The organism is Streptomyces polygonati (assembly GCF_042650325.1).
Taxonomy (GTDB): domain Bacteria; phylum Actinomycetota; class Actinomycetes; order Streptomycetales; family Streptomycetaceae; genus Actinacidiphila; species Actinacidiphila polygonati.
The window spans coordinates 742,905-799,839 of the sequence record NZ_JBHSBB010000014.1 but is presented as its reverse complement, the minus strand read 5'-3'; the positions used below and the strand labels follow the sequence as shown (position 1 = coordinate 799,839).

Genomic DNA, 56,935 nt, shown 5'->3' with positions numbered 1-56,935 from the left:
ATCGAGGAACACCACGCGGCCGGCCGCGATGTGGTGATCGTCAGCGCGTCCGGATCAGAGGTCGTCGAGCCGATCGGCGAGATGCTCGGCGCGGACCATGTGGTCGCCACGCGTATGGTCGTGCAGAACGGCGCGTACAACGGCGAGATCGAACACTACGTCTACGGTCCGGCGAAAGCCGAAGCCATCGCCCGGTTGGCGGAGTCGGAAGGCTACGACTTGGAGAGGTCCTTCGCCTACAGCGACTCGGTGACCGACATCCCCATGCTGGAGGCAGTGGGTCACCCGTACGCCGTCAATCCGGACCGGGCTTTGCGCAAAGAGGCTGTCGCCCGCGACTGGCCGGTGCTCACGTTCAGCCGACCGGTGCGGCTGAATCAGCGGATCCCGTCGCTGTCGATGCCGACGGGACCGGCGCTGGCCGTCGCCGCCGTCGGGGCAGCGGCAGCCACCGCGGGCCTTGTGTGGCTGGCCGCACGCCGCCGCCGACCGATGACCGCGTCCTGACGCGCCTTGAAAAGTGAACAGCGCAGCTGAAAACCGGGCCCGCCACGCGGATGACAGCCAAGACCCTTCCCGGGCCGGCCCCATACGCCCACGCACGGACCGGTAGGCGAGCGGCGGCACCGCCGGTGCCGCCGCGGGCTGCGCCCGGGAGGGGCCGGTCACCAGCCCAGCCGGTAAGCGCGGCAGCCGTCGCTCAGGCCGCGCCCCGCTGAAGAGCCTCGCAGACGGCGACGCTCTCCCGGGCCCCCAGTTCCAAGGCCCGGCCGCAGTGCGCGATCCACTCGGCCATCCCCTCGGGAACGCCGGAGGCGTATCCCTCGAGGGCCTTGAGATAGTCGGCCCGCCCCAACTCCGCGTAGCCGACCTCCGCCGGGCAGATGGACTTGGGGTCGAGTCCGCTGCCGACCAGCACGATCCGCTCGGCCGCTCGGGCGACCGGACCGTTGAAGGATCCGAAGGGGCGCAGACACAGAAGTTCGCCGTGCACCACCGCGCCGGTCACCAGCGCGGGGGCCGCGCTGCCCGCGCGCAGCAGTTCGGCCAGTCCGTCCAGCCGGGCGGCCACCTCGGGCGGCTCGGGCAGTGGGATCTCCGCGATCCCGACCAGCGGCTCGTCCACCGGTTCCCCGGCCAGCCGCGGCCGGCCCACCGTCGGCGCCGCGGCTGCCCCGCCCGCCGCAACCAGGTGCAGCCGCGCCAGTGCCTGGAGCGGCGACTGCCGCCAGACACCGAGGAGTTGTCCCGCCTCCGCGGTGAGCCGCAGCGCCGCGCCGACGGTCCGGGCCTCGTCATCGGCCGAGAAGTCGCTGCGCCGACGCACCTCTTCCAGCGACCAGTCGGCGCCGGCCAGAGCCGCCGACGCCCGCGCACCGCGCAATGCCGCCTCGGACGTAACCTCGTCGGACCGGCGGCGCATCACCCGATGCCCGTAGACCTTGTCCACCGCCTGCCGGACCGCCTCCACCGACTCGGGCACACCCGGCAGGGCGCCCAGCACGGCCAGCGGATCAACCGGCTCGGGGACGGCGGATGAAGCTGCTTTCGTAGCCATGCTTCCGACCCTACGCACCCCCTGAGGGGCGACACGACCTCGATCGAGTGGCCTTCCCCACTCCGAACCACGCTCTGGCGGGGCCCCACCACTACGCTGACCGAACATGAAGATCGCTTTCGTCGGAAAGGGCGGCAGCGGCAAGACCACGCTGTCATCCCTGTTCATCCGTCATCTCGCCGCCGCCCGGGTCCCGGTCGTCGCGATCGACGCGGACATCAATCAGCACCTCGGTCCTGCGCTCGGCCTCAGCGAGGACGTGGCAGCCGCGCTGCCCGCGCTGGGCGCCCATCTGCCCGAGATCAAGGAATACCTGCGCGGGGCCAACCCGCGGATCGCCTCCGCGGAGGCCATGATCAAGACCACCCCGCCCGGCCAAGGCTCCCGGCTGCTGCGGTTGCTGGAGGACAACCCGGTCTACGCCGCCTGTGCCCGCCGGGTCACGCTGGACGAGGAGCGGAACGCCGGATCCGACGGCGGTCCGGAAACCGATACCGATGGTGTCGCCGGCGTACGGCTGATGGTGACCGGCCCCTTCAGCGAGTCCGACCTGGGCGTCGCCTGCTATCACTCCAAGGTCGGCGCCGTGGAGTTGTGCCTGAACCACCTGGTGGACGGCCGCGGCGAGTATCTGGTCGTCGACATGACGGCGGGGAGCGACTCCTTCGCGTCCGGGATGTTCACCCGTTTCGACCTGACCTTCCTGGTGGCCGAGCCCACGCGCAAAGGCGTCGCCGTCTACCGCCAGTACAAGGAGTACGCCCGCGACTTCGGCGTCAGTCTCGCGGTGATCGGGAACAAGGTGCAGGGCGAGGACGACGTGGCCTTCCTGCGGGAGGAGGTGGGCGAGGACCTGCTGGTCACCGTCGGCCACTCGGACTGGGTACGAGCCATGGAGAAGGGCCGGCCGCCGAGCTTCACCCTGCTGGAAGAGACCAACCAGCGGGCGCTGCGCACCATGCACGAGCGCGCGGACGCCTCGTACGCGGCCAGGGACTGGGCCCGCTACACCCGCCAGATGGTGCATTTCCACGAGCGGAACGCCGAGAGCTGGGGCAACGCGAGGACGGGCGCGGATCTGGCGGACCAGATCGACCCCGGCTTCGTACTGAGCGAGTCGCTGCCGTCGGTCCCGACCAACGCCTGACCGTCCCGCTCCCGGGCCGCGGCCACCCCAGCGGCCAACGCCCCACCGGAGGACCTTCGACCAGGCGCGTCTGACCGCGCCTCAGCCCAGCCATCGGCAAGGGCCGACCGGAATCTCCGTCCGGTCGGCCCGCACCCCCGGTAATTCCGGCCAGCCGTCCTTCGACGACGCACGGCCCAGGCGGCCGGGCGTCGACCCTCCCGTGCCCGCCCAGCACACTCAACGTGACTCTCGTGATTGTTCATCTCATCCGCAAATTCACTCGATAGCGGTAAATAACCCCCCGATCCGACCTCTGGACTTCACTCTCCGCAGTCAGTGCATTACTCTCCATTTACTGGCACTTGAGAATAGCGATGACATCACGTCGCGCTATCAGCTCCCGCCGTCCACCGAAGGAGACGGGAAATGAGACTGCACTCTCTCGATCGACTCACCTGCTACCGGTCCGATCTGTCCGCCTCGATCACGGTCTTCCTGATCGCCGTCCCCCTCTCGCTCGGCCTCGCGCTGGCGACCGGTGCGCCGCTGCAAGCCGGGCTGGTCGCCGCAGCGGTCGGCGGCATCGTCGCCGGTTGCCTCGGCGGCGCGCCCCTCCAGGTGAGCGGCGCCGCGACCAGCCTGGTCGTGGTCACCGCCGGACTCGTCCAGCACTACGGCTGGCCCGCGGTCTGCGCGATCACCGTCCTGGCGGGACTGGCCCAGTTGCTGCTCGGCGCGCTGCGGGTGGCCAGAGCGGCCCTCGCGGTGAGCCCGGCAGTCGTGCACGGCATGCTCGCGGGTATCGGTACGGTCATCGCCGTCGGCCAGTTGCACGTGGTGCTCGGCGGCAGCCCCCAGAACTCGGCGATCGCCAACATCGCGGCCCTGCCGGGACAACTGATGGACAGCCACCCCATCACCCCGGTGATCGGGGCACTGACCGTGGCCGTGCTGCTCGGCTGGCCCCGGCTGCGAGGCAGAGCCCGGGTGCTGCGGGCGGTCCCGGCACCGCTGGCGGCTGTCGCGGTGGCCACCGCGGCGAGCACGGGTTTGTCGGTGCCGCGGGTCGAGTTGCCGAGCTGGAGCGCCCCGGTGCTGCCCTCGCTGCCGGAGGGCCCGGTGCTCGGGGTGCTCGCGGCGGTCGTCACCGTCACGCTGGTGGCGAGCATGGAATCGCTGCTGTCGGCGGTGGCCGTGGACAGCCTCCAGGCCAAACGCCCGGGTCCGCAGGCTCCTGCGGCGGGGCTCGACCGGGAACTGCTCGGTCAAGGCCTCTCCAACGTGGTCTCCGGGATGCTCGGCGGCATGCCCGTCGCGGGAGGCGCGATGCGCGGATCCGCCAACGTCGAGGCCGGCGCCCGCACCCGCCGGGCCACGGTGCTGCACGGCGGCTGGGTGCTGATCTGCGCGGGCGCGGCCTCCAAGGCGCTGGAGGCGATCCCGCTTGCCGCGCTGGCGGCCCTGGTGATGCTGGTCGGGGCGCGCATGGTGAGCTTCGCCCACATCCGGAACATTCACCGGCACCGCGAGTTCCCGGTGTACGCCGCCACGGTCGGCTCGGTGGTGGTCTTCGGAGTGCTCCAGGGCGTACTGACCGGCGGCGCGGTCGCGGTCGTGCTGGCGATGCGGCGCCTCACCCACGCCCGGGTGACCGTCACCGAGGAAGACGGGTGCCACCGGGTGCGGGTGACCGGGCAGTTGACGTTCCTGGCGGTGCCCCGGCTGACCCGGTCCTTCGCCCAACTGCCCGAAGGGGCGGATGTGGTGGTGGAGCTGGACGGTTCCTTTATGGACCACGCGGCCTATGAGGCGTTGAGCGCCTGGTCCGCCCGGCATCGTTCGCACGGGGGACGGTTGGTGCTCGGGGACGGCGCCGGACGGACCGTCATGGAGCCGGTCGGCGCCCATGTCTGCCGCCCCTGGACACCCTGGCGCAATCATCACTGCACCCGTCCGGCCGCGGTCCCCACGACCAGCGGTGGTCAGCTGCTCAGCGGCGTCACCGCGTTCCAGCGCGATACCGCCCCCTTGGTCCGCGAGGAGCTGGCCCGATTGGCGCGGGAGGGTCAAAGTCCCGGCCAGCTGTTCCTGACCTGCGCCGACTCACGGCTGGTCACCAGCATGATCACCTCAAGCGGCCCGGGGGACCTCTTCACGGTCCGCAATGTCGGCAACCTGATGCCGCCGCCGGGTTCCGACGCGTCCTGCGACTCGGTGGCCGCGGCGGTGGAGTACGCGGTGGAGGTGCTCCAGGTCTCCAGCATCACGGTGTGCGGCCATTCGGGGTGCGGTGCGATGCAGGCGCTGCTCGGTTCCGATCACGAACCGGGCGCGCAGACGCCGTTGGCCAGATGGCTGCGGCACGGCCGCCCGAGCCTGGCGCGGCTGAGCCGGACCGGTCCGCTGGGCCGCGGCGAGGTGGCGGTCGCCGACCGACCGATCGCCGACGACCAGGAGCGGCTCGCCCTGGTCAATGTGATGACGCAGCTCGACCACCTGATGGCCCACCCCTGTGTCACCCGCCGGGTCGGCGAGGGGACCCTGCAGTTGCACGGCATGTATTTCCATGTCGCCGAGGCGCAGGCGTACATCGTGGACCGGTCGACGGGCGTGTTCGCGGCGGTACGACCGGATGCCGCCTTGGCCGGCCCGTTCGCCGCGCCGGGCCCGTCCGGCGCATCCGGCGCATCCGGTACGTCGCTCGGGAATGCGCCGCTGGGCCCTGATGGACAGGAGGGGGTGGAGGGACTTGCCACAAAGGTCTAAACCATTTTTATCAGGAGCCCTTGTCACGGCGACTCGGGACTGGTGAGGTAGGGCCGGGAGATTTGGGACACCCTGACAAGGAGCTGGCGTGAGCAGCAACGAAAGCCTGGCCAACCTGCTGAAGGAGGAGCGGCGATTCGCTCCCCCGGCCGAACTGGCCGCCGCAGCCAATGTCACGGCTGCGGCGTACGAGCAGGCCAAGGCCGACCGGCTGGGCTTCTGGGCCGAGCAGGCCCGCCGCCTGACCTGGGCGACGGAGCCCACTCAGACGCTGGACTGGTCGAACCCGCCGTTCGCCAAGTGGTTCGCGGACGGGAAACTCAACGTCGCCTACAACTGCGTGGACCGCCATGTCGAGGCCGGCCACGGCGACCGGGTCGCCATCCACTTCGAGGGAGAGCCCGGCGACACCCGTGCCATCACTTACGCCGAGCTGAAGGACGAGGTCTCCCGCGCGGCCAACGCGCTGACCGAGCTGGGCGTCCGCAAAGGCGACCGGGTGGCGGTCTATCTGCCGATGATCCCCGAGGCGGTCGTGGCGATGCTGGCCTGCGCCCGGGTCGGCGCGGCGCACTCCGTGGTCTTCGGCGGCTTCTCCGCCGACGCGGTGGCCTCCCGGATCGACGACGCGGACGCCAAGCTGGTGATCACCGCCGACGGCGGCTACCGGCGCGGCAAGCCGACCGCGCTCAAGCCGGCCATCGACGAGGCGGTCTCCCGCACCCCGCAGGTCGAGCATGTGCTGGTGATCCGCCGGACCGGCCAGGACATCGGCTGGACCGAAGGCCGCGACATCTGGTGGCACGAGATCACCGCCCGGCAGTCCGCCGAGCACACCCCGGAGGCGTTCGAGGCCGAGCAGCCGCTGTTCATCCTCTACACCTCGGGCACCACGGGTAAGCCCAAGGGGATCCTGCACACTTCCGGCGGCTACCTCACCCAGGCCAGTTACACCCACCACGCGGTCTTCGACCTCAAGGCGGAGACCGATGTCTACTGGTGCACCGCCGACATCGGCTGGGTCACCGGCCACTCGTACATCGTCTACGGCCCGCTCTCCAACGGCGCCACCCAGGTGATCTACGAGGGCACCCCGGACACCCCGCACCAGGGCAGGTGGTGGGAGATCGTGGAGAAGTACGGCGTCACGATCCTCTACACCGCGCCCACCGCGATCCGGACCTTCATGAAGTGGGGTGACGACACGCCGGCGAAGTTCGACCTGACCAGCCTTCGGGTACTGGGCAGTGTGGGCGAGCCGATCAACCCCGAGGCGTGGATCTGGTACCGGGAGCACATCGGCGGCGGACACACCCCGGTGGTCGACACCTGGTGGCAGACCGAGACCGGCGCCATGATGATCTCCCCGCTGCCCGGTGTCACGGCGGCCAAGCCCGGTTCCGCGCAGACCCCGCTACCCGGTATCTCCGCGACCGTGGTGGACGACGAGGCCAACGAAGTGCCGGACGGCTCGGGCGGCTATCTGGTGCTCACCGAGCCGTGGCCGTCGATGCTGCGCACCATCTGGGGCGACGACCAGCGCTACATCGACACCTATTGGTCCCGTTTCGAGGGCCGCTACTTCGCCGGTGACGGCGCCAAGAAGGACGACGACGGCGACATCTGGCTGCTCGGCCGGGTGGACGACGTGATGCTGATCTCGGGCCACAACATCTCCACCACCGAGGTCGAGTCGGCGCTGGTCTCGCACCCCAAGGTCGCCGAGTCCGCGGTGGTCGGCGCCACCGACCCGACGACCGGCCAGGCCATCGTGGCCTTCGTCATCCTGCGCGGCACCGCCGAGGACAGCGCGGAGCTGCTGGTCGAGCTGCGCGACCACGTCGGAAAGACCCTGGGCCCGATCGCCAAGCCCAAGCGCATCCTCACCGTCTCCGAGCTGCCGAAGACCCGCTCGGGCAAGATCATGCGCCGTCTGCTGCGCGATGTCGCGGAGAACCGGGTGCTGGGGGACGTCACCACGCTCACCGACTCGACGGTGATGGACCTGATCCAGCAGAAACTCCCCGCGGCTCCCAGCGAGGACTGAGCCGCACCGGCCATCCCGTCCGCTCGGCGCATCCAGGCCGGTCGTACCGGGTGGGCCCGCGGTCGGGCGGTATCCGCAGGGGCGTCCGGTGGCCACCGGACGCCCCTCACCCGTTCGGGGTCAAACCGCCGCGACCCCGCTCAAGCCGCTCGACAGCGGCCACCGCGCGCCGGCCGAGCGGCAGGAGCAGGACGAGGCGCTCGTCCAACTGGTCGGAGACCACGGCGTGGAGGACAGGCCGTAGGGCATGATCGGGGGACGAACCGTATCGATGACGGAGGACACGATGAGCCCAGCCCCAGAGCACACAGGCGACGGGCGCAGCATCGGGCAACTGTTCGCCGCCGCCACGGCGGAGATGTCCGCCCTGGTGCACGACGAGATCGCCCTGGCCAAGGCCGAGTTGCGGCAGGACGCCCGGCGGGCCGCGATGGGCAGCGTCGCGCTCGTGCTGGCTCTGGCGCTGGCCCTCTTCGCGGTGCCCATGGGGACCATGGCCCTGGCGTATGTGCTGCACAGGACCGGGCTGCCGCTCGACGCCTCGTTCGCCATCGTGTTCGGCGCCTTCGTGGTGCTGGCCGCGCTCATCGGACTGCTGGGGATCGGCCGGTTCAAGAAGGTCAAGCCGCCGGAGCGTTCCATCTCCTCCGCCAAGCAGACCGCGGCCGTGCTGCAGAAGGCCAAGCCGCACCCGCGCCCCCAAGAGCCCGCCGAGGCAAAGGCGATCGACGCCAGGATGTGACACGCTCAGGGGCATGAATGCCGCCGTCCGGCCTCACGGATCCTACGATCCCGCCCATCCGAATACGCCCTTCCCGCGCGTCGACGGGCCGTGGACGCACCGGGACGTGGCCGCCAACGGCGCCCGCTTCCACATCGCCGAGATGGGTGACGGGCCGCTGGTGCTGCTGCTGCACGGCTTCCCGCAGTTCTGGTGGACCTGGCGTCATCAGCTGACCGCACTGGCCGACGCCGGCTTCCGGGCGGTGGCGATGGACCTGCGCGGGGTCGGCGGCAGCGACCGTACGCCGCGCGGCTACGACCCGGGCAATCTCGCGCTCGACGTCACCGGGGTGATCCGCTCGCTGGGCGAGCCGGACGCCGCGCTCGTCGGGCACGATCTGGGCGGCTATCTGGCCTGGACGGCGGCGGCGATGCGGCCCAAGCTCGTCCGCCGGCTGGCGGTCTCCTCGATGCCGCACCCGCGCCGGTGGCGTACGGCGATGCTCACCGACCTGCGGCGCAGCGGCTCCGGGGCGTACATCTGGGGTTTCCAGACGCCGTGGCTACCGGAGCGTCAACTCGTGGCGGACGACTCCGCGCTGGTCGGCAAGCTGATCAAGGAATGGTCGGGGCCGCGGCTGCCGGACCAGGAGTCGGTCGACGTCTATCGCCGGGCGATGCAGATCCCGTCCACGGCGCACTGCGCGGTCGAGCCGTACCGCTGGATGGTGCGGTCGATGGCCCGGCCGGACGGCATCCAGTTCAACCGGCGGATGAAGCGCCCGGTGCGGGTCCCGACGCTCCAGATGCACGGCTCGATGGACCCGGCGATCGGCACCCGGAGCGTGGCCGGCAGCGGTGAGTACGTGGAGGCGCCGTATCGCTGGCGGCTCTTCGACGGGCTGGGGCACTTCCCGCACGAGGAGGACCCGGTGGCCTTCTCGGCCGAGCTGATCAACTGGCTGAAGGACCCGGAACCCGACCGGTGAACCCCACCGGTGAACCGGGCGCTGAACCCCGCGGCGGTCGCCGTGCATGGCCCCGCCGGTACGGGGAAGACGCCATCAATATGCCTCTCGTACGGCTGTCCGATGATCGTTCAGAAATGCCGGACGCATAAGCCAATCGGACAACGAAACGGCGATTACCGACCCGGAGGCGCGGGCACGTAGCTTCGTATGGGTTGGACGCACGACTACCGTGACGTATCACGCAATCGCCGCAGCAGCTTCGCCGCCGCCGACCGAGCGGCGCCCATGGCCGCACTCCCGACAGCGGAGAGCCGGCTCGGAATCCCCCGAATCCTCGGCCGCAGAGCCCGCTGGGTCGGCGCCCGGCTGCGCCATCCGCGCGACTGATCCGGCCGCGGCGCCACGTCACAGCGCGCAGCCCTGGGTGTCGACCTGCTGGTCGGCGGTACGGCCGGCCAGGATGTCGGGGCGGATCTCGTCGGAGGTCAGCGCGTAACCGGTGTTGGGGTCGTCCAGGGACTTCGCGAAGACCACGCCGGCCACCTTGCCGTCGGGCGAGAGCAGCGGGCCGCCGGAGTTTCCCTGGCGGACGGTCGCGTACAGCGAGTACACATCGCGGTGCACCGTGCCGCGGTGGTAGATGTCGGGGCCGCTGGCCTCGATACGGCCGCGGACGCGGGCCGCTCGTACGTCGAAGCCGCCGTTCTCCGGGAAACCGGCGACGATCGCGTCGTCCTTGGAGCGCGCGTCACTGGTCGCCAGGGGCAGCGAGGGCGCGTCCAGGCCCGGCACGTCCAGCACGGCGATGTCGCGCTGCCAGTCGTAGAGGACCACCCGGGCGTCGTGCAGCCGGCCCTTGCCGCCGACCTGGACGGTCGGTTCGCGGACACCGCCGACGACATGGGCGTTGGTCATCACCCGGTCCTTGGCGAACACGAAGCCGGACCCCTCCAGTACCTTGCCGCAGTTCGGCGCGGTGCCGACCACCTTGACGATGCTGGGCCGGGCGTCGGTGACCACCGTGCTGTGCACGAGCGCCGGGTCGGGCGCGGGCACCGAGGTGATCGGCTCGGAGCCGAAGGTGCCGAAGACCTGCGGCAGGCCGTTCTGGGCGAGCGTCGTGCTGAAGCTGTCGAACCAGGTGTCCGCCTGGGCCGGCACCACCCGGGACACCCCGAGCAGCACCTTCGACGACCGCACCTGACGCCCTATCGTCGGCAGGGTGGTCGTCGCCAGCGCGCTGCCGATCAGCCACGCCACCAGCAGCATCGCCACCACATTGACCAGCGCGCCGCCGCTCGCGTCCAGCGCCCGGGCCGGTGACCAGGTGATCCGGCCGCGCAGCTTGTTGCCCAGATGGGTGGTGAAGGCCTGCCCCACCGAGGCGCACACGATCACGATGACGACGGCGGAGACCACCGCTGCCGAACCGGGCGAGGCGTTGCCGGTCGCCTTGTCCCAGATCACCGGCAGCAGATAGATCGCGGCGAGGCCGCCGCCGAGGAAGCCCGTCACCGACATGATGCCGACGACGAACCCCTGCCGGTAGCCGACCACGGCGAACCAGACGGCGGCGAGGATGAGCAGGATGTCCAGCACGTTCACGGGAGACACGGTCTCACGGCGGACTGTGGGCGCGGCACTGCACGGCGCCGCACGTCACTGCATGGCCCAGCCGGACCGGGGCGGGCCCGGCCCCGGCCGGCGGGCGCCGATCAGCCCAGCGGCACCGTACGGTCCTCGTCCCAGGGCCGCTCCCATCCCGCGTAGTGCAGGATCTTGTCGATCACGCCGGCCGTGAAGCCCCAGACCAGGGCGTCCTCGACCAGGAAGGCCGGGCCGCGAAAACCGCTGGGGTGGACGAGCATGGCCCGGTTGGCCGGGTCGGTGAGATCCGTCACCGGCACCCGGAAGACCCGGGCGGTCTCGGCCGGGTCCACCACGCCGACCGGGCTGGGCGAGCGCCACCAGCCGAGCACCGGGGTGACGACGAAGCCGCTGACCGGGATGTAGAGGCGCGGCAGCACACCGAAGACCTGCACACCCGCCGGGTCGAGCCCGGTCTCCTCCTCGGCCTCGCGCAGTGCGGCCCGCAGCGGCCCGTCGCCGTCCGGATCGCCGTCCTCCGGGTCCAGGGCGCCACCGGGGAAGGAGGGCTGGCCGGCGTGCGAACGCAGTGCGGCCGAGCGCTCCATGAGCAGCAGGTCGGGGCCCTGATCGCCCTCACCGAACAGGATGAGTACGGCCGAGGGGCGACCGCCCTCGGCCGGCGGCAGGACGCGGCTGAGCTGCTCGGGGCGCATCCCGCGCACCCCGTCGACCACCGGACGCAGCCAGCCGGGCAGTCCGTCGGCGCTGACCTCGACTCCGGCCGCGTCCGCTCCCCGCGCCTGGGTCATGAGGCCGCCAGCGGCGGCGCGGGCGGTCCCGGGTAGTCCGGCGGCGGCTTGAGCCGCTGGCCCGGGAAGCCCCCCTTCTCATACTTGAGCAGCTTCTTCGCCTTCTCCGGGTCCATCTCGCCGGTGCCCACGGCCGGGCAGAGGTGAGCGATCGGGCAGACCCCGCAGGCCGGATTGCGCGAGTGGCACATCCGGCGGCCGTGGAATATCACCCGGTGGGACAGCATGGTCCACTCGGCCTTGGGGAAGAGCCGGGCCACGTCCTGCTCGACCTTCTCCGGGTCCTCCGAGGTGGTCCAGCCGAAGCGGCGCGACAGCCGTCCGAAGTGGGTGTCCACGGTGAGACCGGGCACCCCGAAGGCATTGCCCAGCACCACATTGGCGGTCTTACGGCCGACGCCGGGCAGCTTGACCAGGTCTTCGAGGCGGCCCGGCACCTCGCCGCCGAAATCGTCCCGCAGCGCCGCGGACAGGCCGAGCACCGACTTCGCCTTGGCCCGGAAAAAGCCGGTCGGGCGCAGGATCTGCTCCAGGTCGGAGGGGTCGGCGGCGGCCATCGCCTCGGGCGTGGGGTACTTCGCGAACAGCGCGGGTGTCGTCTGATTGACCCGCAGGTCCGTGGTCTGCGCGGACAGCACGGTGGCGATCAGCAGCTGGAACGGGTTCTCGAAGTCCAGCTCCGGATGGGCATACGGGTAGACCTCGGCGAGCTCCCTGTTGATCCGGCGGGCGCGCCGCACCAGGGCCGTCGGAGGAGCTTGTTCGCTCACGGCTGAATCCGACTTGCCGGCCACTCGTTCGGCCGCCTTGGCAGTCCGTTTCTTCTGCACGCTCGGGCTTTCTGACACCCGGCCAGCCTAAGCCTCGCCACCGACATCCGGCCTCGAACCGCCTTCGGCGCCACGGAACGGACCCTCGATCGGACCCCCGGGGCACCCGACCGCGCTCTGATAAGACATCCTTGTGATTGATCGCACTGTTTGAGACGTCATGCATCATGGGGAAGTCCCCTCGATGTCGACAAGGAGAGAGCTCGTGGACGACGTTCTGCGCCGCGCCCCGCTTTTCGCGGCGCTCGACGACGAGCAGGCCGCTGAACTGCGTGGCTCCATGACGGAGATCACGCTAGCCCGCGGCGATTCACTGTTCCACGAGGGCGACCCCGGGGACCGGCTGTACGTGGTGACCGAAGGCAAGGTGAAGCTGCACCGCACCTCGCCGGACGGCCGGGAGAACATGCTGGCGGTGGTCGGCCCCGGTGAGCTCATCGGGGAGCTGTCGCTCTTCGACCCCGGACCGCGCACCGCCACCGCCACCGCGCTGACCGAGGTCAAGCTGCTCGGCCTGGGCCACGGCGACCTCCAGCCCTGGCTGAACGTACGGCCGGAGGTCTCCACCGCGCTGCTCCGCGCGGTGGCCCGCCGGCTGCGCCGTACCAACGACGTCATGTCCGACCTGGTCTTCTCCGACGTACCCGGCCGTGTCGCCAAGGCACTGCTGGACCTCTCCCGGCGCTTCGGTGTGCAGTCCGAAGAGGGCATCCACGTCGTGCACGATCTGACGCAGGAAGAGCTGGCGCAGCTCGTGGGGGCGTCCCGCGAGACCGTCAACAAGGCTCTCGCCGACTTCGCCGGGCGCGGCTGGCTCCGGCTGGAGGCCCGCGCGGTGATCCTGCTCGACGTGGAGCGGCTGGCGAAGCGCAGCCGCTGAGGCCGAGCCGCTCGGACGGCATGTCGAACCCGACGGCACCTCGCAAGAGGGCCCCCGCTGGTGCGGGGGCCCTCTTGCGCTGGGTGGGGCCGGAGACTCGCCCGGGTGATCACCAGACGAGTTGGGTTATCTCATCGATGACGACGGCGACCGCAGGGCTGGCCGGGTCGATCAGCGGAAAGTGACCGGTGTCTGGGAGCCAGGCCACCACCGGCTCTTCCCCCGCCGCTCCCGCCGCGCGGGCAAAACCCTCGCTGACCTGCGCCGGAACCACATTGTCAGTGGTGCCGTGCACGATGGTTGTAGCGATTCCGGTGGGGAGCAGCGCGGCCGGATCGGCGTGAGCCATGCGATCGGTGAGGTGGCCGGGGCCACCGAGCAGATCGTCGACCGCGCCGGAGCAGACGCGCAGCCGGATCGCGGAGGTGAGATCGGCGATCGGGGCGAGGGCCACGATGCCGCGCAAGGGGGGAGGTGAGGAGAGGTGCCAAGGGGAATCGGGGGGCAGCAGATGGCGTGCGGCCGCCCACAGGGCGAGATGGCCGCCCGCGCTGTGCCCGCTGAGCAGGACCCGCTGGAGGTCCACGGCCTCGCCGCCGAGCGCCCGCAGGGCCAGCTCGGGCAGGGCGTCGACAGCGGCGGCCACGTCGTCGAAGGTTTCCGGCCATCGGCCGGCGGGCGGGAGCGGAGGAGCGTCGAGGGCCTCCGGCTGTTCGGGAAGGGCCAGCAGGGGGTTCTGGGGCGGCTGCTGCGGCTCGTCCGGGGAAAGGCCGCGGCGGTATTCCAGCGAGGCCACCGCGAAGCCCTGGGCGGCCAGGTGAGCGGCCAGCGGGGATATGTGGGCCCTGTCCCAGGCCGCCCGCCAGGCGCCGCCGTGGAGCAGGGCGACGAGAGGCGCGGGCCGGCCGGCCGCCCCGCGCGGCCGGTAGAAGTCGATCACCTGGTCGCGGTGGTCGCCGTAGGCCGCGGTGGCGTCCGGCGGCACCGGCGGGTGGCTGAATGCCGACGCCTCCTCGGCCGCCTCCCGAGCGGCGGGATCAGCGAGGCCGGGAGGGGAGGTACGGGAGTCGGCTGCGGTCATCGGTTAAGCGGTTCCTTCCAGTACGGCGGCCAGCACGGTCGCGGCGCGCAGCGCGTCGGCGTAGCGGGTGTAGAGCGGGGTGAAACCGAAGCGCAGCACATCCGGCCTGCGGAAATCGCCCACGACGCCCCGGGCGGTCAGCTCGCGCATCACCTCGGCCGCGCCGGCACAGCTCAGCGACACCTGACTGCCGCGCGCCGCGTGTGCCACGGGCGTGACGACCTCGACGCTCCCGGCGGGCGCCAGCGCGGCGACGCAGTCCAGGAAGAAGTCGGTCAGCCCGAGGCTCTTGACCCGCACCTCGGACACGGCCACGCCGTCCCAGACGTCGAGCGCCGCGTCCAGGGCGAGCAGCGACAGGATCTCCGGGGTGCCGATCCGGCCGCGCGCGGCACCGTCGGCCGGTTCGTAGCCGGGCGCCATGCCGAAGGGGTCGGCGTGCGAGTTCCAGCCGGGCAGCGGCGAGTCGAAGCCCGGCTGCAGTTCCCGGCGTACGTACAGGTAGGCGGGCGCGCCGGGCCCGCCGTTGAGGTACTTGTAGGTGCAGCCGACGGCGAGATCCACCTCGTCGGCGTCCAGCGAGACGGGCAGCGCGCCCGCGCTGTGGCACAGGTCCCACACCGCCAGTGCGCCCGCCCGGTGCAGGGCCGCGGTGACGCCCCGCAGGTCGTGCAGCCGCCCGGTGCGGTAGTCGACATGGTTGACCAGTGCGACCGCCGTGCGGGCACCGGCCTCGGCGGCGATCTCGGCGGCGGCCACGGCCCGTACCGTGCGGCCGGTGAGCCGGGCGGCGGACTGCGCGATGTAGCCGTCGGTGGGGAAGGTGGCGGCGTCCACCAGGATCTCGTCACGGCCGTGCGGTGCCATCCGGACGGCGGCGACCAGCGCCTTGAAGACGTTGACGCTGGTGGAGTCGCCGACCACCACCTGGCCGGGCGCGGCGCCGATCAGCGGGGCGATCCGGTCGCCGATCCGCTCCGGCGCCGTCCACCAGCCGCTCTCCTCCCAGGAGCGGATGCGCAGCTCGCCCCACTCCCGGGTGACGACCTCGCTCAGCCGCGGCAGCACTCCGGTGGGCAGGGCGCCGAGCGAGTTGCCGTCCAGATAGACCGTGTCATCCATCGTGAAGCGGTCCCGGACGGCGGCCAGCGGGTCGGCGCGGTCCAGTTCGGCGGCCCGGGCGGCGAGCGCGGTCCCACCGGGACCTGGGGCCAACGCGTTGTCCGGCCCGAGGCCGGTGGTCCGGGGATCGTACGTGCTGGGTTCGGACATCGCCCCACTCGTTTCAGACATGGCTGCGGGCCGTCCACAGCTCCGGAAAGACGTTCTTGGTGGCGCGCTTCTCCAGCCAGGCCACCCCCGCGGAGCCGCCGGTGCCGGCCTTCGCGCCCATCGCGCGGCGGGTCGCCACGAGGTGGTCGTTGCGCCAGCGCCAGACGAGTTCGGCGACGTCGGTGAGGGCCTCGCCGAGCCGGACGAGTTCGGAGTCCTGGTCGTCGGCGGCGTAGACACACTGCCAGACGGACTCGACCCCGGGGTGCGGCTCGTAACGCAGCGCCGGGTCGCGGTGGAGCACCTCGGCGGGCACCGGGTGGCCCCGGCGGGCCAGCAGCCGGAGCACCTCGTCGTAGAGGCTCGGTTCGGTGAGTGCCTTCTCCAGCTCGGCGAGGGCGCTGGGTGTCCCCCGGTGGGGCACGAGCATGGAGGCCGACTTGTCACCGAGCATGAACTCCAGCCGTCGGTACATCGCGGACTGGAAGCCGGAGCCGTCGCCGAGCGCGGAGCGGTAGGCGTTGAACTGGGCGGGGGTGAGGTGGGCGATCGGTTTCCAGGACGCGTTGAGCGATTCGAGTTCCGGGAGGCTGCGCCGGAGCGCGGCCATCGCGGTGGGCAGGTCGTCCCGGCCCAGGGCCGCGGCCGCGGTGCTCCACTCGTGGACGAGCAGGGTGAACCACAGCTCCATCACCTGGGTGGTGACCAGGAACGCCATCTCGCCGGGCTCGTCGGACAGCGGGTGCTGCATGTGGGTGAGCACGGACGCCTGCACGTAGTCCTCGTAGGGAGTCGTGCCCTCGAACGCGAGGGTCGGGGTCTCCGCCTCGTCGGTCGGGTCGTCGGACATGGATTGCCTCCAGGGGTCGGGGCCCTGGGAGTCTGCCCACGGGGTCGGGGGGCGCGACCGGGCCCGTGCCGAGATCTTCTGTCGTGCCGGACGTTCAGGCAAGAGGACTCAGGCGGCCGGCGGCCCGCTGATGTAGTGGCCCTGGCGGTCGTAGGGCCAGGCGTTGGCGACGCAGCCGTGCAGCCCCTTGATCTGCTGCATCATCACCGGTGCGAGCTTGCCGGGGCCGGGGCACCCCTCGTGGCCGTGGCCGATGCGGTGGCCGACCTCGTGGTTGATGATCAGGGCGCGGTAGTCGTGGATGGGCCCGTCGAACTCGGGTGAGCCCAGCTCCCAGCGCTTGAGGTTGACCACGACGGTCGCGCCGACGTCGCAGTTGACCTCGCCGCCGGTGAGCAGTCCGGCGGCGCCGCAGATGGCGTCGACGGTGTCCGGGGTGGCGACCTTGATCACGAAGTCCACCGGACCGGAGTCCACCAGCCGGAAGGCGTCGTGGCCGTCGGCGGTCCAGCCGCGCGGGTCGGCGAGGATCGAGGCGATCTCGTGGGCCGCGTCGGTGGCGGACAGGTCGATGCCGCCCTCGACCTCGACCTTGTAGCGGCGCACGCGGCCGTGTCCGGAGGCCGCGCCGGAGGCGTGCGCGGTGCTGAACCGTCCGGTGCCGGCCGTGGGGACCACGGTCGGCTCGGTGCCCGGGGAGACCCGGGGGCTGCTGCCGGGCTTATTCGGCCTGCCGGAGGCGGGAGGGCCGGCCGGGGTGTGGCCGGCGTCCGGTGCGAGGTGGTCGGCCGGTCCGCTGGGGGCGGTGAGGGGGGAGTCGATGGCCGCGGAGCCGCTGGTGTCCTTGGTGGTGTGCCAGGCGTAGGCACCGCCGCAGCCCAGGGCGAGCACGCAGAGGACGAGGAGCGGCCCGGTGATCGCGGCGCGGCTCTTGGTGCGGCTTGCGGCCATGCTTCCCCCTGCGGCGGCGCAGCCGCGACCCCGGCCCCCGGCCGCTCGTGCGTACTGCGTATCGACGTGACGATGCGCGGTGCGCATGCCGTGCGTGCCGCCTCGCGTACGCCCGGCATGCGAGGCGGCATGCGGCGCGGCGCATCGGCGGCAGGGCTCACGATCGCATATCCGTGACTGCGGGCGGCGAGCCGGGGCCCCTGCCGCAGGACTGCGGCAGGGGCCCGGGAGCAGGGGTCCGTTCAGCTCATCCGCTCAGCTCAGCGTGTCCGCCGCCGTCGGGGAGCTGTCGCGGAGGAAGACCGAGCAGCGCTCGTACTCGTCCTGCTCGCCGATCGCCTGGGCGGCGCGGCCGAGGGCGTGCAGGGCGCGCAGGAAGCCGCGGTTCGGCTCGTGTTCGAAGGGGACCGGGCCGTGCCCCTTCCAGCCGGAGCGGCGCAGGGCGTCAAGACCGCGGTGGTAGCCGGTGCGGGCGTAGGCGTAGGACTCCACGACGCGCCCGCCTTCGAAGGCGTCGTCGGCCAGTTGCGCCCAGGCCAGTGAGGAGGTCGGGTATTTGGCGGCGACCTCGGCGGGCGCGGCACCGGAGGCCAGCAGCTCGCGCGGTTCCGGGTCGTCGGGCAGATGGGTCGGGGCAGGGCCCCCGAGCAGGTTTTCGTGAATGGCCATGGGCTCCAGTCTGCCCGAGCCGGTACGCGGAAGGCCCCCGGCGATTGCCGGGGGCCTCGATCCGCACGTGAGGTTGACGCGTTGTGCGCTCTTGACCCCGGGGGGCGCGGCCACGAACGGCGTCACTCCCGCCGGTTCACTTGCGCTTGTTGCCCGCCGACCGCAGGTCCTGCGCGGCGATCGTGACGCGCGCGGCCATGCCCGCCTCGGCGGACTTGCCCCACACCCGCGGGTCGTAGACCTTCTTGTTGCCGACCTCGCCGTCGACCTTCAGCACGCCGTCGTAGTTGCGCAGCATGTGGTCGGCGACCGGCCGGGTGAAGGCGTACTGCAGGTCGGTGTCGATGTTCATCTTGACGACGCCGTTCTCCAGCGCCTCGTTGATCTCCTCGATGCTGGAGCCGGAGCCGCCGTGGAAGACGAAGTCGAAGGGGTTCGGCTTGCCGTACTTCTGGCCGACCGCCTCCTGGAGCTCCTTGAGGATGCTCGGGCGCAGCACCACGTTGCCCGGCTTGTAGACGCCGTGCACATTGCCGAAGGACGCGGCCAGCAGGTAGCGGCCGTGCTCACCGAGGCCGACCGCCTCGACGGTGCGGTAGGCGTCGTCCACCGTGGTGTAGAGGTTGTCGTTGATCTCGTGCGAGACGCCGTCCTCCTCACCGCCGGTCGGGGTGATCTCCATCTCCAGGATGATCTTGGCCTTGGCTGCCTCGGCCAGCAGTTCCTTGGCGAGTTCCAGGTTGTGGTCGAGGGTCTCGGCCGAGCCGTCCCACATGTGCGACTGGAACAGCGGGTCGCGGCCGGCCGCCACCCGCTCCTGGGAGATCTTCAGCAGCGGGCGGACATAGCCGTCCAGCTTGTCCTTCGGGCAGTGGTCGGTGTGCAGCGCGACGGTGACCGGGTACTTCTCGGCGACGATGTGCGCGAACTCGGCGAGCGCGACCGCCCCCGTCACCATGTCCTTCTTGTACTGACCGCCGAGGAACTCCGCGCCGCCCGTGGAGATCTGGACGATGCCATCGCTCTCCGCCTCGGCCAGCCCGCGCAGCGCGGCGTGCAGCGTCTGCGACGAGGTGACGTTGATCGCCGGGTAGGCGAACTTGCCGGCCTTCGCCCGGTCGAGCATCTCGTTGTAGACGTCGGGGGTTGCGATGGGCATCGTGTCCGCTCCTCATAATGTGCGGGTGGTACAGCTGGCGTACGGGTGGCGTGCGACGTCATCGTCGCCCTTATCTTCCCAGACCCGAACGGATACACCACCTCACCGAACGAGTGGCATACCCGGGCCCCTGGGATGTTCCACGTGGAACATCCCAGGGACGGTAAAGCCGCAGCTCAGCCCATGGGTGTCCAGCCGCAGGACGAGCCGCGCGCCGACTCGGCGTCAGTCCAGGCCGAGGTCGGCGAGCGAATAGGCGGCGAGATACGGCAGACCCGCCTCGGAAATCCTGGCGGCGGCCCCCCGGTCCACGATCACCGCGACGGCCACCACCTCGCCACCCGCCTCCCGTACCGCCTCGACAGCGGTCAGCGGCGAGCCGCCGGTGGTGGAGGTGTCCTCCACCACCAGCACCCGGCGGCCTTTCACCTCGGTGCCTTCGATACGGCGCTGCAGACCGTGGGTCTTGCTGGCCTTGCGCACCACGAAAGCGTCCAGCCGCTTCCCGCGGGCGGCGGCTGCGTGCAGCATCGAACCGGCCACCGGGTCGGCGCCCAGGGTCAGTCCGCCCACCGCGTCGTAGTCGAGGTCGGCGGTGAGGTCCAGCATCACCTGACCGGCGAGCGGTGCGGCCTCCCCGTCCAGCGTGATCCGCCGCAGGTCGACGTAGAAGTCGGCTTCCAGGCCGGACGAGAGGGTCACCTTGCCGTGCACCACGGCCTTTTCCTTGATGTGCCGCAGCAGGGCAGCGCGTGCGTCGTCGCTCATGCGCACGAGACTAGCCGAGGGCCGCACAGGGGCCCCGACCAGGGAAAAGCAGGGCCCCGGCCGGGGAAGGTCGGATCTCCCGGCCGGGGAAGAAGCGAGTGTTGCGCGGCGTCAGCCGATACGGTGCCAGGTCCAGGTGGTGGTGATCTCCAGCGGGTCGATCGGGGTGACCAGCCGGGGCAGGGTGTTGAGCCCGTTCGGCGGGCCGGACTGCGGCTCGACGCAGACCGCCTCGGGCTGCTCGGTGTAGATCACGGCCCACTCGGCCGGGCTCTCCACCTGGACCCGCATCTCGCCCGGCCAGTGCAGCGTGACATCGACACCGTCGGGCATCCCGAAGCAGTCGTCCCACGGGCCCGGCTTGGGGTCGATGCGCTTGCCGTTGGGCAGATGGTTGTCCCCGCGCTCCTCCTGCCAGGCGGCGCTGAAGGCCAGTTCGACGTCCTGGCCGCCCTGGCCGAGGTTGCGCAGCCACCACGGGTGCCAGCCGGCCTGCGCCGGGAAGGAGTCGCCGGTCGCCTCCACGCTGAGCGTGAGCTTCACCGAGTGCGGGGCGAGTTCGACGGTGTGCGTGACCCGGCCCGGATACGGCCAGGGGTCGGCCAGGTCGAAGTAGTAGGCGGCGGTGGTCTCGGTGGCCGGCGCCGCCTCGTGCCAGGGGACGTGGCGGCCGGTGCCGTGAATGGCGTGCGGGGCCGCGTCGACGGGGAGCTGATGGCTCACCCCGCCGTTGCGGAACACACCGTTCTCGGTTCGGCCGCACCACGGCACCATGATGAAGGCGCCGAATTTGTCGCCCTGGCGAAGGAGTTCGGTCCCGCCGATCTGCAGCGAGGCGATCCGGCAGCCGTTCTCGGGCTGCAAGGTCAGTTCGGCGTCGCCCGCCGTCAGCTTCTTCTCGTTCTCCACGGGACGAGCGTAGCGGCGATCACCTGCGACGCCGCAGTACGCGGCCGACGACCACCGCGGACGCCAGCAAAGCTGCCGCGGCCGGCGCCGCCCAGCGCAGGGTCGCGGCGGTCGTGGCGGCGTCCGGAGCGGGCACCGGGGCGTAGCGTCCGCGCGGCGGGGCGTGGTCGACCTCCTCCGCGCTGCGGCCGATCATCGTACGGCGGGCGTGGGCGGCTTCGGCGGGCGGTGCGAGGTCGTCCAGCGCGGCGGCGCTCTCCGGGACCTCGACCTCCACCTCGACGAGCTCGAACTCCTCCAGCTCCGTCGGGGGCAGGGGTCCGCCGAGGTCGTCCACCACGTCCGGCTCCTCCTCGCCCTCCGCTTCGGCGTCCTCCTCCGCCTGCCCGGCCGGTTGCGCCGCCGGGACCGCTCCGGAGGCCGCCGCCTCGTCCTCCGCCCGGGCGACCGCGTCTTCTTCCGCCTCCGCGGCGGCTTCCCGCTCCGCGTCCCGCTCGGCCTCGGAGGCGGCCTCGGTCACCGCTTCGGAAGCGGCGTCGGTCACCGCCTCGGAGGCGGCCTCGGTCACCGCTTCGGTCACCGCTTCCGCGGCCAGCTCCGCCGCCACTTCCGCGGCCACTTCCGCTTCCGCCTCCGCCGCCAGTTCCGCTTCCGCCTCCACGAGCGCGTCGGCGGGCGATTCGGCCGCCGCCTCCGCCTCCATGTCCATCTCGGGCGCGTGCGCGGCCAACTCCGCGGCGAACCGGTCGAGCAGCCGGCGTACGGCGGCTTCGACCACGGCCTTCTCGTAGCCGGCCAGGCGCCCGTCCGTCTGCGCGGAGCCGCGCCAGACCAGGAGCGAGCCGGGTTCGGGCCGCTCGGTCGCCGCTACGCCGACCGAAGCGGTCGCCTGCACCGTGCCCGTGCCCCGGACTTCGGTTCCCTCGGCCATCAGGGTGAAGGTCGGGCCCTCACCGGTGACTCGCACCGTCCCCCGGTAGGTGATCGTCGAGCCGCCGATCCGCAGCCGCAGCCGTCCCGTCATGGGCGCCGCGCCGGCCCCGGCGGCCCCGTCGATTCCGTCGCCCCCGTCGGGCTGCCAGCCGGGCAGGCTCGCGGCCAGCACGGCGGTCGTACGCAGTGCCTGGGTCAGCCGGGTCGGCGGGATCGGAACGAAGGACTCGTGCTCCATGCGCCGGAGCCTACCCAGGACAGGGGTGTCGTGACGGGTGGGGGCGCGTCATTTTTCCCACTCGCCCCGCCCGCGAGGCCGGTCCGCGGGCCCTCTCCCCCGGTCGCCCGCCGCCCGGCCGGCCCACCGCCTACCACCGCGGACGCAGCAGTGTCGACGGCGGCGGCGAGGTCGCGGGACGGGACTTCGCGGCGGCCTCGGCCGCACGGTGGAAGGAGGCCGGCAGCGGCGGCGGGGAAGGCGCCGCCAGCAGGAAGGGCCATGCGGTGGGGGCCGGGCGGAGCCGGCGGGGAGCCGGGCAGGCGGGGGCGGGGACGCGGTACGCGGTGGTGGCCAGACCGGCCGCGCGCAGGGTGGCGGCGACCGTCCACAGGGACCGGGCGGCGTGCACGGCCAGCCGCCCGCCGGGAGCGAGGGCGCGGCCCGCGAGGCCGTAGAACTCCTGTGAGTAGAGCTTGGCGCCTGCGGAGACACCGGCGTCCGGGAGGTCGGCGAGGATGACGTCGTAGGAGCGCGGGCCTGTGGTGGCGGCCCCGCGCAGCCAGTCGAAGACGTCGGCGGTGGCGACGCGGACCCGGGGGTCGCCGAAAGCGCCGCCGTTGAGCGCGGTCAGTCCGGGGTCGGCGCGGCCGAGCCGCAGCAGTTCGGCGTCGGTGTCCACCACCGTCACCTGCCGTACGCCGCGGAAGTCGAGCGCCTCCCGCAGCGCGAGACCGTCCGCGCCGCCCAGGATCAGCACCCGGCGCCGGGGGCCGCCGGCCATCGCGGGGACCGCCAGCGCCCGGTCGTAGCGGGCCGCTTCCGCCCCGCAGACCCGCAAGCGGCCGTCGAGGTAGAGCCGCAGCGACGCCGACGCGTCCTGCGTGCCGGTCAGCACGATCTCCTGCACCGCGGTCTGCTCTGCCACCCGGACGGCGCCGCCGTACACCGCCTGCCGGGCGGCCCGTTCGAAGGGCCCGGCCATCAGCGCGGCGCAGCCCAGCGTCGCCAGCACGGTGAGGTTGGCGACGACGAGCCAGCCCCGGGCGCGCGCCGACAGGTCGCCGCGGAAGAGCCAGAGCACGGTCGCCCCGCCGGCCACCGCGTTGACCACCCCGGTGACCAGCGCGCCGGTCAACTGGCCGAAGTGCGGCAGCAGCAGGAACGGGAAGGCGAGCCCGCCGACCAGCGCGCCCACGTAGTCCGCCGCGAACAGATCGGCGACCGCGCCGCCCGCGTCCTGCTGTCTGATCCGCTGCACCAGGGTCATCAGCAGCGGCACCTCCGCCCCGATCAGCACCCCGATCGCGAACGAGCAGCCGATGATGGCCGGTTTGGCGTGCCCGTACCAGGCGAAGACCGCGTAGAGCGCCATCACCGACAGCCCGCCGACCAGCGCCAGGGCCGCCTCGACGGCGGCGAAACCGAGGGCGGCGTGGCCGCGCAGCCGTTTGGCCAGCAGCGAACCGCAGCCCATCGCGAAGACCATCACCGACAGGACGATCGACGCCTGGGTGACCGAGTCGCCCACCAGATAGGAGGCGAGAGCGACGAGTTCGAGTTCGTACACCAGGCCGCAGGCCGCGCAGACGAAGACAGCGGCCAGGACCAGCGCGCGGGCCGCCCCCGCCGGCACGGGCAGCGTCATGGCGGTTCTTGGCGCCCGGGTGCGGCCTTGCTGGTCGATCATGAGTGCACGCTAAGTCAGGTCGGTGGCGTCACAAGTCACCCACAAGAGTGCGATTGACGGCGGTTGACGGTATTCACGCGCGTGTTGTCGACGCGGGGCGGCGGAGTTGTGTGCCCGGCGCTCAATTCAGCACGATGACCCGGGTCCTGGTGGTCACCAGCCGCCCTTCCTGCGGATACGCGTGCCAGGTCCGCCAGCGCACGCCGCCGTCCGCGCACTGCACGAGCATCGCGGTGAAGGCGTGCGGATCGCCGGGAAAGGTGCCGGCCAGTCCGTGCGGATGGTCGGCGACCAGGGCCAGCAACTCCTGGGCGCGGCCGGCGAAGGAGCCGCGCGACAGTGATTCGATCCGGGCCGCGAACTCGTAGTCCCACGGCCCGACCCGCTTGGCCACCCCGAAGGGCAGCGGTGCCTGGCTGCCGGGTATGCAGGCCACTGTTTCCGAGCAGGCCCCGCGACCGGCCTCCACCAGCACCTGGTGGGACGCGCCGAGCAGCCGCAGGCCGACCTTGGCGCGCAGCCCCAGGTCGTCGCCGACCTCGATGTCGAGCACGGCGAGGGCGGGCAACGGCTCTTTGTCGAGACACCAGGCGAGATCTCCGGCGCGGGTGTCCGTATAAGGGGTACGCAAGGTGGTGAGCATGAATCGGCTCCGCAAGCACGCAGTGGATGATGGGCCGACCGCGCCTGTCCCCGACTCGGGAAGGTGCGTCGGCTCGTGCCCACGTGGGGTCCGTGGAACTACGGAATCATGAAACGCCGTTCCTCTTCAGCGTTTTTACCTATCTGTGCACACTTTCCATCCCTGGGGGCGCTTTAGGGCTCAGGTGTTCAGGTATGGCGCTGAAACGGGCATCATCGCGCGCCGGTGCGACCGGCGGCCGCGCCGTCGCGCGGCACAGGGCGGCATAGGTATGCCGCCGCGCATCGGCCAGGATGGTCCCCTGAGGATCGGTTCCCTGGGTGAGGACGGTGGAGAGATGAGCGGCAGGCCGCTGCTGAACCGCAGGCTGGACGGGCTGGGGACGACGATCTTCGCGGAGATGTCGGCGCTGGCGGTGGCGACCGGCGCGATCAACCTCGGGCAAGGCTTTCCGGACACGGACGGGCCCGAGGCGATCCGGGAGGCGGCGGTACGAGCGCTGCGGGACGGACGCGGCAACCAGTACCCGCCGGGCATGGGCGTTCCGGAACTGCGCACGGCGATCGTCGATCACCAGCGGCGCTTCTACGGCTTGGACTTCGACCCGGACACGGAGGTGCTCGTCACCGCGGGCGCGACCGAGGCGATCGCGGCGGCGATGCTCGCGCTGCTCGAACCCGGCGACGAGGTCATCGCCTTCGAGCCCTTCTACGACTCCTACGCCGCCAGCATCGCGATGGCCGGCGGAGTGCGCGTCCCGCTCACCCTGCGCGCCCCCGACTTCCGCCCCGACCTCGACGCCCTGCGGGCGGCCGTCACCCCCCGCACCCGGCTGCTACTCCTCAACTCCCCCCACAACCCGACCGGCATGGTGCTCACCCGTGACGAACTGACCGCGATCGCCGAACTGGCCGTGGAACGGGACCTCCTCGTGGTCACCGACGAGGTCTACGAACACCTGGTCTTCGACGGCGAACACATCCCGCTGATCTCCCTGCCCGGCATGAGCGACCGCACGGTCTCCATCTCCTCAGCGGGGAAGACCTTCTCGTTCACGGGTTGGAAGGTGGGCTGGGTCACCGGTTCGGCGGAGCTGGTCGCGGCGGTCCGCACCACCAAGCAGTTCCTGACGTACGTCGCCTCCGGCCCCTTCCAGTACGCCGTCGCCGAGGCCCTCGCCCTGCCCGGGGCCTATTACGACGACTTCCGCGAGGACCTCCGCGAGAAACGCGACCTCCTCGCCGCCGGCCTGCGCGACGCCGGCTTCCAGGTCCACGCCCCGCAGGGCACGTACTTCATCACCACCGACATCGCCGCCCTCGCCCCCGACCTGGACGCCCTCACCTTCTGCCGCGCCCTCCCCCACCAGGCCGGCGTCGTCGCCGTCCCCAACTCCGTCTTCCACGACCACCCCAGCGCCGGCCGCACCCAGGTCCGCTTTGCCTTCTGCAAACGCAAAACCGTCCTCGCCGAGGCATCCGAACGCCTCCGGCGCCTGTGAGGCGGCTTTCAGGTTCGGACGATGCCAGCCGCGCGGGCGGCGGCCAGCCATTGCGGGAACTCATGGAGCAGCTGGTCGTAGAGGTCCGCGTCGGAGATGGACGTGGGTGAGCCCCCGGCGGCGAAGAACCCCGCATTGTCGACCACGCGGCGGCCCGGCACCGGGAGATCGTCGAGCTTGTGCAGGAAGCGGAACTCGTCGTCGCCGAACCCGACGAACTGCCAGAAGATCGGCAGCCGGGCGGCCGTGCACAGGACATGCTCGGCCGCGGTCCGGGAAGAGGGGGAACCGTCGGTCTGGAAGATGACGAAGGCCGGGTCGTCGGCGCCGCACGCCTCGTAGTGATCGATGACGGCCTGCATGGCGACGTGGTAGTTGGTACGTCCCATGTGGCCCATGGAGTCATGCAGGGGATTGATCCGGTCACGGTACGCGTCGAGGCTGATCTCGGCGGTTCCGTCGATGTCCGTGGAGAAGAAGACGACCGGCACCACCCCGTCGTCATCGAGGTTGGCGGCCAGCGCGAGAGTCTGTTCGGCCAGGTGCTGCACGGAGCCGTCGCGGTAGTAGCGGCGCATGCTGCCGGAGCGGTCCAGGACGAGGTAGACGGCGGCACGCTCGCCGCCGACCTGGTTCTTGACCAGCGAGACCGCGGCGGTCTTGTACAGATCGACCAGGCCGGGAGCGTGGTCGGCGATCTTCTCCAGGCTGACGGCGGAGGCGGTCTCCCGGGGGCTCTTGCGGTAGTCGATCCGCGAAGGCTTGCGATAGTCGATGGTCATGCGCCGCGATTGTCCTCCGATCGAGCCGCCTTCGTCCGGTTTCGCGAGACCGCCGCCAAGGAGTTCCTCACGCCGTCGCCGAGGCCCTCGCCCTGCCCGGCGCCTGGCGGCGGGACAGGCGTTCCGCCCCGCGGCGCCCTGCTCCCCGGCGCCGCTGTCCGAAGTGGGTGGCCGGGTAGCGGCGGGCGGGCCTATCGTTCGGGGTGGTCGGCGGGGTCCGACGGGGGAGTGTGGCGTCGTGGGTGACTGGTCGAAGTTGCGGGGGTCCCGTACGGTGCGGCCGGAGTCGGTTGCCGGGCCGCCCGTGGTGGTGCGGTGCGGGCTGACGGACAGTCTGCTGGGCGGTCTCACGGTGTCGGTCGGGCACTTCTTCGCGCGGGCGCCGGACGAGGAGCGTCTTGCGGCGGGACTGGCGGTGGCGCTGGACCGGGTGCCGGTGTTCGCGGGGCGGCTGCGGGTGGCCGGCGGCGGGCTGGAGATCGTCTGTGACGGTACGGGTGTGCCGGTGGACAGTCACGACGTGGACGCGACCCTGGGCGAGCTGATGAGCCGGGTCACCCTGCCCACCGCCGGGCTGGTCGACCATGTCGACGCGGCGAAGGCACGGGCCGGGGAGGCTCCGCTGCTGACGGTACGGATCAGCCACGCCTCGGACGGCGGCGCCGTCCTGGGCATCTCCTGGCATCACGCGGTGGGCGACGTCCAGAGTTTCGTGCTGCTGATGCGGGTCTGGTCGGCGGCCGTGGAGGGGCGCGCCCTTCCGGAGGTGGAGCTGGTCACGGACCGGGACGCGTACCTGGACCGGGTGCTCCCGGCGGAGGACTGCGGGCGACCCGGATTCCGGGTGCCGGGGCCGGAGGAGGCGGCCGTCCTCGCCCGTGAGGTCGCGGTCTCGGGCCGGGCCAACCGGACCGTGCAGATCTACTTCGGCGACGCCGAGACCGAGCGGATGCGCGAGGCCTACAGCGCGGCGGCCGGCCGCCGGCTCTCGAACAGCGACGTGCTGTGCGCCCATACAGTGTGCGCGGTGCGGGAACTGGACGGTGACGGAGACGGAGGGACCGGAGGTGCCGGAGGGCTGACCGTGCCGGTGAACGTGCGGCGCCCGCTGGGCCTGCCGCAGGCCGTGCTCGGCAACCTCCTCGGAGAGATCCACCTGGAGACCCCGGCCGGCTGCGGCCCCGCGCAACTGGCCGCGCGACTACGGGCAGCGGTAGCGGACTTCACCGGGTCGCACCTCAACCTGCGGGCCAATCTGGCGTTCTTGGAGAGCATCGGGCAGAGCCGGCTCGGCGACTGTGTGCCGCTGGGCTTCGATCCGGCCAGGCACAGGATCACCTTCTCCAACTGGAGCCGTTTCGGGCTCTACGACCTGACGTTCGGCAGCGGACCCGCGCTCTTCTTCAGTCCGGTCGCCAATCTGCAACTTCCGTGGGTCACCTGGCTGGTGGAAGGCTTCGAGAACACCGGATCGCTGCTCACCGCGGTACTCCCGGCCCGGCTGACCGGCCGCCTGCGAGGGGCGGAGGGCCATGCCCTGCTGCACCGCTTCCGCGCCGCGGGCGACGTACTCCCGCCGACGGCGCACGCGGTCCGCAGACTGGCCTGAACCGGCGGGGGCGGAACCGGCGGGACGGCTCCCCGCCGCCGTACGGTCATACGCTCACCGGCGCCAGTGACATGTGCACCGAGCGGACGGTGCTCGCTCCCTCGCCGACGGCGGCGGCGACGCGCTTCATGGATCCGGCCCGGACATCGCCGGCCGCGAAGACGCGCGGCAGACTGGTCTCGAAGGGCAGCGGGCGGCGGCCCAGCTCCGACCAGCGCGGGGCGAGCGTCGCGTCGTCGATCCGCACGTCGGTGAGGATGAAGCCGTGGTCGTCGAGCGCCACGCCCTCCAGCCAGTCGCTCGCCGGGGTGGCGCCGATGAAGCAGAACAGGCCCCAGCACTCCAGCTCGGTCTCGACCACGTCGCCTCCGGTCCCGCTGCGGACGGTCAGGCCATGGAGGCTCTCCCGGCCGTGCAGCTCGCTCACCTCGGTGGAGGTGTGGACGGTGACGGCGGGATGGGTCTGGATGCGGTCCGCCAGGTAGGAGGACATGCCGGCGAAGAGGTCCGCGCCGCGGAGGATCAGGTTGACCGGGCTGCCCCGGCCGGCCAGATAGAGCGCCGCCTGGCCCGCCGAGTTGGCGCCGCCGACCACCGCGACCGCGCGCTGCCCGCAGGCCCTGGCCTCCAGTTCGGTGGCCGCGTAATAGACGCCGGCGCCCAGGAAGTGGTCCCAGCGCGGCAGGGGCAGCGACCGGTAGCTCGCGCCGGTGGCGATGACCGCCGCCCGGCTGCGGATCTCGGTGCCGTCCCGCAGCACCAGGCGCAGCAGGTCCCCGTCTCCGTCCTCGTCCAACCGGGCAACCTCGCAGGGGCTCGCGATCCGGGCGCCGAACTTCTGCGCCTGGACGACCGCGCGGCCGGTGAGGTCGGCGCCGCTGATGCCCGAGGTGAAGCCGAAGTAGTTCTCGATCCGGGAGCTGGCCGCGGCCTGGCCGCCCGTGGCGACGGAGTCGAGGACCAGTGTCTGCAGGCCCTCCGAGGCTCCGTAGACGGCCGCGGCGAGTCCGGCCGGGCCGCCGCCGACGACCACGAGGTCCAGGGTCTGGCCGGCCACCGGCCGGTAGGACATGCCGAGGTGTTCGCCCAGCTCGGCGGGTGTCGCCCGGCGCAGCACGCCGGTGGGGGTGATCACCACCGGGAGTTCGTCCGCTTCGGCGCCCGCGGCCTTGATCAGGGCCTCGCCGGCCGACGTGCCCGCCGCGACCCAGGTGTGCGGCTGGCGCTGGCGGACCGCGTAGGTGCGAAGGGCCATGGCTCCGGCCGACATGTCGCGGCCGACGATGACCAGGGTGCCCGCTCCCGCGTTCACCCGCAGTCCTTCCCGGCGGGCGAGCAGGGCGCGCAGCACGATGTCGGACAGTTCGGGGTCCTCGTCCATCAGCCGCCGGAACGACGCGGGATGGACCCGGAGGACCGCGCCCGGCTCGGAGACCCGGGCACTCAGGTAGGTCGACTGGCCGGTGAGCAAATTCAATTCCCCGCTGAATTGATGTTCGCTGTGGCTGGCGACCACCACTTCCTCCTGCTGCGGTCCGGCGGTCCGGAGAATTTCGACGCCGCCCGACTCGACAAGGATCATCGGGCATCCCGTCTCGCCGGCGTGGAACAACATGTCACCGGTACGGGTGGTCTCTTTCTCCGCCCCGTAGGACACCATGCGCGACCATTGCTCGTCATTCAGCCGGGGCCACGCGTCCTTCATTTCCGGCGTCGTCATCGTCCGTCATCGCCCGTCATCGTCCATCGTGGTCCATCGTCGTTCATCGTGATCAGCCCCGCTGTTCGCGGGTCCAACCGCTCGTTCGCGAGGTTCACCGTGCCGGCGGCGGCGCCGGCACCCGGGAGTTCGCCGGTGCCCTTCCCGTTCCGGAACTCGTGGGTGCCGGCCGCCGCGGGCGCGTGCCCGGATGGGCCGTCAGCGAGTGGCCTGCGCCGCGGTGTTGATCAGCGACGCGACCGCCTGGGGGTGGGAGACCGGCGAGACGTGCGAGGAATTGATCAGCCGCACGTGCGAGCCGGCGTGCTTCGCCATCACCTGCTGTTCGGCCGGCGGGATGAGCTTGTCCTGGCGGCCGATCAGCGCCCAGGAGGGAATCGTCTTCCAGGCGGGCACGCCGGACTTCTCCATCAGCGCGGACGCCGCCACCGGGCGCTGGGTGGCGATGAGCTGGTTCTGCCGGACGGCGGACACGTCCGGGGCGAACGCCGTTCGCACCAGCCGCGGCTTGAGGTAGAGGTCGGCGACTCCCGCGGGGGCGCCGGGGAAGGGGACCTCGTTGAAGACGGTGGTGGGGTCGGCGACGGCGAGCGCGGATCCCGGCTTCGCCGCGGTGAGACTGGTGACGCTCTGACCCTGGTCGGGGATGTAGGCGTCCGCGTAGACGAGTGCTTTGACGTTCCGGTTGCCCAGGGCCGCGTTGGTGATGACCATGCCGGCGTAGGAGTGGCCGGCCAGCACGATCGGGCCCTTGATCGTCTTGAGGAAGTCGGCCAGATTGGCGGCGTCGCTGCTCACCCCGCGCAGCGGGTCCGGCGGGGCGACGACGGGATAGCCCTCGTTCTCCAGGTCGGTGATCACGCTGTTCCAGCTGGATCCGTCGGCCCACGCGCCGTGCACGAGCACCACGGTGGGTTTGGCCGAGGAGGGTGAGGGCGCTGCGGAGGCGGTGGTCGCGGGTACCGCCACGGCGGTCACCGTGAGCACGGTGGCCGCGGCCGCCGTCCACATCCCTCGGTGGTGAGAACGGGCTGATGTCTTCCGCGCAGCGAACATGGGCACCCCTTTCCGGGGTTTGTCGATGAATTGATCGGTCTTTCGACGGAGAACGAGCGGGCGAGCGGGACATCACGCCGGTACGCCGGAAAGTATGGGCGGACGCTATTGGGCCGGCGGGAAATGGCTCGCGCCAAAGGGCTCGGATACGTGACCGGTCGAAACAGAAGGACGTACTCCCTTTCCGTCACGTCCAGGAGCGACAACGTCAAAAGAATACTTCCGGGGAGATGACTTCGCCCGGTGGGCCGCTGCGGGCGACATCCTTGCCCGCGAGGGACAGGTCAGCCCGGACCGTGCGGAGCAATTCACCCGTCCGGGTGAGATCAGGGGCGCGGCGCATTCGGCGGACCGGCGGTCTGCGCTCTCCGGTCCGCGGCCCGCCGTCCGCCTGCCAGGGGGCGTTGCACCCCGGCGACCGTCCCCGCCCGGGGGCCCCGCCGCCCTTCCGGGCGACCCCGGCGGGGAAATCCCGGCCCGCAGGCGTGTCTTCGGGATGCGGACCGAGCGCGTGACCGATAGTCGGTTTGTCGGTCCGCAAGGCATACCTACCCGTATGACCCCCGGCCGGCCGAGCCGCCAGCACCACTGCCCGACGCCCCCACCCACCCTTTGAGGAGCCCGCGTTTGTCCACCGCCGGATCGGTCTCCGAGCCCGTTTCGGGACCGGTGCCGGGGACCTCGGCGGCCCCCGGGCCGGGCCGGAGGCGACGGCGGGAGCGGTTCGCGGACCGGACGCGGGGCGCTGGCCAGCGGGTCGCGGCGGCCTGGCGGGCGGCGTGGCGGGCGCTGCTCGTCTTCGCGGTGGCCCGGGTGGCCGGGCTGATCGTGGTCACCCTGTGGGCGCACCGGCGCGGCACGCACCCGCGTGACGCGCTGGGCCTGGACTGGGACGGCCTGTGGTACCACCGGATCGCGGACTGGGGCTACGGCACCTTCATCCCGGGCTGGGAGACGCCCGGCCTGCGCTACAGCGACCTGGCCTTCTTCCCGCTCTACCCGATGACGGTGCGGGCGGTGGACACCGTGCTCCCGGTCGGCTCGGTGACCTCCGCGCTGCTGGTGGCGTGGCTGTCGGCGGGCCTGGCGGCCTGGGGGGTCTTCGCGGTCGTCGACCACTGCTACGGCCGCCGGGTCGCCACCGCCCTGGTGCTGGTGTGGGGGCTGCTGCCGCACGCCGTCGTCCTGACGATGGCGTACACCGAACCGATGATGTGCGCACTGGCCGCCTGGGCGCTGTACGCCACGATCACCCGGCGCTGGCTGACCGCCGGGCTGCTCAGTGTGCTCGCCGGGCTCTGCCGGCCGAACGCCGCCGCGGTCGCGGCGGCCGTCACCGTGACCGTGCTCGCCGACGCCTGGCGCCGCCGGCGTACCGGGCTGCCGCAGCAGCCGCGGGCCTGGGTGGCGGCGGTGCTCGCCCCGCTGGGCTGGCTGGGCTATGTCGGCTGGGTCGGCCGGCAGACCGGCGGCGGGCCGCGGGACATCGCGACGGGCTACTTCGCGGTGCAGCGCCGCTGGGGTTCGCAGTACGACTTCGGGGTCTACGCGGCGCACTACCTCAAGCAGCTGGTGCTCGACCCGGCCTCGCTGACCGCCTACCTGTCGGCCGCGCTGTGCGCGGCGGCGCTCGCGCTGCTGGTGCTGGCGCTGCTGGACCGGATGCCGCTGCCGCTGCTGGTCTACTCGGCGGTCCTGGTGGTGATCGCGCTCGGCGGCGCCAACTTCTTCTCCTGCAAGCCGCGCTTCCTGCTGCCGGCCTTCCCGCTGCTGGTGCCCCTCGCGACGGCGCTGGTCAGAGCCCGGCCGCGCGCCGCCGCCGTGGCGGTGGTCACGCTGGCCGGGATCTCGCTCGGCTACGGGGCCTATGTGCTGACCGTGGTCACCGTGCCGCTGTAGGAAGACCACCCGGGAGCGCGCCCGGGCCGCGCGGCCTAGCGGCCCAGCGGCGCGGCCCCGGCAGCGCGGCCCTCGGCTACGCCTCAGGAGTCGGTCTCACCGTCGCCGTCGCCCTGGATGCCGCTGTCCGCGTCCTTCTCCAGGCCCAGCGTCTCGCCGACCCACTTGTCGAACTCGATCGACGCCCGCACCCAGCTCACCGTGCTGGACACGAAGTGCTCCAGGCTGACGCCCATGCCGATCACGGTCTGCGCCTCGCCGATCAGGCGGACACTGCCGTCGTCGTGGGTGTGCGTGTAGACCTTCGGCCACAGGGTGCGGCGGTTCCAGTCGTCGATCACCTCGTACAGATGCGGCTTGTCGTCGACGCTGTACGGGTGCTCGTAGAAGGTCCGGACGGCGAAGACCGCCTGGTCCCCCTCGCCGCGGAACATGAAGTAGGTGCGGAACTCCTCCCAGGGAGCGGCGAGATCGCCCTCCTCATCGACGAGGTACTTCAGCTCCATCTGATCCAGCAGCTGCTTCACCAGCTCCTGGTCCGGAATGAGCACGCTGGGGGCGGCTCCGCTGGGCTCGGGGTCCGGCTGGCCCCCGAAATCAGGAATCGAGGACGGATCGATGCTCACCGTGAAGTCCCTTCGTGACGTTTCCGTTCCATCCTCCCCCATGCGACCCCGCACGTGGCAACCCCCGCCGGTAGGCGCTCGGCATATCGACGGGGGTCCGGCACATGGCCGGGTGGCGGAACGCCGCCGGGGACCGCCGCCCGGCGGCGTCCGGCGGCGTCCGGCCCCGCTACTTGGTGAGATCCGGCCCGGTCGCCGCCCCCACGATCAGGCCGTCCAGCGCCCGGTCGACCCGGACGGTCTGGCCGTCGAGGATCTCGCCGGACAGGATGGCGCGGGCCAGCGGGTCGCCGATCGCGGTCTGGATCAGCCGGCGCAGCGGACGGGCGCCGTACGCGGGGTCGTTGCCCTCCGCGGCGAGCCAGTCCAGCGCCGGGTCGGTGATCTCCAGGGTCAGGCGGCGGTCGCGGAGCCGGGCGGCCAGCCGGTCGGTCTGGAGCCGGGCGATCCGGCGCAACTCGTCCTTGTTGAGCGCCGAGAAGACCACGATGTCGTCCAGCCGGTTGAGGAACTCCGGCTTGAAGGAGGCCCGCACCGTCTCCAGCACGCTCTGCTTCTTCTGCTCCTCGCCGAGGGTCAGGTCCACCAGGTACTGGCTGCCCAGGTTGGAGGTCAGGATCAGGATGACGTTGCGGAAGTCGACCGTACGGCCCTGGCCGTCGGTGAGGCGGCCGTCGTCCAGCACCTGGAGGAGGATGTCGAAGACCTCCGGGTGGGCCTTCTCCACCTCGTCCAGCAGCACCGCGCTGTACGGGCGGCGCCGTACGGCCTCGGTGAGCTGGCCGCCCTCCTCGTAGCCGATGTATCCGGGCGGGGCGCCGACCAGCCGGGCGACCGAGTGCTTCTCGCCGTACTCGCTCATGTCGATGCGGACCATCGCCCGCTCGTCGTCGAAGAGGAAGTCGGCCAGCGCCTTGGCCAGCTCGGTCTTGCCGACGCCGGTCGGGCCGAGGAAGAGGAAGGAGCCGGTGGGCCGGTCCGGGTCGGCGATGCCGGAGCGGGAGCGGCGTACCGCGTCGGACACGGAGCGGACGGCCTCGCTCTGGCCGATCAGCCGCTTGCCCAGCTCCTCCTCCATCCGCAGCAGCTTCTGCGTCTCGCCCTCCAGCAGCCGGCCGGCCGGGATGCCCGTCCAGGCGGCGACCACGTCCGCCACGTCGTCCGGGCCGACCTCCTCCTTCACCATCTTCGGCGAGGCGCCCTGGGACGACTGGGACTTGGCCTCCTGCTCCTCGCGGGTGGCCTCCTCCAGCTCGGCCTCCAGTTTGGGCTTCTCGGCGTAGAGCAGCTTGGAGGCGGACTCGAAGTCGCCTTCGCGCTGGGCGCGCTCGATCCGGGTGTCGATGTCGTCGAGGCGTTCCTTGAGCTCACCGACCCGGTTGAGGCCCTGCTTCTCCTTCTCCCAGCGGGCGGTCAGGCCGCGCAGCTCCTCCTCGCGGTCGGCGAGGTCCTTGCGCAGCTTGTCCAGCCGCTGGACGGAGGCGGGGTCGGTCTCGTTCTTGAGCGCCATCTCCTCCATCAGCAGCCGGTCCACCGCGCGCCGCAGCTCGTCGATCTCGACCGGCGAGGAGTCGATCTCCATCCGGAGCCGGGACGCGGCCTCGTCCACCAGGTCGATGGCCTTGTCGGGCAGGAAGCGGGCGGTGATGTAGCGGTCGGAGAGGGTGGCGGCGGCCACCAGCGCCGAGTCCGCGATCTGCACCTTGTGGTGGGCCTCGTAGCGCCCCTTGAGGCCGCGCAGGATCGCGACCGTGTCCTCCACGCTCGGCTCGGCGACCAGCACCTGCTGGAAGCGCCGCTCCAGCGCGGGGTCCTTCTCGATCCGCTCGCGGTACTCGTCCAGCGTGGTGGCGCCGACCATCCGCAGCTCGCCGCGGGCCAGCATCGGCTTGAGCATGTTGCCGGCGTCCATCGCGGAATCGCCGCCGGCGCCCGCGCCGACCACGGTGTGCAGCTCGTCGATGAAGGTGATGATCTGCCCGCCGCTGTCCTTGATCTCGGCGAGTACGGCCTTCAGCCGCTCCTCGAACTCGCCGCGGTACTTCGCGCCGGCCACCATCGCGCCGAGGTCGAGCGAGACCAGCCGCTTGTTGCGCAGGCTCTCGGGCACATCGCCCTTGACGATCCGCTGGGCCAGGCCCTCCACCACGGCGGTCTTGCCGACGCCGGGCTCGCCGATCAGCACCGGGTTGTTCTTGGTGCGGCGCGACAGCACCTGGACGACCCGGCGGATCTCCTGGTCGCGGCCGATCACCGGGTCGAGCTTGCCCTCGCGGGCCGCGGCCGTGAAGTCCGTGCCGTACTTCTCCAGCGCCTTGTAGGTGCCTTCGGGATCCTCGCTGGTCACGCGCTGCCCTCCCCTGGCCGTCTCGAAGGCCGACAGCAGCGCCTTGGCCTTCGCGCCCTGTGCGGCCAGCAGCTCCCCGGACGGGCCGCCCTTGACGGCGATCCCGATCAGCAGGTGCTCGGTCGAAAGGTACGCGTCACCGAGCTCCTTGGCGCGCTGCGAGGCGTCGGCGATGACCGCCAGCAGGTCGCGGTTGGCCTGCGGCGGGGCGACGGTGGAGCCCTGCACCTTGGGCAGCGCCGCCACCAGGCGCTCGGCGCCGGTGCGCAGGGCCGCCGGGTCGGCGCCCACGGCCGTCAGCAGGTCGAGGATGTTCTCGTTCTCCGCGCCGCTCAACAGGGCGAGCAGCAGATGCGCGGGCGTCAGGTCCGGGTTTCCCTCGGCGACGGCCCGGGTATTGGCGGCGTTCAGCGCTTCCCGGCTCTTGTTGGTCAGCTCGGCGTCCACGGGGGTGGCATCCTCCTCGTACGGTGAACCTGCCTGTAGCAACATGCAGTAAGTTGAGTCTATGCCACTCAAGGCAGTTTCGGGGGAAGTTGGCGGGAAGTCGGGGGTGCGGGCCGGGAAGCAGCGAGGGAAGTCGGCCCCCGCGGCCACCGGTGGTCGCGGGGGGCCGGGCGCGGCCTGCCGCCGGGGGCCGCTCGCGGTGGCGGTCGACTGTGCCGGATTTTGTGTGATCGTTGAAGAACGCGCAGCGACGATGCAAGAATGCGGCCACAACTCCATTGGAGATCAACGGAGTTGCTCACACACGCTTCCGCACGACCCCGCTTCGCGTCGCGTCTCGCACCTCCGCAGCCGTATTCCGTACGTCGCCCCGCAGGCCGGCCCGCAGGCTCGCCCCGCGGCCCCGTACGCCCATACCTGCGGGCGCCCGTACCCTCCCGTACGTCCTCCCCGCTCGTGACCCGCTCATGAAACCGCTCGTGAGGATTCCCATGACCGCTGCGCACCCCATGGACCCGTCCGGTGCCGCCGTCCACGCGGACGGCGACGCACTGCGCGAGGCGGGGGCCGCCTGCCCGGTGCTGCTGCCCGGCGGCGTACCCGGGATGATCGTCTCCCGGCACAAGGAGCTGCGCGACTTCCTGGCCGATCCCAAGGTCGCCAAGAACGCCCGGCACTTCGCCGCCTACCAGCGCGGCGAGATTCCCGCCGCCTGGCAGCTCAACGCCTTCGCCCTGGTCAACGGCATGACGACGGCCGACGGCGACGACCACCGGCGGCTGCGGGGACTGGCCACCAAGGCGTTCACCCCGCGCCGGGTCGCCGCGATGCGCCCCTGGATCGAGGAGCTCACCGGCGTCCTGCTGGCCGCGCTGCCCGGCCACCGGGACGCCGACGGCGTGGTGGACCTGCGCCGGCACTTCGCCTACCCGCTGCCCATGGGCGTGATCTGCGAGCTGCTCGGCGTGGACGTCCGCCACCGCGACGGACTGCACCAGCTCACCCACACCATGGTCAGCACCTCCAGCGGCGCCGCCGAGGCGATGGCCGCGCAGGCCGGTATCCACGCGGTCCTCGGGCAGGTCGTCGCCGACCGCCGCGCCGCGCCCGGCGAGGACCTCACCAGCGCGCTGATCGCGGCCCGCGACGACGACCTGGACGGCGGCGCGGAGCGCCTGAGCGACGAGGAACTCATCGGCACCCTGCTGCTGATGATCGTGGCCGGCCACGAGACCACGCTCAATCTGATCACCAACGCGGTCCGGGCCCTGTGCGGCCACCCCGAGCAGCTCGCCCTGGTCCTGGCCGGGGAGGCGTCCTGGGACGCGGTGGTCGAGGAGACGCTGCGCTGGGACAGCCCGGTGGCCAACTTCCCCTTCCGCTATCCGACCACCGACATCGAGGTGGGCGGGGTCACCGTGCCGCGCGGCACCCCGGTGCTCGCCGGGTATGTCGCCGCCGGGCGCGACCCGCGCGAATACGGCCCGGACGCCGACCGGTTCGACATCACCCGGCCCGCCACCCGGCACCTGGCCTTCGGGCACGGCGCCCACTACTGCCTGGGCGCGCCGCTGGCCCGGCTGGAGGCGGTGATCACGCTGCGCGAGCTGTACGCGGCCTATCCGGGGCTGCGCCTGGCGGTCCCGGACGCGTCGCTGCCACCCCTGGCGGGATTCATCGGCAACAGCGTGTCGAAGCTGCCGGTGCGGCTGGAGTGACGGGAGAGGTCCCGCGGCTACCGTCGCCCGCATGGCCCTTCTCGACCCCCGCTCGCCCGACCCCGGCTATCTCGCCTTCTGGCGCGAGTACCACCTGTGCACCTTGACCACCCCGCGCCGGGACGGCACCCCGCATGTCGTCCCGGTCGGCGTCACCTACGACCCGGCGGCCGGGCTGGCCCGGGTCATCACCGGCCGCGGCAGCGCCAAGGCCGCCCATGTCCGCGCCGCCGGCCCCACCGGGGCGCCGGTCGCGGTCTGCCAGGTCGAACGCGGCAGGTGGGCCACCCTCGAAGGCCTCGCCACCGTCTCGGCGGACCCGGCGCGGATCGCCGACGCGGTCGGCCGCTACGCCGAGCGCTACGGCCGTGTCCCCGCGCCCAACCCGGAGCGGATCGTCATCGAGATCGCCCTCACCCGGGCGATGGGCAACGCCTGACGCCCGGCCTCGACAGGCCCGCGGGGCCGGCCCGGGGGCTCGCGGCGGCTACCGGCTACTCGCTCGACCGCTTGATGGGCCGCCACACCACCAGCGCGCTGGTGTGCTGGACGTCCTGGTACGGGACCAGGTCCCGGCGGTAGGAGGCGTGCACCGCCGCCTCCCGCTGCTGGATGACGGCGGCGGCGCCCTCGACGGCGGCGGTGAGCTCGGCGACCCGGGCCTGGAGCGCGGCGACCTGATTCTCCAGCTCGATGATCCGCTTGATCCCGGCCAGATTGATGCCCTCGTCCTGCGACAGGCGCTGCACCTCGCGGAGCTGCTCGATGTCGCGGGCCGAGTAGCGACGGCCCCGGCCGGCCGTACGGTCCGGGCAGACCAGACCCAGGCGGTCGTACTGCCGCAGGGTCTGGGGGTGGAGCCCGGACAGTTCGGCCGCCACCGAGATGACGTAGACCGGGGACTCCTCGGTCAGCTGATAGGGGTTACGGCCCATTCCGCGGGGTCCGCGGACCCCGCCTCCGTCGACCGTCATCGCTTCACGCTCCCTTAGCGGCCTTGAAAAGCTCCGCCCGCGGATCGGCGTCCGCGGTGGCATCCCGATAGGACTCCAGCGCGTCGAGGGCCTTGCCCTCGGTCTTGTCCGGCACCGCCACCTCGACGGTGACGAGCAGATCGCCCCGGGAGCCGTCCTTGCGCACCGCGCCCTTGCCGCGGGCGCGCAGCGTACGGCCGTTGGGGGTGCCCGGGGGCAGCTTGAGGGTGACCGCGGGCCCGCCGAGGGTGGGCACCTTGATCTCCCCGCCGAGGGCCGCCTCGACGAAACTGACCGGCACGGTGACCGTGAGGTTGGCCTCCTTGCGGCCGAACACCGGGTGCTTCCCCACGTGCACGACCACGTACAGATCGCCGGCCGGACCGCCGCGCTCGCCGGGGGCGCCCTTGGCACGCAGCCTGATCCGCTGCCCGTCGGTGACACCGGCGGGGATCCGGACCTGCATGGTGCGCGAGCTCTTCGCCCGGCCGCTGCCGTGGCAGACCTCGCAGGGATTCTCCGCGATGAGGCCGCGGCCCTTGCAGTCCACGCACGGGTCGGTGAGCGAGAAGCCGCCACCACCGCCGCGCGAGACCTGCCCGGTGCCGACACAGGTCGGGCACACCCGCGGCGTGCCGTTCTTGTCGCCGGTGCCCGAACACGCCTTGCAGGGCGCCTGCGAGGACATCCGCAGCGGGACCGTGGCCCCGTCCACCGCCTCGTTGAAGCTCAGCGTGACCTCGGACTCGATGTCCTGGCCGCGGCGAGGCTGCACCCGGGTGGTGCCGCCCCGGTTGAACAGGCCGCCGAACACATCGCCCAGGCCGCCGCCGAAGCCGCCGCCCTGACCGGTGCCCGTGCCGCCGCCGGGGGCCTGGGGGCCGCCTCCGAAGAGGTCTCCCAGGTCGAAGTTGAAGCCGCCGTTGCCGCCGGCTCCCGGCCCCGGGCGGAATCCGCCGTTGCCGAACAGCGCGCGGCCCTCGTCGTACTCCTTGCGCCGCTTGGTGTCGGACAGCACGTCGTTGGCCTCGGAGATCTCCTTGAAGCGCTCCTCGGCCTTCGCGTCGCCCTTGTTGGCGTCCGGGTGGAACTCGCGGGCGAGCTTCCGGTACGCCTTCTTGATCTCCGCTTCGGTGGCGTCCTTGGGGACGCCGAGGACCTTGTACAGGTCCTTCTCCAACAGGTCCCTACTGATGCTCATCCCCGACGTCCCTCCTCTCCGTCCATCACGGCCGCGGCCCGGTCCATCACCGCTCGGTCCCGCACCGCCGCCGCCCGGTCACCCCTCGTCGGGGCCACCGGTCTCCTCGCCGTAGGCGTCGTCGGCGTCGTCCTTGCTCTTGCCCAGCTCGGCGCCGCCGGACTCCTCCTTGCCGGGGGCACCCGGCTGCGGTTCGGCGACCGCGACCCTGGCGGGCCGCAGATTGCGCTCCCCGAGGCGGTACCCCGGCTGGAGGATCTGCACGCATGTGGTCTGCGTGACATCCGGCGAGTAACTGTGCATCAGCGCCTCGTGCACCAGCGGGTCGAAGGGCTCGCCCTCCTTGCCGAACTGCTGCAGCCCCAGCTTGGCGGCGACCGTCTCCAGTGACTCGGCGACCGACTTGAAGCCGCCCACCAGCTCGCCGTGCTCCCGCGCCCGGCCGATGTCGTCGAGCACCGGGAGCAGTTCGGTCAGCAGGCTGGCGACCGCGACCTCCTTGACGGCGACCCGGTCGCGCTCCACCCGCCGGCGGTAGTTCTGGTACTCGGCCTGGAGGCGCTGCAGGTCCGCGGTGCGCTCGGTGAGCGCGGTGCGTACCTGGTCCAGCTGCGCCCGCAGCGCCGTCAGTTCCTTAGCGTCCCCGCCCGGGGCCGCCGGGCCACCCTCCTCGGCGGTCCCGGCGTCCTTGGCGGCTGCGGCCTTCTCGGTGGCCTCGGAGGTGGGGACGTCGGGCTCCTCGAAGCCCTTCGGCTCCTCCGTCACGCGGCACCGTCCCTCTTGTTGCCGTTCTCGTCGTCGACGATCTCGGCGTCCACCACGTCGTCGTCCGCCGGGGCCTGCTCACCGGCCGGGCCGCCGTTGGGGCCGCCCGCGGCCGCGCCGGCGCCCTCGGCGCCCGCGTTGGCGTACAGGGCCTGGCCCAGCTTCTGGCTGACGGCCGCGACCCGCTCGGTGGCCTCGCGGATCGACGCGGTGTTGCCGTCCTCCGCCGACTCGTTCTTCAGCTTCTCCTTGAGGTCCGCGATCGCGGTCTCGACCTCGGACTTGACGTCCTCGGGGAGCTTCTCCTTGTTGTCCGCGATGAACTTCTCGGTCTGGTAGACGAGCTGCTCGCCCTGGTTGCGGGTCTCGGCGGCCTCGCGGCGCTTGTGGTCCTCGTCCGCGTACTGCTCGGCCTCCTGGCGCATCCGGTCGACCTCGTCCTTGGGCAGCGAGGAGCCGCCCGTGACGGTCATCCGCTGCTCCTTGCCGGTGCCCAGGTCCTTCGCGCCCACGTGCATGATGCCGTTGGCGTCGATGTCGAAGGTGACCTCGATCTGGGGCATCCCGCGCGGGGCCGGCGGCAGGCCGGTCAGCTCGAACATACCGAGCTTCTTGTTGTACGCGGCGATCTCGCGCTCGCCCTGGTAGACCTGGATCTGCACCGACGGCTGGTTGTCCTCGGCCGTGGTGAAGATCTCGGAGCGCTTGGTCGGGATCGTGGTGTTGCGCTCGATCAGCTTGGTCATGATGCCGCCCTTGGTCTCGATACCGAGGGACAGCGGGGTGACGTCGAGCAGCAGGACGTCCTTGACCTCGCCCTTGAGCACACCGGCCTGCAGGGACGCGCCGATGGCGACGACCTCGTCCGGGTTCACGCCCTTGTTGGCGTCCTTGCCGCCGGTCAGCTCGCGCACCAGCTCGGCGACCGCGGGCATCCGGGTGGAGCCGCCGACCAGGACCACGTGGTCGATCTCGGACAGCTGGATGCCGGCGTCCTTGATGACGTTGTGGAACGGGGTCTTGCAGCGCTCCAGCAGGTCCGAGGTCAGCTGCTGGAACTGGGCGCGGGTGAGCTTCTCGTCCAGGTGCAGCGGGCCCTCGGAGGAGGCGGTGATGTACGGCAGGTTGATCGAGGTCTCGGTGGACGAGGACAGCTCGATCTTGGCCTTCTCCGCGGCCTCACGCAGGCGCTGGAGGGCCATCTTGTCGCGGCCCAGGTCCACGCCGTGGCCGGACTGGAACTGCTTGACCAGGTAGTCCACCACCCGCTGGTCCCAGTCGTCACCACCGAGGTGGTTGTCACCATTGGTGGCCTTGACCTCGACCACGCCGTCACCGATCTCCAGCAGCGACACGTCGAAGGTGCCGCCGCCGAGGTCGAAGACCAGGATCGTCTGGTCGTCCTTGTCCAGGCCGTACGCCAGCGCGGCGGCGGTCGGCTCGTTGACGATCCGCAGGACGTTCAGACCGGCGATCTCGCCGGCCTCCTTGGTGGCCTGGCGCTCGGAGTCGTTGAAGTACGCGGGGACGGTGATCACCGCGTCGGTGACCTTCTCCCCGAGATACGACTCGGCGTCCCGCTTCAGCTTCTGCAGGATGAAGGCGCTCATCTGCTGCGGGTTGAAGTCCTTGCCGTCGAGATTGATCCGCCAGTCGGTGCCCATGTGGCGCTTGACGGAGCGGACCGTCCTGTCGACGTTGGTGACAGCCTGGCGCTTGGCGACCTCGCCGACGAGCACCTCGCCGTTCTTGGCGAAGGCGACGACGGACGGCGTGGTCCTGGCGCCCTCTGCGTTGGTGATGACGGTGGGCTCGCCGCCTTCGAGAACGCTGACGACGGAATTAGTCGTGCCCAGGTCGATGCCGACCGCACGTGCCATGGTTAATCCTCCAGCTGACAGCACTTGAGTGGAACTGGCTCAAGAATGCATCAGCCGGGATCTTCTGTCAACAGAGGTGAGTCGGGGCCACTCAACTTAGCCGCGCGGGTCGGACGCAGGTGGCACATCGCGGCGAGGGCACCCCGCGATCCAGCGTACGACCGCCGGCCACGAGGCCCGTTCTCCCCGGCGGCGGCTTCATGGACCCCGGGGCTCCCCGCGGCCGACTCCGCGACACAGATCACCGGGCGGAAGCTTTATGGGCCCCGGATTCCCGGGTAACCTCAGCCGAGACCGGAGTAAGTTACCGCTTAGTACGTTTCAGCTGGCGCAGGCCCGAGGAGCCCTCATGCAACTCGCCGCGATCATCGTGTCGCTGGTCCTCACCGCGGTCGGCGTCGCGCTGATCAGCCTCGCCTTCGGGCAGATCTACCGGTTCGTCCGGCTCGGCCAGCCCGTCCCGGCCGGCAGCCGCACCGACGACCCGGTGGCGCGCACGAAGACGCTGGCCAAGGAGTTCGTCGGCCACACCCGGATGAACAAGTGGGGCGTCATCGGCGTCGCCCACTGGTTCGTGGCGGTCGGCTTCCTGACCCTGGGGCTGACCATCGTCAACGCCTACGGCCAGCTCTTCCGGGCCGACTGGATCCTGCCGGTGATCGGCACCTGGCCGCCGTACGAGGTGTACGTCGAGTTCATCGCGCTCTTCACCACCCTGGGCATCCTCGTCCTGATCGCGGTCCGGCTGCTGGACCTGCCGTCCCGGGCCGGCCGCAAGTCGCGGTTCGCGGGCTCCACGGCCTGGCAGGCGTACTTCGTCGAGTACGTCATCCTGGTGATCGGCCTCGCCATCCTCACCCTGCGCGGCCTTGAGGGCGCCCTGCACGGGGTGAACCACTACGAGGCCTCGTACTGGGTCTCCTATCCGCTGGTGGCCGGCTTCCGTGGCCTGAGCACCGGCACCCTCCAGACGCTGGTCTACCTCACCGCGATGATCAAGCTCGGCGTCACCATGGCCTGGGCGATCACGGTCGGCCTCAACACCGATATGAGCGTGGCCTGGCACCGCTTCCTGGCCTTCCCCAACATCTGGTTCAAGCGGAACGCCGCAGGCCCGGTGGCACTCGGCCCGCTCCAGCCGATGACCTCCGGCGGCGTACCGATCGACTTCGAGGACCCGGGCGAGGACGACGTCTTCGGCGTCTCCCAGGTCGAGCAGTTCTCCTGGAAGGGCATCCTCGACTTCTCCACCTGCACCGAGTGCGGGCGCTGCCAGTCGCAGTGCCCGGCCTGGAACACCGGCAAACCGCTGTCCCCGAAGCTGCTGATCATGTCGCTGCGCGACCACGCGCACGCCAAGGCGCCCTATCTGCTGGCCGGCGGCGGCAAGACGGCGGAGGGCGAGGAGAAGGCGACCGCCGAGCAGCTCGCCGCCGTCCCGGCGGCGGCGCTGGCCGAGGCCGAGCGCCCCCTGATCGGCACGGTCGAGGAGAACGGCGTCATCGACCCCGACGTCCTGTGGTCCTGCACCACCTGCGGCGCGTGTGTCGAGCAGTGCCCGGTGGACATCGAGCACGTCGACCACATCGTGGACATGCGCCGCTACCAGGTGATGATCGAGTCGGCCTTCCCGTCCGAGGCCGGCACGATGCTGAAGAACCTGGAGAAGAAGGGCAACCCCTGGGGCCTGCCGAAGAAGCAGCGCCTGGCCTGGGTGAAGGAAGTCGATTTCGAAGTCCCGATCGTCGGCGAGGACATCGAGGACCTCACCGAGGTCGAGTACCTCTACTGGGTCGGCTGCGCCGGCTCCCTGGAAGACCGGGCGAAGAAGACCACCAAGGCCTTCGCCGAGCTGCTGCACACCGCGGGCGTGAAGTTCGCGATCATGGGCGGCGAGGAGAACTGCACGGGCGACTCCGCCCGCCGGCTCGGCAACGAGTTCCTCTTCCAGCAGCTCGGCATGGAGAACGTGGCCATGCTCAACATGGCCTTCGGCGAAGACGACGACGACCCCGCCACCCGGAAGCCCGCCGCGTCGAAGAAGATCGTCGCCACCTGCCCGCACTGCTTCAACACCATCGCCAACGAGTATCCACAGCTCGGCGGGCAGTACGAGGTCATCCACCACACTCAGCTCCTCCAGCAGCTGGTGGACGACGGAAGGCTCGTCCCCGTCACGCCGGTCGAGGGCCTGATCACCTACCACGACCCCTGCTACCTGGGGCGGCACAACAAGATCTACTCCCCGCCGCGCGAGATCATCGCCAAGGTGCCGGGGCTGAGGAACGAGGAGATGCACCGCCACAAGGAGCGCGGCTTCTGCTGCGGCGCGGGCGGCGCCCGGATGTGGATGGAGGAGCGGATCGGCAAGCGCGTCAACAACGAGCGGGTGGAAGAGGCGCTCTCCCTCAACCCGGACATCGTCTCCACCGCCTGCCCGTTCTGCCTGGTGATGCTGTCCGACTCGGTCAACGGCAAGAAGAGCGAGGGGACGGCGAAGGAGTCGCTCCAGGTGGTGGACGTGGCGCAGCTGCTGCTGGATTCGGTGCGGGTGCGGGTGCCGGTAGGGGTGGGGGCTGTCGCGGAGGCGGAGGCTGGCCCGGAGGCGACGGCGGAGGCGGAGGCGGCGTCAGGGTCGGCGCCGGACGCCGAGGCGGGCCCGGGTGGGGCTTCGGGTACGGACACGGGCGCGGGCGCGGGCACGGACGCCGGCTCGGCGGCGGACGCGGATCCCGAGGTCCCGGCGGGTCCGGGTCCCGCGTAAGGCGCGAGGCGTACGGCCCGGGGGCGGTAAGGGGCTGCTTCCAGGGCGGGCGCTCCTTACCGGCCCCGTGCCGTACGCCTGTGTGCGCGGTGCCTCCCGGACGTGTCACAGCTTGGATGCAAAGGGCTGCGGCGCTTCCGGCGAAGGTACGGGACCGGTGCGTACCGGGTACGTTCGAAGACGTGGCAGGTTTCAAGGGACGACAGGGCAACGGCGGGCAGCAGGGCGGCCACCCGCCCCGGTACGAGCAGCAGGGGCCGCCGCCCGGGCCGTACGGAGCACCGGGTCGCGGTCAGGGCCAGGGCTACGGTCCAGGCCGGCCGCAGGGCCGGGGCCAAGGCCAGGCGCACAGCCCGGCGCCTTCCGGCGAGCCGGAGTACTTCACCCCCGCCCCCGGCTACGACGACGCCCCCGGCGGCACCCGGGCCTTCACCCTCGGCGGCGACGCGGCCCTCGCCGGCGGCCCCGACGCCTACTACGGCGACGACCACGTGGCCACCTACCGCGCCGGCCAGTCCGCCACCCCGCCCGTCGGCCCCCGCCTGCACTGGAAGGACCTGCTGCGCGGCATCGTGCTGCACCCGGGCCGCACCTTCTGGCAGATGCGGGACCACAGCGTCTGGGCCCCGGCGCTCATCGTCACCTTCGTCTACGGTCTGCTCGCCGTCTTCGGCTTCGACGCGGCCCGTAGCGACATCCTCGGCAGCACCCTGTCCACCAGCGTCCCCTGGGTGCTGACCACGGGCGTCGCGGTCGTGCTCTGCGGCTTCACGCTCAGCGCGGTCACCAACACGCTGGCCCGCCAGCTCGGCGGCGACGGCGCCTGGGCCCCCACCATCGGCCTGGCGATGATCATCAGCTCGCTGACCGACGCCCCGCGCCTGCTCTTCGCGATCTTCCTCGGCGGCGGCAACAGCTTCGTCCAGCTGCTGGGCTGGCTGACCTGGCTGGGCTGCGCGTGGCTGCTCACCTCCATGGTGGGCAAGTCGCACGACCTGCCCTGGCTCAAGGCGCTCGGCGCGGCCTCGATCCAGCTGGTGGCGCTGCTGATCCTGTTCAAACTCCCGCTGATCTAGGGTCTGTCTCCGGGATCGGCGTCAGGTCTGCCAGGAACGTACAAGACGCGCGGCGGCGCGGCGGGCGAGGCTCGGTGACCATGAGCACCGAAACCGCCCTTGAAACGTCGCCCGTCCGCTTCGACACGAAGATCGCCGTACTGCTGCGGGAGGGCCTGGAGCCCTGGCAGCGCCTGAACGTGACCGCGTTCCTGGTCAGCGGGCTGGGCTCACAGCTGCCCGAGGTGATCGGAAGCCCGTACGAGGACGCGGACGGCACGCCGTACCTGCCGATGTTCCGCCAGCCGGTACTCGTCTTCGAGGGCACGAAGGAGATCCTCACCGCCGCGCACACCCGGGCACTGTCCCGGGCGCTGCCGCGAGCGGTCTTCACCGCGGACCTCTTCACCACCGGCCACGACGACGCCAACCGCGCGGCGGTCCGGGCCGTACCCCGCGACCAGTTGGACCTGGTGGGCCTCACCGTCTACGGCTCGCGCAACGCGGTGGACAAGGTGCTCAAGGGCGCGCGCATGCACCCCTGAGCCGGTCGCGGCCCGCCGCCGGATCAGACCTGGGTGCGATGGAAGTTGAGGAACGAACGGGAGGCCGTCGGCCCGCGCTGCCCCTGGTAGCGGGAGCCGTAGTGCGGCGATCCGTACGGGAACTCGGCCGGCGAGCTGAGCCGGAAGAGGCAGAGCTGGCCGATCTTCATCCCGGGCCACAATTTGATCGGCAGCGTCGCCACGTTCGACAGCTCCAGCGTCACATGCCCGGAGAACCCCGGATCGATGAAGCCCGCCGTCGAGTGCGTCAGCAGCCCCAGCCGCCCCAGGCTCGACTTCCCCTCCAGTCGCGAGGCGATGTCGTCCGCCAGCGTGATGACCTCGTACGTGGACGCCAGTACGAACTCCCCCGGATGCAGAATGAACGCGTCATCCCCGTCCGGCTCCACCAGCCGCGTCAGATCCGCCTGTTCGACCGCCGGGTCGATATGCGGATAGCGGTGGTTCTCGAACACCCGGAAGAACCGGTCGAGCCGCACATCGATGCTCGACGGCTGCACCATCGACGCCTCGTACGGGTCAACGCGCACGCGCCCGCTGTCGATTTCGGCCCGGATGTCCTTGTCTGAGAGAAGCACGCCCCCGAGACTAACGCGGCCCCACCGGGGGCCGCGCCACCCTCCCCCCGCTCCCCTACTTCTCCGCACTCCCCGACACCGGCACGGCATGCCGCAGCCGCGCACACCGAGGACACCTCAACAACCGCCCCGGCCCCAGCCGATCCGCCCCGAGCTGCTGCATCGGAAACGTCCCCGTACTGAACACATGCCCCTCCGCACAACGAACAACAGTGCGCTCCATGAAGTCCCTTCCCCAACTCCGCGTGGCAGACAAACCCACACATTAGGGGATCCCCCAGCCTCCACCCCACACCCACACACCGCACCCCCAACCTACCCCCGCTTCCCCCTCCCCCCGACCCCCCATCCCATGCGGTAGAGTGTCCCCGAACCACCCTTCCGGGCCCGGTTTCACGCGGATGTAGTTTAATGGTAGAACATGAGCTTCCCAAGCTCAGAGCGCGGGTTCGATTCCCGTCATCCGCTCCAAAGAAAAGGCCTCAGGTTAATAACCTGGGGCTTTTGTGCTGCCCGAGCCAATTCAAGAATTTATGCCGGAGTCAGCGGGCGCTCTTCATATCCTGACTACCATCCGCGTCCAACCATCAGCCAACCGACGAGCGCAAAACGATGGGCTCTCCGCCGAGCGCCCCCGCCTCAAAGCGGGTTGCGCTCAAGGGGAGTCGCCGCTGGGCCGGGCTCGCGGCGTGCCTCGGTCAAGGACGCGGGATGGGCTGGCGGCGGGCTGCGGGAGAACGGCGTGGTGCTCGGCCCAGTCAGCTCGCGCGGCGATGAGTTGGGGGCGTATCTCGTGGTCGAGTCGGTCGGCCTGCGCCCGTAGCTTGGCGGCGAGATCGGCGAGATCGGCGGGGTCCAGGTCGTTGATCCAGAAGTCCTCGATGATGGCGAGGTTGACGACGGGGACGCGGGGGTCGGGGTCCTCGGCGTAGGGGTTGCAGTCGATGCTGCCCCGGAAGATGTGCGCTTCACCCAGCTGGGCGCCTTCGCCGCCGAAGGCTGGTGAGCGGACCCGCATCGTCTGGCCGTCGAAGCGAGTCCAGTGGTTGATGTCCGCCAAGCGGATCTGGAGCCGGTCGAGCGGTACGCCGCTCTCGCTGGGATCCTCCTCGGCCCACGCGGGCAGGTAGCCCGTGGCCGAAAAGCCCGGCGTCGTGGCGATCGTCCACCGCCGGCCGCCGGAAGCGGGCGCATAGGCAGTACCGGCTGACTGCTCGGCGGCCGATCCGTCAGTGGCGGAGCCGACACGACGACGGTCCGCCGCCGTCGCGGTCATAGTCTCGGCGCCCTTCATCGGGCACCGCCAGATTGCTCATCGCCAGCGCAGTCGGAGACGACCGCCCACAGCAGCTTCCCGACCCCGTCGCGCCGGCTCACTCCCCACCGCCCGCCAGTCAGAGCGTCGACAAGACCAAGGCCACGGCCGGACTCCGCGTCCACGTCCGCCGAGAGCTTCCGCAGGAACGGCCGCGTCTCGTCGGCGTCGTGCACCTCGATCCGCACCCCGCCGGGAGTGCGCTCGTACCGTGTCTCGATCAGACGATCGCCTGGCGTGCGGGCATGGCGCAGCGCATTGGTGAACAGTTCCGACAGCACCAGTTCGGCGAGGTCGGACACTGCACCCTGGCCCCAACCGTCCAACTCCCGACGCAACTCCGCTCTGGCCTCGGCCACATGGCGAGGAGCGGGCCTCCACCTTCGCACCAGGACCGTCCGGCCCTCGCTGTCGCCGAAACCGCCGCTGCCGCCCTTGGACGGTCCCGGGCCCGACGAGCCGTCGGAGGGCGTCTCCGGCGCTAATTCATTCCGCTCTTCATCGATCACAGGCATAGGATGACGCCGGAATGTCGCCCCACGTGATGGCATTGAAGACGTCGAAACGACGTCATCGAAGGCGTCATTCCAGCGTCAATACTGCCGACCAGGAAGCCACGTGATCACATGAGTACCCCCAACAGCGCCCTGCGGGCCGCCCGCATGGGCCTGCTCATGTCGCAGGACGACTTCGCCCGCGCCCTGCGAGAGGCAGGCACACGCGTCGGCCAGCCCAACGACGCGTCGAAACGCCTCGTCCAGCGCTGGGAAGCCGGCGTCTCCATCTCCCCCCGGCCCGCCTACGCCCGGGCCCTGGAATCCGTGACCGGCCTGCCCATAGAAGTACTCGGCTTCACACCCGCCATGCTCCAGGCCCGCGTCTCCGCCGACGGCAACGGCGGCCACGACGTGGAGAACTCGTCGGCCGGAATAGCAGCCGTCCACGGAACACCGACCACCCAGCCGGCCCCCCGGGGCAACTACTCCGGCGTATGGCTGTCCCGGTACGAGTACGTCTCCTCGGGCCGCGATGACACGGTCTTCACCGGCCTCCACTACGTCGTCGTCCTCCAGCACGGCAACCGGCTGACCGTACGCAGCCTCCCCGGCTCCTCCGACTCCCCGCTCACCATGGACCTCACCGTGGACGGCAACGTCGTCACCGGCACCTGGGTCGAACAGACCGCAGAAGACGGCTACTACCGCGGAGCCCGCTACCACGGTGCCGTCCAGATGCTCGCCGAACCCACCGGCCGCCGCATCGTGGGCAAGTGGGTCGGCTTCGGCAAGGAGATGGACGTCAACACCGGCCCCTGGGAACTCGTCTTCCAGGACGCCTCCACCAACAAAGCCACCCTCGACCACTACAACCGCCGCCCCGAGTGACACCCACGACCTCCCAGGAACGCCCGAGCCCGAAGGAGCGGCGGCGAACCGGGTGTTCCGCTGAGGGCGACGAAGGCCCGGTTCGCCGCCCACCCTTCGAACCAGCACCCGGGAGGCTGTACCGCACCGTCGAACTGGGCCTACGAGCCCGAGCACTGCCCGGCGCTGCCATGCGCCAGCTCGGCTCCCACGACACCTCCGTGAGCATGTGGGTAGGACTCTGTCCCGACGCGACACCGACGTATCGACCCCTCCCCGCACGTTCACCGCACCAGCTGCCCGACGAAGAACGCCAGGAGTCCACATTCGGCTACTCCGAGGCACAGTTCGCCTTTCACACCGGCAACGCCTGGACCCACCTCGAAGACACCACCCGTGCCAACACCGAGCTGACCCGAGCCCTGGATCTCTATCCCCAGTCCGACCACACCGACCGTGCCCTCGTCCGCCTCACCAGGCCATGTGCGCCGAGATCGTCGGCACCCCCGCCTCAGCCGCCGACCAACCCCTGATCACAGTGGTCGAACTCCCCGAGGAACACCGCACCGCCCTGATCATCTACCGAGCCCGTGACGTCACGGATAGGGTGCCAGAGGCTCGAAAGGTGCTGGAGATGAAGGCCCTGCGCGAGATCCTCGCGCTGCCTTCGAACTGAAGGACGGCGAACACAATGCACATCAGCCCGGCGACCGAGTCCGACATCGACGAACTCTCCGTCATCCTCGGCGAGATCGAGCACTACTACGGCGGCACCCCCTCCCCCGGCAACCCCGACCAGATCCGCCACGCCCTCTTCTCCCCCCCGCCCCGCCGCCACCGTCCTCCTGGTCCGCGACGGCGACCAGATCCTCGGTCTCGCCTCGTACTCCCTCCTCTGGCCCGCCGCCGGTGCCGAAACCTCCCTGTCCCTGAAAGAGCTGTACGTCCGCGAGCACGCCCGCCGCAGCGGCGTCGCACGCGCCCTCATGGCCGAGCTCCGCAAGGCGGCCTCGGATGCCGGTTGCTCCCGCATCGAGTGGACCGCCGACACCGACAACCCAGCCGCCCTCGCCTTTTACGAAGCCCTGGGCGCCGAGCCGCAGGATGGCAAGATCTTCTACCGAGCCGCCCTCTAAGAGGTCATCTCATTTGGTGAGTCTGCGGTAGCCGATGAGCGTGCAGGCGATGCAGGCGAAGGCAAGGAAGTGGCTGGCCTTGCGTTCGTAGCGGCGGTGGAGCCGTCGGCAGCCGGCGAGCCAGGCCATGGTGCGTTCGACGGTCCAGCGATGGCGGCCGAGGCGGTCGGAGGGCTCGATGCCCTTGCGGGCGATGCGGTGGGTGATCCCGCGTAAGCGTAGCCATCGCCGCAGGTGGTTGTAGTCGTAGCCCTTGTCGGCGTGCCGCCGCACCGATGCCGTACGGGGGACATCCGAGCCACGAAAACCCCGCGTCCGCCGCTGAGACGGGCTGCTACCTTCCCCGGGTGTATTCCCTCACTGAGCCCCGCCTGTTCACACGGCTGCGGGACGCGCAGCGCGTGCTCGTCGCCGGGGCCGGCGGCGGCTTCGACATCTAGGCCGGGCTCCCACTGGCCCTCGCCCTGCGAGCCGCCGGCAAGGAGGTCCACCTGGCCAACCTGTCCTTCAGCGACCTGTACGGCCTGGACCTGGACGTATGGCTGGACCACGACGTCGCAGCCATCCGCCCGGACACCGCCGCCCGAGGCGACTACTTCCCGGAACGCACCCTTGCCCGCTGGCTCGACGACAACGGACTCCCCTCGACCGTCTACGCCCTCAACCGCACCCGCGTCCAACTCCTGCGGGCCGCCTACCGGGCCCTGCTCACCCACCTCGGCGGCGCCGACGCCATCATCCTGGTCGACGGCGGAACCGACATCCTCATGCGCGGCGACGAAAACGGCCTCGGCACCCCCGAGGAGGACATGGCCAGCCTCGCCGCCGTTGACGGACTACCCGAGATCCCCCACCGCCTCGTGGCCTGCCTTGGCTTCGGCGTGGACGCGTACCACGGCGTCAACCACGCCCTGGTGCTCGAGAACCTGGCCACCCTTGAACGCGACGGCGCCTACCTCGGTGTGTTCTCCCTTTCCCGCACCAGCCGCGAAGGCGCCCTCTACCTCGAAGCCGTCGCCCACGCCCACGCATCGACACCGGAACACCCCAGCATCGTCAACGGCTCCATAGCCGCAGCCACACGCGGTGACTTCGAGAACGTTCAGTTCACCGAGCGCACCCAACGCAGCGAGCTGTTCATCAACCCACTCATGTCCGTCTACTTCTGCGTGGACCTCCCCGGCCTGGCCCGCCGCAACCTCTACCTCGACCGGTTGGACCAGACCCACCTCACCCGCCAGATCAGCTCCATCATCGAAGAGTTCCGCGACGAACTCCCCCGCCAGCGCCCACCGCGTACCTTCCCGCACTGAACCGATCGCGCGGGTATGCCGCTACGAACCGCCGCCGGATTCGATGCGCTCCGGTGCTGGGCGGGCAACCAATTCCCGAGCCGCGATTTCGATATCAGTAGGCCCGATCAGCCGCACCCACAGCAGGGCCGACTCGTTGTTGTGGTGGTGCAGCAAGTGCCTTGCTGCAGCCGGCCAGGGGCCGCTGCGAGGCAGTTCTCTGACCTCGATCTCATCGACGGAGCCAGCCCAATCCCCGTAGTCGTCCAGAACGACCCGGACCACTTGCAGAAACTCCAGGACTACTGGGGTGGCGGGTCCGTCTGCCAGCTCGATGCTCACCCGGGACTCCCCATGCGCTTGGAGGCACGTCGAAACAGATTGCAGGAACCACCCGTGATACTGGCTCAAGTCCACCACGTCATCCTGGTGCACCCCGCGACGCAGCCACAACCCAATCTGCGCGCCTGCACCACCATCGCACCAGGTCCAGCGGTACTGGACGGTCAGTCACGGTCAGCACCGGAGTCCGCAACGTGGCTGCTGGGCAGTCCCAAATCCCTCCGACCAGCACCTACTTGCCGAAGGCTCCTGTGATTCCCAAGCTCAGAGCGCGGGTTCGATTCCCGTCATCCGCTCCACAAAGAAGCTCTGGCTCAGCGGTCCAGGGATTTGCCGTTGCTCAGACCAATTACCCGACCGCTTGCCATTGCCGTGCCATCGGGCGGCGAATTGGGAGGCGGGAATTGCTGGTGTGCGTGCAGGTGGCACGCGGCATTCGTTCGCGCAATGCGCTCGGAGCGGCGGTGGTATCCCGGGGCGCCGGCACACATGGTCCGTACGAGTCGAGTGATCGAGCAGGCGTCAAGAAGGCCGAGAAGAAGGCCGCCCAGGTCATCGGCGCTTCGCCGCGACAGCGGCGGGCAGCGGACGGCCGACTGCGGGCAGCTGCCAACGAGCAAGCAGCGGTGGCCAGCCCAGCCCGCAGCGAGCCGTCCCTCAGTCCGAAGAGGAGTCGTCGCCGTGGCTGCGGACGATCTCCTTCATCTTGGCAACGGCGAACCCCCAGCCCTGCTGGACGGTGGGCTTGGCGGGGACGGCGATCTCGTCGGGGTTGGTGAGGACGTCGAGGAGGACGGGTCCCGGGGTGGCCAAGGCGGTGCGGATGGCTTCGTCGAGGTCGGCGGGGTCGGTGACGCGGATACCGGTGAGGCCGAGGGACGTCGCGACGGCGGCGAAGTCGGGGTTGTCCAGCACGGTGCCGAACTCCGGAAGGCCCGACTGCTCCTGCTCCAACTTGACCATGCCCAGCCGGCGGTTGTCGAAGACGACCAGCGTGACCGGCAGGTCGTACGTCTTGAGAGTCATCAGGTCGCCCAGCAGCATACTCAGGCCACCGTCGCCACAGAACGCCACGACCTGGCGGTCGCGGTCCAGCAGTTGTGCGCCCAGCGCGTGCGGCATGGCGTTGGCCATGGAGCCGAGGTTGTACGAGCCGAGCAGTCGGCGGGTGCCGCGCATCTCGACAAAGCGGGAAAGCCAGACGGTCGCCATGCCCGTGTCGGAGGTGAAGACCGCGTCGTCGGCGGCGAGCCGGTCGACCGCGGCGGCCAGAGCCTCGGGGCGGATGGCGTGCTCGCGGTTGTCCAGCGCCGAACGGACCCGGCCGATCGGGCCCTTGTCGTGGTCGGGGGCAGTCAGTCGGGCCTGCCCCTCACGCCAGGACTCGAAACGCTCGACCCCCTTCTCCAGGTGCCGGCGGTCGCGGGCGTGGCCGTCACCGGGCGACGTCCCGGACAACTCGGCCAGCAGGTCCCTGACGGTCACGCCGACATCGCCGACCAGACCGATCTCGACCGGAACCCGGCGGCCGATGTGGGTCGGTTCCGTATCGACCTGGACCACGGTCGCGCCCTCGGGGTACCAGTCGCGGTAAGGAAAGTCGGTGCCGAGCAGCAGCAGGGTGTCGGCCTCCTGGAGGCTGGAGGCGGCGGCGGGGTTGCCGATCAGGCCGGTCTGGCCGACCTGGAAGGGGTTGTCGCCCTCGAAGCCCTCCTTGGCCTTCAGCGTGAGGACCATGGGCGCCGCCAGCCGCTCGGCGAGGGCCAGAACCTGGTCGCGGGCATCCCGGGCGCCTCGGCCGACGAGCAGGGTGACGCGCTCGGACCGGTCGAGCAGGGCGGCCGCGGCGCGGACCGCGTCGCCGTCCGGCCGGGTCGTGGGCATGGTGAGCGAGAACCGGGACTGCCGGTCCGCGTCGAGCTCCTTATCCCCGATGTCGCCGGGGACGGAGAGCACGGCGACCCCCCTGCGCCCGATTGCGTTGCGGACCGCGGTCTCCAGCAGCAGCGGCATCTGCTCCGGGGAGGTCACTGTGGCGCGGAAGACCGCGACGTCGCTGAACAAGGCGTCGTTGTCGACCTCCTGAAAGTAGTCGCTGCCCAGTTCGGCCAGCGGCACCTGGCCTGCTATGGCCAGCACGGGAGTGTGGCTCTTGGCGGCGTCGTAGAGGCCGTTGAGCAGGTGCACCGAGCCCGGACCGACCGTCCCCATACAGACCCCGAGTCCCCCGGTGAGCTGTGACTGCGCGCTCGCGGCGAACGCCGCCACCTCCTCGTGCCGACAGCCCACCCACTCCACGCCGTCGGAGGTGCGGATGGCGTCGGTCAACGGGTTCAGGGCATCGCCGACCACCCCGAAGACCTGGCCCACGCCGAGTTCGGCCAGGGCGTCCACGATGACGCGGGCAACGGTACGGGCCACGGTTCCTCCAGTTCGGGGACAGGACGTACGGATCTCAGACGGTGAAGCGGTCGGGATCTGCGGCGGACCAGTCGGCCGCCCACGAAGCGGGCGGCTCGGCCCGCAACTGCCCCGGCGACAGCCATTCGTACATTTCGTCGTAGGAGCGGACCGTGTAAGGGTCGATCCGTCGGCGCAGCATGTGCGGGCGCAACTGCGCCGGGTCGGTGACGCCCATGGACGCCATGATCTGAAGCGCGCTGGCGACGGTCGACTCCTGCAGCCGCCGCACCCGGGCGGACTTGTCGCCGACGTCGAGTGCTCTGGCGCGCCGGGGATCCTGGGTGGTGACGCCCGTCGGGCAGGTGTTGGTGTGGCAACGCTGCGCCTGGATGCAGCCGACGGCGAACATCATGGCGCGCGCGGAGTTTCCGTAGTCCGCGCCCTGGACCATGCGCTTGACGAGGTCGCTGCCGGTGGCGATCTTGCCGCTCGCGCCGATCCGAATCCGATCGCGCAGGCCCACGCCGACCAAGGCGTTGTGCACGGTGACCAGGCCCTCGGTGAGCGGGGTGCCGACGTGGTCGGCGAACTCCAGCGGCGCCGCCCCGGTGCCCCCCTCGGCGCCGTCGACGATGATGAAGTCCGGCGTGGTGCCCTCCTCGATCATCGCCTTGCAGACCGCCAGGAACTGGCTGCGCGAGCCGACGCACAGCTTGAAGCCGGCCGGCTTCCCGCCCGACAGCTCCCGCATCCGGGCGATGAACCGGATCAGCTCGCGGGGCGTGCTGAACACCCGGTGGTACGGCGGCGAGACGACGGTCTTCCCCTGCGGGACATCCCGCACGCGGGCGATCTCCGCGTTCACCTTTGCACCCGGCAGGACCCCGCCGATACCGGGCTTGGCGCCCTGCGACAGCTTCAGCGAGACGCACTTGACGCTGTCATGCGCGGCCTTGTCCGCGAACTCCTCGGGGTCGAAGTCCCCGTCATCGGTGCGGCAGCCGAAGTAGCCGGTGCCGATCTCCCAGACGATGTCGCCGCCGTGCCGCAGGTGGTACTCCGACAGACCGCCCTCTCCGGTGTCGTGCGCGAAGCCGCCATCGGCAGCGCCCTTGTTCAGGGCCAGGATCGCCTGCGCGGACAGCGAGCC

Annotated in this window: 50 protein-coding genes, 1 tRNA gene and 1 pseudogene (2 of these 52 only partly in view); 21 read left to right on the top strand and 31 right to left on the bottom strand. The window is 71.0% G+C overall.

Annotated features, from left to right (window positions below):
* Positions 1-507, top strand: the 3' portion of a protein-coding gene (locus tag ACFO3J_RS24020) for an HAD family hydrolase (protein ID WP_386432762.1). The gene continues 339 nt to the left of window position 1, outside the view; only the last 507 of its 846 coding nucleotides appear in the window; its start codon lies off the left edge, out of view; the stop codon is at positions 505-507.
* 193 nt (positions 508-700) lie between these two features.
* Here ACFO3J_RS24020 and ACFO3J_RS24015 read toward each other — a convergent pair whose 3' ends face one another.
* Entirely contained in the window at positions 701-1,558 is an 858-nt protein-coding gene (locus ACFO3J_RS24015) for an oxidoreductase (protein WP_386432760.1), read from the bottom strand.
* Between the two features lie 106 nt (positions 1,559-1,664).
* Here ACFO3J_RS24015 and ACFO3J_RS24010 point away from each other — a divergent pair, with 106 nt between their 5' ends.
* The 6 genes from ACFO3J_RS24010 (at position 1,665) to ACFO3J_RS23985 (ending at position 9,212) form a co-directional block, all read left to right on the top strand.
* Positions 1,665-2,705, top strand: coding sequence for an ATP-binding protein (locus ACFO3J_RS24010; RefSeq protein ID WP_386432757.1), 1,041 nt, complete (start codon positions 1,665-1,667; stop codon positions 2,703-2,705).
* A gap of 408 nt (positions 2,706-3,113) precedes the next feature.
* The gene (locus ACFO3J_RS24005) at positions 3,114-5,453 is read left to right on the top strand and encodes a bifunctional SulP family inorganic anion transporter/carbonic anhydrase (RefSeq protein ID WP_386432755.1); all 2,340 of its coding nucleotides are present in this window, start codon (positions 3,114-3,116) and stop codon (positions 5,451-5,453) included.
* Positions 5,454-5,541: 88 nt separating this feature from the next.
* On the top strand, positions 5,542-7,500 hold the full coding sequence (gene acs / locus ACFO3J_RS24000) for an acetate--CoA ligase (protein ID WP_386432752.1): 1,959 nt from the start codon (positions 5,542-5,544) through the stop codon (positions 7,498-7,500).
* 88 nt (positions 7,501-7,588) lie between these two features.
* Complete coding sequence (locus tag ACFO3J_RS23995) at positions 7,589-7,744, top strand: hypothetical protein (RefSeq protein ID WP_386432749.1); 156 nt, start codon at positions 7,589-7,591, stop codon at positions 7,742-7,744.
* Positions 7,745-7,786: 42 nt separating this feature from the next.
* Positions 7,787-8,242: a phage holin family protein gene (locus tag ACFO3J_RS23990; protein ID WP_386432746.1), complete on the top strand. Its 456-nt coding sequence runs from the start codon at positions 7,787-7,789 to the stop codon at positions 8,240-8,242.
* 13 nt (positions 8,243-8,255) lie between these two features.
* Positions 8,256-9,212, top strand: coding sequence for an alpha/beta fold hydrolase (locus tag ACFO3J_RS23985; protein WP_386432743.1), 957 nt, complete (start codon positions 8,256-8,258; stop codon positions 9,210-9,212).
* A gap of 387 nt (positions 9,213-9,599) precedes the next feature.
* Here the strand turns inward: ACFO3J_RS23985 and ACFO3J_RS23980 are convergent, their stop codons facing one another.
* The 3 genes from ACFO3J_RS23980 to nth all read right to left on the bottom strand — a co-directional run bounded on the left by ACFO3J_RS23980 (position 9,600) and on the right by nth (position 12,363).
* Positions 9,600-10,799 carry a MarP family serine protease gene (locus tag ACFO3J_RS23980; protein WP_386432740.1) on the bottom strand — a complete coding sequence of 400 codons (1,200 nt, stop codon included), beginning with the start codon at positions 10,797-10,799 and terminating at the stop codon, positions 9,600-9,602.
* 110 nt (positions 10,800-10,909) lie between these two features.
* Positions 10,910-11,593 (bottom strand): NUDIX hydrolase, encoded by a 684-nt coding sequence (locus ACFO3J_RS23975; RefSeq protein WP_386432737.1) that lies wholly within the window; start codon positions 11,591-11,593, stop codon positions 10,910-10,912.
* Positions 11,590-12,363, bottom strand: coding sequence for an endonuclease III (gene nth, locus ACFO3J_RS23970; protein ID WP_386432734.1), 774 nt, complete (start codon positions 12,361-12,363; stop codon positions 11,590-11,592). The genes ACFO3J_RS23975 and nth overlap by 4 nt, the downstream gene beginning before the upstream one ends.
* A gap of 265 nt (positions 12,364-12,628) precedes the next feature.
* Between nth and ACFO3J_RS23965 the strand changes: the two genes are divergently transcribed.
* A complete protein-coding gene (locus ACFO3J_RS23965; RefSeq protein ID WP_386432732.1) occupies positions 12,629-13,303 on the top strand; it encodes a Crp/Fnr family transcriptional regulator in 675 nt (224 codons plus the stop codon).
* A gap of 109 nt (positions 13,304-13,412) precedes the next feature.
* Here ACFO3J_RS23965 and ACFO3J_RS23960 read toward each other — a convergent pair whose 3' ends face one another.
* From ACFO3J_RS23960 to ACFO3J_RS23910, 11 genes are all read right to left on the bottom strand, one after another.
* A complete protein-coding gene (locus tag ACFO3J_RS23960) occupies positions 13,413-14,384 on the bottom strand; it encodes an alpha/beta hydrolase family protein (protein ID WP_386432729.1) in 972 nt (323 codons plus the stop codon).
* 3 nt (positions 14,385-14,387) lie between these two features.
* Positions 14,388-15,656: a kynureninase gene (kynU, locus tag ACFO3J_RS23955; RefSeq protein ID WP_386432726.1), complete on the bottom strand. Its 1,269-nt coding sequence runs from the start codon at positions 15,654-15,656 to the stop codon at positions 14,388-14,390.
* A 13-nt stretch (positions 15,657-15,669) separates the two neighbouring features.
* Positions 15,670-16,506 (bottom strand): tryptophan 2,3-dioxygenase family protein, encoded by an 837-nt coding sequence (locus ACFO3J_RS23950; protein ID WP_386432723.1) that lies wholly within the window; start codon positions 16,504-16,506, stop codon positions 15,670-15,672.
* 108 nt (positions 16,507-16,614) lie between these two features.
* Positions 16,615-17,457: a DUF3152 domain-containing protein gene (locus ACFO3J_RS23945; protein WP_386432720.1), complete on the bottom strand. Its 843-nt coding sequence runs from the start codon at positions 17,455-17,457 to the stop codon at positions 16,615-16,617.
* A 255-nt stretch (positions 17,458-17,712) separates the two neighbouring features.
* The gene (locus ACFO3J_RS23940) at positions 17,713-18,126 is read right to left on the bottom strand and encodes a DUF3151 domain-containing protein (RefSeq protein ID WP_386432718.1); all 414 of its coding nucleotides are present in this window, start codon (positions 18,124-18,126) and stop codon (positions 17,713-17,715) included.
* Positions 18,127-18,262: 136 nt separating this feature from the next.
* Positions 18,263-19,285 carry a class II fructose-bisphosphate aldolase gene (gene fbaA, locus ACFO3J_RS23935; protein WP_386432715.1) on the bottom strand — a complete coding sequence of 341 codons (1,023 nt, stop codon included), beginning with the start codon at positions 19,283-19,285 and terminating at the stop codon, positions 18,263-18,265.
* Between the two features lie 225 nt (positions 19,286-19,510).
* Entirely contained in the window at positions 19,511-20,053 is a 543-nt protein-coding gene (gene pyrE, locus ACFO3J_RS23930; protein ID WP_386432713.1) for an orotate phosphoribosyltransferase, read from the bottom strand.
* Positions 20,054-20,164: 111 nt separating this feature from the next.
* Complete coding sequence (locus ACFO3J_RS23925; protein ID WP_386432710.1) at positions 20,165-20,962, bottom strand: aldose epimerase family protein; 798 nt, start codon at positions 20,960-20,962, stop codon at positions 20,165-20,167.
* A 19-nt stretch (positions 20,963-20,981) separates the two neighbouring features.
* Positions 20,982-22,133, bottom strand: a complete 1,152-nt coding sequence (locus ACFO3J_RS23920; protein ID WP_386432707.1) for a CoxG family protein — start codon at positions 22,131-22,133, stop codon at positions 20,982-20,984.
* Positions 22,134-22,263: 130 nt separating this feature from the next.
* The gene (locus ACFO3J_RS23915) at positions 22,264-23,802 is read right to left on the bottom strand and encodes a polyamine aminopropyltransferase (RefSeq protein WP_386432704.1); all 1,539 of its coding nucleotides are present in this window, start codon (positions 23,800-23,802) and stop codon (positions 22,264-22,266) included.
* Positions 23,803-23,923: 121 nt separating this feature from the next.
* Complete coding sequence (locus tag ACFO3J_RS23910; RefSeq protein WP_386432702.1) at positions 23,924-24,445, bottom strand: DUF2617 family protein; 522 nt, start codon at positions 24,443-24,445, stop codon at positions 23,924-23,926.
* Positions 24,446-24,782: 337 nt separating this feature from the next.
* Between ACFO3J_RS23910 and ACFO3J_RS23905 the strand changes: the two genes are divergently transcribed.
* The gene (locus tag ACFO3J_RS23905; protein WP_386432699.1) at positions 24,783-25,946 is read left to right on the top strand and encodes a pyridoxal phosphate-dependent aminotransferase; all 1,164 of its coding nucleotides are present in this window, start codon (positions 24,783-24,785) and stop codon (positions 25,944-25,946) included.
* An 8-nt stretch (positions 25,947-25,954) separates the two neighbouring features.
* Here the strand turns inward: ACFO3J_RS23905 and ACFO3J_RS23900 are convergent, their stop codons facing one another.
* A complete protein-coding gene (locus ACFO3J_RS23900) occupies positions 25,955-26,728 on the bottom strand; it encodes a vWA domain-containing protein (RefSeq protein ID WP_386432697.1) in 774 nt (257 codons plus the stop codon).
* 238 nt (positions 26,729-26,966) lie between these two features.
* On the opposite strand from ACFO3J_RS23900, the gene ACFO3J_RS23895 reads away from it, so the two are divergent.
* A complete protein-coding gene (locus tag ACFO3J_RS23895; protein ID WP_386432694.1) occupies positions 26,967-28,337 on the top strand; it encodes an acyltransferase in 1,371 nt (456 codons plus the stop codon).
* A 46-nt stretch (positions 28,338-28,383) separates the two neighbouring features.
* Here ACFO3J_RS23895 and ACFO3J_RS23890 read toward each other — a convergent pair whose 3' ends face one another.
* Together ACFO3J_RS23890 and ACFO3J_RS23885 are read right to left on the bottom strand one after the other, a co-directional pair.
* Positions 28,384-30,057, bottom strand: a complete 1,674-nt coding sequence (locus tag ACFO3J_RS23890) for an FAD-dependent oxidoreductase (protein WP_386432691.1) — start codon at positions 30,055-30,057, stop codon at positions 28,384-28,386.
* 198 nt (positions 30,058-30,255) lie between these two features.
* Positions 30,256-31,068, bottom strand: coding sequence for an alpha/beta fold hydrolase (locus ACFO3J_RS23885; RefSeq protein ID WP_386432688.1), 813 nt, complete (start codon positions 31,066-31,068; stop codon positions 30,256-30,258).
* A gap of 672 nt (positions 31,069-31,740) precedes the next feature.
* Between ACFO3J_RS23885 and ACFO3J_RS23880 the strand changes: the two genes are divergently transcribed.
* A complete protein-coding gene (locus ACFO3J_RS23880) occupies positions 31,741-33,012 on the top strand; it encodes a hypothetical protein (protein WP_386432685.1) in 1,272 nt (423 codons plus the stop codon).
* Positions 33,013-33,095: 83 nt separating this feature from the next.
* Here the strand turns inward: ACFO3J_RS23880 and ACFO3J_RS23875 are convergent, their stop codons facing one another.
* Both ACFO3J_RS23875 and clpB read right to left on the bottom strand, forming a co-directional pair.
* The gene (locus ACFO3J_RS23875) at positions 33,096-33,638 is read right to left on the bottom strand and encodes a YbjN domain-containing protein (RefSeq protein ID WP_386432682.1); all 543 of its coding nucleotides are present in this window, start codon (positions 33,636-33,638) and stop codon (positions 33,096-33,098) included.
* A gap of 169 nt (positions 33,639-33,807) precedes the next feature.
* Positions 33,808-36,432 (bottom strand): ATP-dependent chaperone ClpB, encoded by a 2,625-nt coding sequence (gene clpB / locus ACFO3J_RS23870; RefSeq protein WP_386433084.1) that lies wholly within the window; start codon positions 36,430-36,432, stop codon positions 33,808-33,810.
* A gap of 491 nt (positions 36,433-36,923) precedes the next feature.
* Between clpB and ACFO3J_RS23865 the strand changes: the two genes are divergently transcribed.
* Both ACFO3J_RS23865 and ACFO3J_RS23860 read left to right on the top strand, forming a co-directional pair.
* Positions 36,924-38,150 (top strand): cytochrome P450 family protein, encoded by a 1,227-nt coding sequence (locus ACFO3J_RS23865; protein ID WP_386432679.1) that lies wholly within the window; start codon positions 36,924-36,926, stop codon positions 38,148-38,150.
* 31 nt (positions 38,151-38,181) lie between these two features.
* Positions 38,182-38,589 (top strand): pyridoxamine 5'-phosphate oxidase family protein, encoded by a 408-nt coding sequence (locus tag ACFO3J_RS23860; protein WP_386432676.1) that lies wholly within the window; start codon positions 38,182-38,184, stop codon positions 38,587-38,589.
* Between the two features lie 55 nt (positions 38,590-38,644).
* On the opposite strand, the gene ACFO3J_RS23855 is transcribed toward ACFO3J_RS23860, so the two are convergent.
* The 4 genes from ACFO3J_RS23855 to dnaK all read right to left on the bottom strand — a co-directional run bounded on the left by ACFO3J_RS23855 (position 38,645) and on the right by dnaK (position 42,970).
* The gene (locus ACFO3J_RS23855; protein ID WP_386432674.1) at positions 38,645-39,124 is read right to left on the bottom strand and encodes a heat shock protein transcriptional repressor HspR; all 480 of its coding nucleotides are present in this window, start codon (positions 39,122-39,124) and stop codon (positions 38,645-38,647) included.
* A 4-nt stretch (positions 39,125-39,128) separates the two neighbouring features.
* Positions 39,129-40,325 (bottom strand): molecular chaperone DnaJ, encoded by a 1,197-nt coding sequence (gene dnaJ / locus ACFO3J_RS23850; protein ID WP_386432671.1) that lies wholly within the window; start codon positions 40,323-40,325, stop codon positions 39,129-39,131.
* A gap of 78 nt (positions 40,326-40,403) precedes the next feature.
* Positions 40,404-41,090 (bottom strand): nucleotide exchange factor GrpE, encoded by a 687-nt coding sequence (gene grpE / locus ACFO3J_RS23845; protein WP_386432668.1) that lies wholly within the window; start codon positions 41,088-41,090, stop codon positions 40,404-40,406.
* Positions 41,087-42,970: a molecular chaperone DnaK gene (gene dnaK, locus ACFO3J_RS23840; RefSeq protein WP_386432665.1), complete on the bottom strand. Its 1,884-nt coding sequence runs from the start codon at positions 42,968-42,970 to the stop codon at positions 41,087-41,089. The genes grpE and dnaK overlap by 4 nt, the downstream gene beginning before the upstream one ends.
* Positions 42,971-43,319: 349 nt before the next feature.
* Between dnaK and ACFO3J_RS23835 the strand changes: the two genes are divergently transcribed.
* The 3 genes from ACFO3J_RS23835 (at position 43,320) to ACFO3J_RS23825 (ending at position 47,334) form a co-directional block, all read left to right on the top strand.
* Complete coding sequence (locus ACFO3J_RS23835; RefSeq protein WP_386432662.1) at positions 43,320-45,734, top strand: (Fe-S)-binding protein; 2,415 nt, start codon at positions 43,320-43,322, stop codon at positions 45,732-45,734.
* A gap of 182 nt (positions 45,735-45,916) precedes the next feature.
* Positions 45,917-46,810 (top strand): Yip1 family protein, encoded by an 894-nt coding sequence (locus ACFO3J_RS23830; RefSeq protein ID WP_386432659.1) that lies wholly within the window; start codon positions 45,917-45,919, stop codon positions 46,808-46,810.
* An 80-nt stretch (positions 46,811-46,890) separates the two neighbouring features.
* Complete coding sequence (locus tag ACFO3J_RS23825) at positions 46,891-47,334, top strand: DUF2000 family protein (protein ID WP_386432657.1); 444 nt, start codon at positions 46,891-46,893, stop codon at positions 47,332-47,334.
* 23 nt (positions 47,335-47,357) lie between these two features.
* Here the strand turns inward: ACFO3J_RS23825 and dcd are convergent, their stop codons facing one another.
* On the bottom strand, positions 47,358-47,933 hold the full coding sequence (gene dcd, locus ACFO3J_RS23820) for a dCTP deaminase (protein ID WP_386432654.1): 576 nt from the start codon (positions 47,931-47,933) through the stop codon (positions 47,358-47,360).
* Between the two features lie 397 nt (positions 47,934-48,330).
* On the opposite strand from dcd, the gene ACFO3J_RS23815 reads away from it, so the two are divergent.
* Positions 48,331-48,404, top strand: a tRNA-Gly gene (locus ACFO3J_RS23815).
* A gap of 184 nt (positions 48,405-48,588) precedes the next feature.
* On the opposite strand, the gene ACFO3J_RS23810 is transcribed toward ACFO3J_RS23815, so the two are convergent.
* Positions 48,589-49,209, bottom strand: a complete 621-nt coding sequence (locus tag ACFO3J_RS23810; RefSeq protein WP_386432651.1) for a DUF6907 domain-containing protein — start codon at positions 49,207-49,209, stop codon at positions 48,589-48,591.
* A gap of 14 nt (positions 49,210-49,223) precedes the next feature.
* Positions 49,224-49,757, bottom strand: a complete 534-nt coding sequence (locus ACFO3J_RS23805; protein ID WP_386432649.1) for an ATP-binding protein — start codon at positions 49,755-49,757, stop codon at positions 49,224-49,226.
* 117 nt (positions 49,758-49,874) lie between these two features.
* On the opposite strand from ACFO3J_RS23805, the gene ACFO3J_RS23800 reads away from it, so the two are divergent.
* The 3 genes from ACFO3J_RS23800 (at position 49,875) to ACFO3J_RS23790 (ending at position 51,748) form a co-directional block, all read left to right on the top strand.
* Complete coding sequence (locus ACFO3J_RS23800) at positions 49,875-50,633, top strand: helix-turn-helix domain-containing protein (RefSeq protein ID WP_386432646.1); 759 nt, start codon at positions 49,875-49,877, stop codon at positions 50,631-50,633.
* A gap of 460 nt (positions 50,634-51,093) precedes the next feature.
* On the top strand, positions 51,094-51,288 hold the full coding sequence (locus ACFO3J_RS23795; RefSeq protein WP_386432643.1) for a hypothetical protein: 195 nt from the start codon (positions 51,094-51,096) through the stop codon (positions 51,286-51,288).
* 169 nt (positions 51,289-51,457) lie between these two features.
* Positions 51,458-51,748 carry a GNAT family N-acetyltransferase gene (locus ACFO3J_RS23790; RefSeq protein WP_386433081.1) on the top strand — a complete coding sequence of 97 codons (291 nt, stop codon included), beginning with the start codon at positions 51,458-51,460 and terminating at the stop codon, positions 51,746-51,748.
* Between the two features lie 9 nt (positions 51,749-51,757).
* On the opposite strand, the pseudogene ACFO3J_RS23785 reads toward ACFO3J_RS23790, so the two are convergent.
* Positions 51,758-52,036, bottom strand: a pseudogene (locus ACFO3J_RS23785) (transposase); the annotation flags it as partial.
* 164 nt (positions 52,037-52,200) lie between these two features.
* On the opposite strand from ACFO3J_RS23785, the gene ACFO3J_RS23780 reads away from it, so the two are divergent.
* Positions 52,201-53,061 carry a DUF1152 domain-containing protein gene (locus ACFO3J_RS23780; protein ID WP_386433078.1) on the top strand — a complete coding sequence of 287 codons (861 nt, stop codon included), beginning with the start codon at positions 52,201-52,203 and terminating at the stop codon, positions 53,059-53,061.
* Between the two features lie 21 nt (positions 53,062-53,082).
* Here the strand turns inward: ACFO3J_RS23780 and ACFO3J_RS23775 are convergent, their stop codons facing one another.
* From ACFO3J_RS23775 to ACFO3J_RS23765, 3 genes are all read right to left on the bottom strand, one after another.
* Complete coding sequence (locus ACFO3J_RS23775) at positions 53,083-53,382, bottom strand: hypothetical protein (protein WP_386432640.1); 300 nt, start codon at positions 53,380-53,382, stop codon at positions 53,083-53,085.
* A 657-nt stretch (positions 53,383-54,039) separates the two neighbouring features.
* A complete protein-coding gene (locus ACFO3J_RS23770) occupies positions 54,040-55,803 on the bottom strand; it encodes a thiamine pyrophosphate-dependent enzyme (protein WP_386432637.1) in 1,764 nt (587 codons plus the stop codon).
* 34 nt (positions 55,804-55,837) lie between these two features.
* Positions 55,838-56,935 carry the 3' portion of an FMN-binding glutamate synthase family protein gene (locus ACFO3J_RS23765; RefSeq protein WP_386432634.1) on the bottom strand. Its footprint extends 483 nt past the window's final position, so only the last 1,098 of its 1,581 coding nucleotides appear in the window; its start codon lies beyond the right edge, outside the window — the gene reads right to left on this strand; it ends in the stop codon at positions 55,838-55,840.

What these genes read in the sequence shown, in the direction of transcription:
- ACFO3J_RS24015 (WP_386432760.1), bottom strand. Translation starts at nt 1,558, where the DNA reads ATGGCTACGAAAGCAGCTTCATCCGCCGTCCCCGAGCCGGTTGATCCG.
- ACFO3J_RS24010 (WP_386432757.1), top strand. Translation starts at nt 1,665, where the DNA reads ATGAAGATCGCTTTCGTCGGAAAGGGCGGCAGCGGCAAGACCACGCTG.
- ACFO3J_RS24005 (WP_386432755.1), top strand. Translation starts at nt 3,114, where the DNA reads ATGAGACTGCACTCTCTCGATCGACTCACCTGCTACCGGTCCGATCTG.
- ACFO3J_RS23990 (WP_386432746.1), top strand. Translation starts at nt 7,787, where the DNA reads ATGAGCCCAGCCCCAGAGCACACAGGCGACGGGCGCAGCATCGGGCAA.
- ACFO3J_RS23985 (WP_386432743.1), top strand. Translation starts at nt 8,256, where the DNA reads ATGAATGCCGCCGTCCGGCCTCACGGATCCTACGATCCCGCCCATCCG.
- ACFO3J_RS23975 (WP_386432737.1), bottom strand. Translation starts at nt 11,593, where the DNA reads ATGACCCAGGCGCGGGGAGCGGACGCGGCCGGAGTCGAGGTCAGCGCC.
- ACFO3J_RS23960 (WP_386432729.1), bottom strand. Translation starts at nt 14,384, where the DNA reads ATGACCGCAGCCGACTCCCGTACCTCCCCTCCCGGCCTCGCTGATCCC.
- kynU (WP_386432726.1), bottom strand. Translation starts at nt 15,656, where the DNA reads ATGTCCGAACCCAGCACGTACGATCCCCGGACCACCGGCCTCGGGCCG.
- ACFO3J_RS23950 (WP_386432723.1), bottom strand. Translation starts at nt 16,506, where the DNA reads ATGTCCGACGACCCGACCGACGAGGCGGAGACCCCGACCCTCGCGTTC.
- ACFO3J_RS23945 (WP_386432720.1), bottom strand. Translation starts at nt 17,457, where the DNA reads ATGGCCGCAAGCCGCACCAAGAGCCGCGCCGCGATCACCGGGCCGCTC.
- ACFO3J_RS23940 (WP_386432718.1), bottom strand. Translation starts at nt 18,126, where the DNA reads ATGGCCATTCACGAAAACCTGCTCGGGGGCCCTGCCCCGACCCATCTG.
- fbaA (WP_386432715.1), bottom strand. Translation starts at nt 19,285, where the DNA reads ATGCCCATCGCAACCCCCGACGTCTACAACGAGATGCTCGACCGGGCG.
- pyrE (WP_386432713.1), bottom strand. Translation starts at nt 20,053, where the DNA reads ATGAGCGACGACGCACGCGCTGCCCTGCTGCGGCACATCAAGGAAAAG.
- ACFO3J_RS23920 (WP_386432707.1), bottom strand. Translation starts at nt 22,133, where the DNA reads ATGGAGCACGAGTCCTTCGTTCCGATCCCGCCGACCCGGCTGACCCAG.
- ACFO3J_RS23915 (WP_386432704.1), bottom strand. Translation starts at nt 23,802, where the DNA reads ATGATCGACCAGCAAGGCCGCACCCGGGCGCCAAGAACCGCCATGACG.
- ACFO3J_RS23910 (WP_386432702.1), bottom strand. Translation starts at nt 24,445, where the DNA reads ATGCTCACCACCTTGCGTACCCCTTATACGGACACCCGCGCCGGAGAT.
- ACFO3J_RS23905 (WP_386432699.1), top strand. Translation starts at nt 24,783, where the DNA reads ATGAGCGGCAGGCCGCTGCTGAACCGCAGGCTGGACGGGCTGGGGACG.
- ACFO3J_RS23900 (WP_386432697.1), bottom strand. Translation starts at nt 26,728, where the DNA reads ATGACCATCGACTATCGCAAGCCTTCGCGGATCGACTACCGCAAGAGC.
- ACFO3J_RS23890 (WP_386432691.1), bottom strand. Translation starts at nt 30,057, where the DNA reads ATGACGACGCCGGAAATGAAGGACGCGTGGCCCCGGCTGAATGACGAG.
- ACFO3J_RS23885 (WP_386432688.1), bottom strand. Translation starts at nt 31,068, where the DNA reads ATGTGGACGGCGGCCGCGGCCACCGTGCTCACGGTGACCGCCGTGGCG.
- ACFO3J_RS23865 (WP_386432679.1), top strand. Translation starts at nt 36,924, where the DNA reads ATGACCGCTGCGCACCCCATGGACCCGTCCGGTGCCGCCGTCCACGCG.
- ACFO3J_RS23860 (WP_386432676.1), top strand. Translation starts at nt 38,182, where the DNA reads ATGGCCCTTCTCGACCCCCGCTCGCCCGACCCCGGCTATCTCGCCTTC.
- ACFO3J_RS23855 (WP_386432674.1), bottom strand. Translation starts at nt 39,124, where the DNA reads ATGACGGTCGACGGAGGCGGGGTCCGCGGACCCCGCGGAATGGGCCGT.
- dnaJ (WP_386432671.1), bottom strand. Translation starts at nt 40,325, where the DNA reads ATGAGCATCAGTAGGGACCTGTTGGAGAAGGACCTGTACAAGGTCCTC.
- dnaK (WP_386432665.1), bottom strand. Translation starts at nt 42,970, where the DNA reads ATGGCACGTGCGGTCGGCATCGACCTGGGCACGACTAATTCCGTCGTC.
- ACFO3J_RS23835 (WP_386432662.1), top strand. Translation starts at nt 43,320, where the DNA reads ATGCAACTCGCCGCGATCATCGTGTCGCTGGTCCTCACCGCGGTCGGC.
- ACFO3J_RS23825 (WP_386432657.1), top strand. Translation starts at nt 46,891, where the DNA reads ATGAGCACCGAAACCGCCCTTGAAACGTCGCCCGTCCGCTTCGACACG.
- ACFO3J_RS23810 (WP_386432651.1), bottom strand. Translation starts at nt 49,209, where the DNA reads ATGACCGCGACGGCGGCGGACCGTCGTCGTGTCGGCTCCGCCACTGAC.
- ACFO3J_RS23800 (WP_386432646.1), top strand. Translation starts at nt 49,875, where the DNA reads ATGAGTACCCCCAACAGCGCCCTGCGGGCCGCCCGCATGGGCCTGCTC.
- ACFO3J_RS23795 (WP_386432643.1), top strand. Translation starts at nt 51,094, where the DNA reads ATGTGCGCCGAGATCGTCGGCACCCCCGCCTCAGCCGCCGACCAACCC.